The 57,671-nt window shown below is 49.8% G+C and carries 60 protein-coding genes and 1 tRNA gene (2 of these 61 cut by a window edge); 31 read left to right on the top strand and 30 right to left on the bottom strand.

Annotated features, from left to right (window positions below):
* The 5 genes from C7452_RS06400 to C7452_RS06380 form a co-directional block, all read right to left on the bottom strand.
* Positions 1-207, bottom strand: partial view of a dolichyl-diphosphooligosaccharide--protein glycosyltransferase subunit STT3 gene (locus C7452_RS06400; protein WP_245942883.1) — the beginning only. Its footprint begins 2,304 nt before the window's first position; the window shows 207 of its 2,511 coding nt (coding positions 1-207); its start codon is at positions 205-207; its stop codon lies off the left edge, out of view.
* A gap of 273 nt (positions 208-480) precedes the next feature.
* Positions 481-2,616, bottom strand: a complete 2,136-nt coding sequence (topA, locus tag C7452_RS06395) for a DNA topoisomerase I (protein ID WP_115892619.1) — start codon at positions 2,614-2,616, stop codon at positions 481-483.
* A 17-nt stretch (positions 2,617-2,633) separates the two neighbouring features.
* Positions 2,634-2,894: a hypothetical protein gene (locus C7452_RS06390; RefSeq protein WP_010877233.1), complete on the bottom strand. Its 261-nt coding sequence runs from the start codon at positions 2,892-2,894 to the stop codon at positions 2,634-2,636.
* An 8-nt stretch (positions 2,895-2,902) separates the two neighbouring features.
* Complete coding sequence (serB, locus tag C7452_RS06385; RefSeq protein WP_115892618.1) at positions 2,903-4,378, bottom strand: phosphoserine phosphatase SerB; 1,476 nt, start codon at positions 4,376-4,378, stop codon at positions 2,903-2,905.
* A gap of 11 nt (positions 4,379-4,389) precedes the next feature.
* On the bottom strand, positions 4,390-4,935 hold the full coding sequence (locus C7452_RS06380) for a TATA-box-binding protein (protein WP_010877235.1): 546 nt from the start codon (positions 4,933-4,935) through the stop codon (positions 4,390-4,392).
* Between the two features lie 220 nt (positions 4,936-5,155).
* Between C7452_RS06380 and C7452_RS06375 the strand changes: the two genes are divergently transcribed.
* From C7452_RS06375 to fen, 6 genes are all read left to right on the top strand, one after another.
* Positions 5,156-5,539: a hypothetical protein gene (locus C7452_RS06375; RefSeq protein WP_115892617.1), complete on the top strand. Its 384-nt coding sequence runs from the start codon at positions 5,156-5,158 to the stop codon at positions 5,537-5,539.
* Between the two features lie 91 nt (positions 5,540-5,630).
* Complete coding sequence (cyaB, locus tag C7452_RS06370; protein ID WP_115892616.1) at positions 5,631-6,164, top strand: class IV adenylate cyclase; 534 nt, start codon at positions 5,631-5,633, stop codon at positions 6,162-6,164.
* 190 nt (positions 6,165-6,354) lie between these two features.
* On the top strand, positions 6,355-7,530 hold the full coding sequence (locus C7452_RS06365; RefSeq protein WP_115892615.1) for a homocitrate synthase family protein: 1,176 nt from the start codon (positions 6,355-6,357) through the stop codon (positions 7,528-7,530).
* 9 nt (positions 7,531-7,539) lie between these two features.
* Positions 7,540-8,805 carry a homoaconitase large subunit gene (gene hacA, locus C7452_RS06360; protein ID WP_115892614.1) on the top strand — a complete coding sequence of 422 codons (1,266 nt, stop codon included), beginning with the start codon at positions 7,540-7,542 and terminating at the stop codon, positions 8,803-8,805.
* 1 nt (position 8,806) lies between these two features.
* Complete coding sequence (locus C7452_RS06355) at positions 8,807-9,346, top strand: chorismate pyruvate-lyase family protein (protein ID WP_048176153.1); 540 nt, start codon at positions 8,807-8,809, stop codon at positions 9,344-9,346.
* 19 nt (positions 9,347-9,365) lie between these two features.
* On the top strand, positions 9,366-10,352 hold the full coding sequence (fen, locus tag C7452_RS06350; RefSeq protein WP_115892613.1) for a flap endonuclease-1: 987 nt from the start codon (positions 9,366-9,368) through the stop codon (positions 10,350-10,352).
* Between the two features lie 12 nt (positions 10,353-10,364).
* On the opposite strand, the gene C7452_RS06345 is transcribed toward fen, so the two are convergent.
* The 3 genes from C7452_RS06345 to ahcY all read right to left on the bottom strand — a co-directional run bounded on the left by C7452_RS06345 (position 10,365) and on the right by ahcY (position 14,333).
* On the bottom strand, positions 10,365-12,293 hold the full coding sequence (locus C7452_RS06345) for an IGHMBP2 family helicase (RefSeq protein WP_170130318.1): 1,929 nt from the start codon (positions 12,291-12,293) through the stop codon (positions 10,365-10,367).
* Between the two features lie 151 nt (positions 12,294-12,444).
* Positions 12,445-13,068: a DUF2119 domain-containing protein gene (locus C7452_RS06340; protein WP_342769720.1), complete on the bottom strand. Its 624-nt coding sequence runs from the start codon at positions 13,066-13,068 to the stop codon at positions 12,445-12,447.
* A gap of 11 nt (positions 13,069-13,079) precedes the next feature.
* The gene (gene ahcY / locus C7452_RS06335; protein WP_115892610.1) at positions 13,080-14,333 is read right to left on the bottom strand and encodes an adenosylhomocysteinase; all 1,254 of its coding nucleotides are present in this window, start codon (positions 14,331-14,333) and stop codon (positions 13,080-13,082) included.
* Between the two features lie 366 nt (positions 14,334-14,699).
* On the opposite strand from ahcY, the gene C7452_RS06330 reads away from it, so the two are divergent.
* Positions 14,700-15,230: a hypothetical protein gene (locus tag C7452_RS06330; RefSeq protein WP_115892609.1), complete on the top strand. Its 531-nt coding sequence runs from the start codon at positions 14,700-14,702 to the stop codon at positions 15,228-15,230.
* A gap of 122 nt (positions 15,231-15,352) precedes the next feature.
* Here the strand turns inward: C7452_RS06330 and C7452_RS06325 are convergent, their stop codons facing one another.
* The 3 genes from C7452_RS06325 to C7452_RS06315 all read right to left on the bottom strand — a co-directional run bounded on the left by C7452_RS06325 (position 15,353) and on the right by C7452_RS06315 (position 19,440).
* A complete protein-coding gene (locus tag C7452_RS06325; RefSeq protein WP_048061106.1) occupies positions 15,353-17,542 on the bottom strand; it encodes a CDC48 family AAA ATPase in 2,190 nt (729 codons plus the stop codon).
* A 191-nt stretch (positions 17,543-17,733) separates the two neighbouring features.
* Positions 17,734-19,062, bottom strand: coding sequence for a prephenate dehydrogenase (locus C7452_RS06320; RefSeq protein ID WP_245942882.1), 1,329 nt, complete (start codon positions 19,060-19,062; stop codon positions 17,734-17,736).
* A 12-nt stretch (positions 19,063-19,074) separates the two neighbouring features.
* Positions 19,075-19,440, bottom strand: a complete 366-nt coding sequence (locus tag C7452_RS06315; protein ID WP_115892608.1) for a hypothetical protein — start codon at positions 19,438-19,440, stop codon at positions 19,075-19,077.
* A gap of 101 nt (positions 19,441-19,541) precedes the next feature.
* Here C7452_RS06315 and C7452_RS06310 point away from each other — a divergent pair, with 101 nt between their 5' ends.
* Genes C7452_RS06310 through C7452_RS06300 form a run of 3 tightly spaced genes read left to right on the top strand, consistent with a single transcriptional unit; the run spans position 19,542 to position 22,690 of the window.
* Positions 19,542-20,603: an mRNA surveillance protein pelota gene (locus C7452_RS06310; protein ID WP_048061107.1), complete on the top strand. Its 1,062-nt coding sequence runs from the start codon at positions 19,542-19,544 to the stop codon at positions 20,601-20,603.
* Positions 20,604-20,620: 17 nt separating this feature from the next.
* Complete coding sequence (locus tag C7452_RS06305; RefSeq protein ID WP_245942881.1) at positions 20,621-21,772, top strand: radical SAM protein; 1,152 nt, start codon at positions 20,621-20,623, stop codon at positions 21,770-21,772.
* A 6-nt stretch (positions 21,773-21,778) separates the two neighbouring features.
* A complete protein-coding gene (locus tag C7452_RS06300) occupies positions 21,779-22,690 on the top strand; it encodes a hypothetical protein (protein ID WP_245942880.1) in 912 nt (303 codons plus the stop codon).
* Positions 22,691-22,698: 8 nt separating this feature from the next.
* On the opposite strand, the gene C7452_RS06295 is transcribed toward C7452_RS06300, so the two are convergent.
* Entirely contained in the window at positions 22,699-24,375 is a 1,677-nt protein-coding gene (locus C7452_RS06295; protein WP_115892606.1) for an ABC1 kinase family protein, read from the bottom strand.
* Positions 24,376-24,476: 101 nt separating this feature from the next.
* Between C7452_RS06295 and C7452_RS06290 the strand changes: the two genes are divergently transcribed.
* The gene (locus C7452_RS06290) at positions 24,477-25,523 is read left to right on the top strand and encodes a glycosyltransferase (protein ID WP_115892605.1); all 1,047 of its coding nucleotides are present in this window, start codon (positions 24,477-24,479) and stop codon (positions 25,521-25,523) included.
* 23 nt (positions 25,524-25,546) lie between these two features.
* Here the strand turns inward: C7452_RS06290 and C7452_RS06285 are convergent, their stop codons facing one another.
* Positions 25,547-26,830 carry an FAD-dependent oxidoreductase gene (locus C7452_RS06285; RefSeq protein ID WP_245942879.1) on the bottom strand — a complete coding sequence of 428 codons (1,284 nt, stop codon included), beginning with the start codon at positions 26,828-26,830 and terminating at the stop codon, positions 25,547-25,549.
* A 122-nt stretch (positions 26,831-26,952) separates the two neighbouring features.
* On the opposite strand from C7452_RS06285, the gene C7452_RS06280 reads away from it, so the two are divergent.
* Entirely contained in the window at positions 26,953-27,201 is a 249-nt protein-coding gene (locus C7452_RS06280) for a HypC/HybG/HupF family hydrogenase formation chaperone (protein WP_010877257.1), read from the top strand.
* 331 nt (positions 27,202-27,532) lie between these two features.
* On the opposite strand, the gene C7452_RS06275 is transcribed toward C7452_RS06280, so the two are convergent.
* The 4 genes from C7452_RS06275 to C7452_RS06265 form a co-directional block, all read right to left on the bottom strand.
* On the bottom strand, positions 27,533-27,952 hold the full coding sequence (locus C7452_RS06275; protein ID WP_115892603.1) for a hypothetical protein: 420 nt from the start codon (positions 27,950-27,952) through the stop codon (positions 27,533-27,535).
* Between the two features lie 70 nt (positions 27,953-28,022).
* A complete protein-coding gene (locus C7452_RS09200; protein ID WP_245942878.1) occupies positions 28,023-28,250 on the bottom strand; it encodes a hypothetical protein in 228 nt (75 codons plus the stop codon).
* 22 nt (positions 28,251-28,272) lie between these two features.
* On the bottom strand, positions 28,273-28,911 hold the full coding sequence (locus tag C7452_RS06270; RefSeq protein ID WP_245942877.1) for a C39 family peptidase: 639 nt from the start codon (positions 28,909-28,911) through the stop codon (positions 28,273-28,275).
* A gap of 286 nt (positions 28,912-29,197) precedes the next feature.
* Positions 29,198-29,701, bottom strand: a complete 504-nt coding sequence (locus tag C7452_RS06265) for an amino acid-binding protein (RefSeq protein WP_048061113.1) — start codon at positions 29,699-29,701, stop codon at positions 29,198-29,200.
* A gap of 102 nt (positions 29,702-29,803) precedes the next feature.
* Between C7452_RS06265 and trpE the strand changes: the two genes are divergently transcribed.
* The 7 genes from trpE (at position 29,804) to trpD (ending at position 36,409) form a co-directional block, all read left to right on the top strand.
* Positions 29,804-31,198 (top strand): anthranilate synthase component I, encoded by a 1,395-nt coding sequence (gene trpE, locus C7452_RS06260; protein ID WP_115892602.1) that lies wholly within the window; start codon positions 29,804-29,806, stop codon positions 31,196-31,198.
* Entirely contained in the window at positions 31,198-31,788 is a 591-nt protein-coding gene (locus C7452_RS06255; RefSeq protein ID WP_115892601.1) for an anthranilate synthase component II, read from the top strand. The genes trpE and C7452_RS06255 overlap by 1 nt, the downstream gene beginning before the upstream one ends.
* 4 nt (positions 31,789-31,792) lie before the next feature.
* Positions 31,793-32,611: an indole-3-glycerol phosphate synthase TrpC gene (locus C7452_RS06250; RefSeq protein ID WP_115892600.1), complete on the top strand. Its 819-nt coding sequence runs from the start codon at positions 31,793-31,795 to the stop codon at positions 32,609-32,611.
* On the top strand, positions 32,595-33,320 hold the full coding sequence (locus C7452_RS06245; protein WP_115892599.1) for a phosphoribosylanthranilate isomerase: 726 nt from the start codon (positions 32,595-32,597) through the stop codon (positions 33,318-33,320). Before C7452_RS06250 ends, C7452_RS06245 begins: the two co-directional genes overlap by 17 nt.
* The gene (gene trpB, locus C7452_RS06240; protein ID WP_048176194.1) at positions 33,317-34,495 is read left to right on the top strand and encodes a tryptophan synthase subunit beta; all 1,179 of its coding nucleotides are present in this window, start codon (positions 33,317-33,319) and stop codon (positions 34,493-34,495) included. Before C7452_RS06245 ends, trpB begins: the two co-directional genes overlap by 4 nt.
* A 64-nt stretch (positions 34,496-34,559) precedes the next feature.
* Positions 34,560-35,354, top strand: a complete 795-nt coding sequence (trpA, locus tag C7452_RS06235) for a tryptophan synthase subunit alpha (RefSeq protein WP_115892730.1) — start codon at positions 34,560-34,562, stop codon at positions 35,352-35,354.
* A complete protein-coding gene (gene trpD, locus C7452_RS06230) occupies positions 35,351-36,409 on the top strand; it encodes an anthranilate phosphoribosyltransferase (protein WP_115892598.1) in 1,059 nt (352 codons plus the stop codon). Before trpA ends, trpD begins: the two co-directional genes overlap by 4 nt.
* A 30-nt stretch (positions 36,410-36,439) precedes the next feature.
* On the opposite strand, the gene C7452_RS06225 is transcribed toward trpD, so the two are convergent.
* The 12 genes from C7452_RS06225 to comA all read right to left on the bottom strand — a co-directional run bounded on the left by C7452_RS06225 (position 36,440) and on the right by comA (position 45,342).
* A tRNA-Ile gene (locus C7452_RS06225) sits at positions 36,440-36,513 on the bottom strand.
* Between the two features lie 82 nt (positions 36,514-36,595).
* Positions 36,596-37,168 carry an adenylate kinase gene (locus tag C7452_RS06220; protein ID WP_115892597.1) on the bottom strand — a complete coding sequence of 191 codons (573 nt, stop codon included), beginning with the start codon at positions 37,166-37,168 and terminating at the stop codon, positions 36,596-36,598.
* A gap of 12 nt (positions 37,169-37,180) precedes the next feature.
* On the bottom strand, positions 37,181-37,474 hold the full coding sequence (locus C7452_RS06215; RefSeq protein ID WP_048176688.1) for a metal-sulfur cluster assembly factor: 294 nt from the start codon (positions 37,472-37,474) through the stop codon (positions 37,181-37,183).
* Positions 37,475-37,609: 135 nt separating this feature from the next.
* Entirely contained in the window at positions 37,610-38,521 is a 912-nt protein-coding gene (locus tag C7452_RS06210) for a DUF5591 domain-containing protein (RefSeq protein ID WP_115892596.1), read from the bottom strand.
* A gap of 114 nt (positions 38,522-38,635) precedes the next feature.
* Positions 38,636-40,057, bottom strand: coding sequence for a glutamate synthase-related protein (locus tag C7452_RS06205; RefSeq protein WP_245942894.1), 1,422 nt, complete (start codon positions 40,055-40,057; stop codon positions 38,636-38,638).
* Between the two features lie 190 nt (positions 40,058-40,247).
* Positions 40,248-40,730: a TIGR00295 family protein gene (locus tag C7452_RS06200; RefSeq protein WP_115892594.1), complete on the bottom strand. Its 483-nt coding sequence runs from the start codon at positions 40,728-40,730 to the stop codon at positions 40,248-40,250.
* Positions 40,731-40,812: 82 nt separating this feature from the next.
* Positions 40,813-41,349, bottom strand: a complete 537-nt coding sequence (tfe, locus tag C7452_RS06195) for a transcription factor E (RefSeq protein ID WP_010877276.1) — start codon at positions 41,347-41,349, stop codon at positions 40,813-40,815.
* 149 nt (positions 41,350-41,498) lie between these two features.
* Complete coding sequence (locus tag C7452_RS06190) at positions 41,499-42,332, bottom strand: coenzyme F420-0:L-glutamate ligase (protein WP_115892729.1); 834 nt, start codon at positions 42,330-42,332, stop codon at positions 41,499-41,501.
* Positions 42,333-42,334: 2 nt separating this feature from the next.
* On the bottom strand, positions 42,335-43,012 hold the full coding sequence (locus C7452_RS06185) for a (Fe-S)-binding protein (RefSeq protein ID WP_211305660.1): 678 nt from the start codon (positions 43,010-43,012) through the stop codon (positions 42,335-42,337).
* A 16-nt stretch (positions 43,013-43,028) separates the two neighbouring features.
* Entirely contained in the window at positions 43,029-43,730 is a 702-nt protein-coding gene (locus tag C7452_RS06180) for a GTP-binding protein (RefSeq protein ID WP_173402640.1), read from the bottom strand.
* A gap of 50 nt (positions 43,731-43,780) precedes the next feature.
* Positions 43,781-44,566, bottom strand: coding sequence for an ATP-binding cassette domain-containing protein (locus C7452_RS06175; protein WP_010877280.1), 786 nt, complete (start codon positions 44,564-44,566; stop codon positions 43,781-43,783).
* Positions 44,566-45,342 (bottom strand): phosphosulfolactate synthase, encoded by a 777-nt coding sequence (gene comA, locus C7452_RS06170; RefSeq protein WP_115892592.1) that lies wholly within the window; start codon positions 45,340-45,342, stop codon positions 44,566-44,568. The genes C7452_RS06175 and comA overlap by 1 nt, the downstream gene beginning before the upstream one ends.
* A gap of 152 nt (positions 45,343-45,494) precedes the next feature.
* Between comA and C7452_RS06165 the strand changes: the two genes are divergently transcribed.
* From C7452_RS06165 to fbp, 12 genes are all read left to right on the top strand, one after another.
* On the top strand, positions 45,495-46,055 hold the full coding sequence (locus tag C7452_RS06165) for a pyruvate kinase alpha/beta domain-containing protein (protein ID WP_115892591.1): 561 nt from the start codon (positions 45,495-45,497) through the stop codon (positions 46,053-46,055).
* A 234-nt stretch (positions 46,056-46,289) separates the two neighbouring features.
* A complete protein-coding gene (ftsZ, locus tag C7452_RS06160) occupies positions 46,290-47,435 on the top strand; it encodes a cell division protein FtsZ (protein WP_010877283.1) in 1,146 nt (381 codons plus the stop codon).
* A 120-nt stretch (positions 47,436-47,555) separates the two neighbouring features.
* Entirely contained in the window at positions 47,556-47,735 is a 180-nt protein-coding gene (locus C7452_RS06155) for a protein translocase SEC61 complex subunit gamma (RefSeq protein ID WP_010877284.1), read from the top strand.
* 56 nt (positions 47,736-47,791) lie between these two features.
* Positions 47,792-48,271, top strand: coding sequence for a transcription elongation factor Spt5 (locus C7452_RS06150; RefSeq protein ID WP_048061118.1), 480 nt, complete (start codon positions 47,792-47,794; stop codon positions 48,269-48,271).
* On the top strand, positions 48,271-48,753 hold the full coding sequence (locus C7452_RS06145; protein WP_010877286.1) for a 50S ribosomal protein L11: 483 nt from the start codon (positions 48,271-48,273) through the stop codon (positions 48,751-48,753). The genes C7452_RS06150 and C7452_RS06145 overlap by 1 nt, the downstream gene beginning before the upstream one ends.
* Positions 48,754-48,830: 77 nt before the next feature.
* Entirely contained in the window at positions 48,831-49,469 is a 639-nt protein-coding gene (locus C7452_RS06140) for a 50S ribosomal protein L1 (protein WP_048061119.1), read from the top strand.
* Positions 49,470-50,480, top strand: coding sequence for a 50S ribosomal protein L10 (locus tag C7452_RS06135; RefSeq protein WP_115892590.1), 1,011 nt, complete (start codon positions 49,470-49,472; stop codon positions 50,478-50,480).
* Between the two features lie 52 nt (positions 50,481-50,532).
* Positions 50,533-50,841 (top strand): 50S ribosomal protein P1, encoded by a 309-nt coding sequence (gene rpl12p, locus C7452_RS06130; RefSeq protein ID WP_048176214.1) that lies wholly within the window; start codon positions 50,533-50,535, stop codon positions 50,839-50,841.
* An 89-nt stretch (positions 50,842-50,930) separates the two neighbouring features.
* The gene (alaS, locus tag C7452_RS06125) at positions 50,931-53,627 is read left to right on the top strand and encodes an alanine--tRNA ligase (protein WP_115892589.1); all 2,697 of its coding nucleotides are present in this window, start codon (positions 50,931-50,933) and stop codon (positions 53,625-53,627) included.
* Positions 53,627-54,922, top strand: coding sequence for a methanogenesis marker 16 metalloprotein (locus tag C7452_RS06120; RefSeq protein WP_115892588.1), 1,296 nt, complete (start codon positions 53,627-53,629; stop codon positions 54,920-54,922). The genes alaS and C7452_RS06120 overlap by 1 nt, the downstream gene beginning before the upstream one ends.
* A gap of 39 nt (positions 54,923-54,961) precedes the next feature.
* Positions 54,962-56,131 (top strand): tRNA uracil 4-sulfurtransferase ThiI, encoded by a 1,170-nt coding sequence (gene thiI / locus C7452_RS06115; RefSeq protein WP_115892587.1) that lies wholly within the window; start codon positions 54,962-54,964, stop codon positions 56,129-56,131.
* Positions 56,132-56,231: 100 nt separating this feature from the next.
* Complete coding sequence (gene fbp / locus C7452_RS06110; RefSeq protein ID WP_010877293.1) at positions 56,232-57,329, top strand: fructose-1,6-bisphosphate aldolase/phosphatase; 1,098 nt, start codon at positions 56,232-56,234, stop codon at positions 57,327-57,329.
* A 51-nt stretch (positions 57,330-57,380) separates the two neighbouring features.
* Here fbp and C7452_RS06105 read toward each other — a convergent pair whose 3' ends face one another.
* On the bottom strand, positions 57,381-57,671 hold the 3' end of the coding sequence (locus C7452_RS06105) for a DUF434 domain-containing protein (protein ID WP_115892586.1). 339 nt of this gene lie beyond the right edge of the window; 291 of the gene's 630 nt are visible here — the last part of the coding sequence; the start codon falls outside the window, past its right edge — the gene reads right to left on this strand; its stop codon occupies positions 57,381-57,383.

Below are 57,671 nucleotides of genomic sequence, written 5' to 3'. Positions count from 1 at the left end.
CAGGGTATCACCCATTATACCCCTTGTCAGGTAGTTCATTGTTAACCTGTAGTTATAGTAGGAGTCCATTTCGCTGAAATAGGGGAGTCCATCTGCATCTTCATAGAATTTCTTGGCATCGGCAGGGACTCCGCCAATGTTACTGGCCTCTGCTCTTATGTAAAAGACAACCGAGAAGAGCAGGACAATGATTATGAATGGCTTCAATCTTTCAAGCAAACCTTGGATATCCATTTCACCGCCTCTTTCATCTGGTAATAAATTCAGGACCTTAATGATGTTAATAAGGTTTTTGATCCGGTGACTTATAAGTTTTCATATTTTTTCGAGGGTCTTTCTGGTTCCTCTGAATTCTGGGGGTTATGGGTTCCATGAGGGTCAGAACAACTCAAAAGGCATCACTGACATTCAGTTCAACCCTCAGACCTTTATACTTGAAGAAATTATTACCAGCAATTTCCTGCATCACTGACATTCAGTTCAACCCTCGGGGACCTCATCAACGGAACAGGTGAAGCGACACTTCGGGAATCCCTTACAACCGACGAATTCCCCGTAACGTCCGGAGCGCTTTATGAGGTCTGAACCACATTCAGGGCATTTACCGACAACCTCTTCAACCTCTGATTTCTTTTTACCACATTTTGGGTCAAGACAGGCCCTCTGCCGCGGCCTTCCATAGGATATCATGGGGAGACCGCACTTTTCACAGAGACTTTTAAGCACACTGGCGCCCTTTGGAAGTGAGTAAACGGTCCTGCAGTCAGGGTAGCTGGAACACCCCACAAAGGTGCTCCTGTTTCTGGGAGAGTATTTTATGACGAGCTTCCCACCACAGGCGGGGCATTCACCCACAACCCTGCTGTCCTGGTAGGCCCTGTAGAGCTCCTTCCCAATGTCCCTGAGGTTCTCCTCTATGTCACTGAGTATGGATCTTACCTCTGTGATGGCCTCATCTATAACCCGGTCCTTGCTTATCTTCCCCCTCATGATGTCCTCGAGTTCCCTCTCGAACTGCCTTGTGAGTTCCTCGCTGGTGATCTTCTCACAGTACCTTGTGAGGGTGTCAATTATGTTCTCACCCAGGGGACTGACCCTTATCTTTTTACCCTCAATGTACTTCCTGTCATAGAGTTTGGCTATTATATCTGCACGTGTTGACTTGGTTCCAAGACCCCTCCTCTCGAGTTCCCTGATGAGGGAAGCCTCGTTGTATCTTGCCGGGGGTTTTGTCTCCCTTTCATCTGCACTTACACTCCTGACAGCCAGAGAGTCTCCGCCGGATATCTCAGGGAATTCTTCATCCTCCATCTTCGTGTAGGGGTAGCTCTCCATCCAGCCCGCCTTACTGACCCTCTTCCTTGAGAAGCTGAACTCCTCTTCTCCAATTTCAAGTTCTACCTTCATGGTCTGGAGGATGGCATCCTCACCGAATACACTTATGAACCGGTGGACTATGAGGTCATAAACCTTTTTCTCATCCTTTGAGAGTTCCGATGGAAGAAGACCTGTGGGATGTATGGCCGGGTGGGCATCATCCTCCTTTTTTCCCTCATGGGGTTTGAGGGGGCCTCTGAGCCTTTCAATGTGGACTCCGAAGCGGGGGTTCTTTGCAAGGTTTTTGAGGATCTTTTCGTACCCTATACTTTCCGGGAGCTTCTGGGATGATGTCCTGGGATATGAGGTGTAACCCTCGGTGTAGAGGTTCTGTGCAATTGTCTGTGTCTTCTTGGGGCTGAATCCGAATACACGGTAGGCCTCTGACTGGAGGGTCCCCAGGTCGAAGGGTACCGGGGGCTTTCTGATGGTGTCCCTCACCCTAACATCCTTAACCTCAGCGTCACTTCCCTGGCACTTCTCCAGGATGCTGTCGACCAGCTCCCGCTTGAAGATCTTGCCCCTCTTGCTCTCGGCGATGATCCCTTCCCCGAGCTCAGCGCGTATTATCCAGTAGGGGACGGGTTTAAAGTCCCTTATCTCCTTCTCCCGTTCAACCAGTATTGCGAGGGTCGGGGTCTGAACCCTCCCGGCGGATAATTTTATGAAACGATTTGTGGCCGCCTTAACAGACTTCATGAGGGAGCGGGATATGTTTACTCCGAAAATAAAATCAAGTATGTGCCTTGCAGCGCCGCTGTCGACCTGCCCATAGTCGACCTCAATGGGGTTCTGGTAGGCCCTCTTTATCTCCTCCCTGGTGAGGGTCGAGAACTTCATCCTGGAGGTCTTCCTGAGGGCCTCCTCACCGCAACCGTATTTGAGGGCATTGAAACCAATGAGGGTACCCTCAATGTCATAATCGCAGGCATGGATGTAGCGGTCAGCGCCGGCTGCAAATTTCCTTATAACGTTAAGGTAATCCTTAACGTAACCCTTCTTCTTATCGATCTCGTATATGGGTGCCCATTCAAGGTCAAAAAAGTGTTCTTCGTTGGACTGCCTGGGGCGGAGTGAGTAGAGGTGTCCCACCGCTGATACTATGGTGACCCTCTTATCACCCTCCACATGTTCCCAGTAGGACACCTTTCCATGTTTTTTCTTCATGGCGTCTGGAAAGAGGGCCCCGGCAATCTTTTCAGATGATTTGGGCTTCTCACAGATTATAACTTCATGCATCTTACCACTCAGGGATCTCACCTGTAGAATCCGTAGAAGTCACTGCAGTAACTGCACATGGGGTACTTACCGTAATGATAATGGCTTGAATCATCGGCGTTTATGTTGAACTTCTTATGGCATATGAAGCACTCTTCTATCTTTTCATCATCTGAAGTTTCTTCAATGCCTGGATTATCTCTGGTGTAAACCGTTTCGCTGTCTGATGTGCCAACACCGCATGGATTCCCATTTTCTGGTTCCATATTCTCTCTGTCTGAGGATTTTTCTCCACCCATAGGATCCCCTAAACTATCCTGTGCTTCTGGAGAAGAAGAATCTCATCCTTTGTAAGTTTTTTGCCCTCTTTGAACTTCTCATATATTTCACGGGCCCTTTCCTTTTCTTCAATATCCTTTTCCCTGCTTTCTCTTCTCCTGGCACTTCTGTTCTCTGATCTCAGGGCGTTTATTCTCTCGTTTATCTGGCGTATCTCACCGAGGGTTGATTTGAATTCCTCATGCTTCTCTGAGGCCATCCTCCTGAATTCGAGGAACTTCTCATGGGCCTCATCAGCCTTCTTGCGTATCTCATCTGTTTTTCTGAAGTACTCCAGCATCTTCTCATGGTAACCCTGGGCCTCCTCAGAGAGGGCCACAACCTTCTCATGGTACTCCTCTGACTTTTTCCTGAGTTCAAGGGCCTTTTCACGGGTTTCATCGTCCTCCTGAATCTTCATGAGTTTCTTTCGAAGCTCGTTCGCTGTCTTGACAAGTTCATTCTCCTTGTTAATGTCAAGGACCCTTGTTTCAATGATCTTGTCTATTCGCTTGATCTCATTTTCAATCTTTATACGGTCCCTTCCTCCTGAGGACCATTCGAGTTTGCGTATCTCCTTGTTTATCTGGTCCCTGAGCTTCTTGTTCTCCTCGACCTGGGAGTTTATTTCATTACGTTTATCTCTCAGTTCAACAGCCCTGTTGAGTGTTTCACGAAGTTCACTGTTGAGATTGTCCCTCAGTTCCTTCATTTCACGTGCTTTTTTGTTCAGTTCGTCCCTTTCAGAGGCTATTGCTGAGAGTTTGTCTTCGTATTCATTTTTGAGTTCCATAACTTCGTCGTAACTCATCTTGTTCAATTTATCATCAGCCTCTGCAACTTTTTCAATGATGGGGAGTATCCTGCGCAGATCCTTATCTTCAACAACTGCATCGGCCTTCTTCCTGAGGGCTGGCTTGGCATTGAAGGCTATGCCCAGACGTGCGGCCTCTATCATGGATATATCGTTGGCCCCGTCACCAACTGCAACGCACTCCCTGGGACTTATACCCTCCTTCTCAAGGATACCGCAGAGGACATCATACTTTGATTTTTCCACAAGGGGTCCGCTCACTTCACCGGTAAGTATGCCATCTTCCTCATGGAGCCTGTTGCAGAAGAGGTAATCTATGCCGAGTTTCTCCTTTACGGGTTCAGCCACAAGGTCAAAGCTTCCACTTATAACTGCAACCAGGTACCCCTTCTCCTTGAGGGTCTTCACGGTCTCCTCGGCGCCCTCCATTAGGGGCAGTTCATCTGCAACCTTCTTTATGTCTTCCACCGATGTTCCCTTGAGGAGTTTAACCCTCTCCCTTATTGAGGATTCAAAGTCAACATCACCCTGCATGGCCTTCTCGGTGATCTCCATTACTTCCTTTTCAACGCCAGCGATTTTTCCTATCTCGTCTATGGCTTCACCATCAATAATGACATTGTCAAGATCGAAAACTACAAGTTTAATCAAAAATATCACCATTAAATCAGATCTAACTCGGCAAGCCTTGCCTTAGTCTTTTCAACTCCAAGTTTAGCATCCTCTGCACTCTTGGCTCCTGTACATACAACCTTACCTGAACCGAATAACAGGAGCACCACCTTGGGATCATCCAGTCTGTAAACGAGTCCAGGGAACTGTTCAGGTTCGTACTCTGTATTTTCAAGTCCAAGGGCAACAGCCTCAAGGTTAAGTGGTTTTCCAAGGTTCGCCGAGGCCACAATGTTCTGGATCTTTATTTCAAATTCCTCTGGTATGTCAGGATCCATGGTCCTCATCATGTCAACCGTCAGTTTTATGGCCCTCTTGGAGTCCTCTATTGATTTGGCTCCTGTACATACGAGTTTGCCTGATCCAAAGATCAGTGCAGCCGTCTTTGGCTCCTTTAATTTGTACACAAGCCCCGGGAACTGTTCCCTGTTAAAATCAACATTCTCAAGGGCTTCTGCAACTGTCTGAAGATCAATGGATTTTCCAAGGGTTGCTGAAGCAACAATATTTTCTATTTTGATATCCACATCTGTCAACTAGATACCTCCCGGTGAAGTTAAACCTACATATAAATTTAAATGCACCTATATTAATATTGACGTAAAAAACTAGTTATTATGAATAATAATGCGGTTAATATTCAGCGTTTATCATTCCTCAATTGAAGAATTATTGTGGCCTATCATCAAACTCTTTTCATATTTTAAGCACCATCCTTAAATAATTTAACATACTTAATGAATAGAGGGGGATGAAGTGGTTATTGATCCAAGGTTTTACAAGGAACAGGTTGAGGAACTTGGGATTGAGGGCATTGAAATAGACCCCTCATCTGAGGAGGAGGCCCTCAGGATTCTGAGGGAGGTTGAAGACGCTATAAGGAATCTGAAGAGGATAAGGTACAACCTCCATATGGACATGAGATTAATAAGGAGGGAGTACCTTGAGAAAATGAGGGACCCTGACATCAGGGGTGATGTCAAAAGGAGAAGGGCTCTTATGGATGAGAGGGATGATCTCCTGGGCCCCTATGAGGGAGTGGACAGGATAATCGAGACACTCCTTGAACAGCTGGAAGATGCGAGCATATTCCTGAGGGAATACGCCGGTCTTGAGATCGCCAGCACTGAAGAGTGGTAATGGATGTTTCTGAAACTGTTTTAGAGCATCCAGGTATGTGCACTCTACTTTATGATTATGTCTGTGTTAGAGCACTGAAGGGTGGTAGCATTTGATTGAGGTTGAGGTTAAGGCAAAAATTCATGATAGAGATGAGATGGTTGATCGGATACTCTCACTTGGAGGCGTTCATGTCTCTGAAGAGGAGCAGCATGACCTGTATTTCAACGCCCCCCACAGGGACTTCGCAAGGACAGACGAGGCCCTGAGGATAAGAAGATCCGGTGGGAGGACCTTCATCACCTACAAGGGCCCCAAGATAGATGAAGAGAGCAAGACAAGAAAGGAACTCGAGACGGAGGTCGCTGACCCGGGGACGGCCGCAGAGATACTGGAATCCCTCGGCTTCAGGATGGTGAGGGAGGTCGTAAAGGAACGCAGGATCTACAGTGTGGGAGAGTTCACAGTTTCCATTGACACCGTAATGGGCCTGGGGACCTACCTTGAAATTGAGAGGGATCTACCCGACGGAAGTGACTATGCCGGGGCCCTCAGGGAGATATTTGAGCTCTACAGAAAACTTGGCATCGAGGACGGATTTGAGAGGAGGTCATACCTCGAGCTCCTTGAACTGGGCGAGGAGTAAGGATGATGATCCTCAGATATTTCAAATTCACTGATGCGGTCTCTGATCATTATCATACCATAACACGTCATGACCCACCATATTTCAGCCACCGGAATATGGATGCACTCTCAAACCTTTTATACTAATATATCTAATTTTAAATAAATGCCAAGTATTCATTTTAATAAAGCATTAAGGTGGTAATCCCTTGAGATACTTTGTTAGCCCCTTCAATAAAGAAGCTGAATTAAAATTTCCTGACAGGATCACGATTTACGATACAACACTGCGTGACGGGGAGCAGACCCCAGGTGTATGCCTTGGAACAGAAGAAAAACTTGAAATAGCCAGAAAACTTGATGAGCTCGGCATACATCAGATAGAGAGCGGATTTCCGGTTGTATCAGAACAGGAAAGAGTTTCAGTGAAGTCCATTGCAAATGAGGGCCTCAATGCAGAGATACTGGCACTCTGCAGGACAAAGAAGGATGACATCGACGCAGCAATAGACTGTGATGTGGATGGAGTCATAACCTTCATGGCAACATCAGACCTCCACCTGAAACACAAACTTAAACTCACAAGGGAGGAGGCCCTCAACGTCTGCATGAACTCCATAGAGTATGCCAAGGATCACGGGCTTTTCCTGGCATTTTCAGCAGAGGATGCAACAAGGACGGACCTCGAATTCCTCAAGCAGATCTACCTGAAGGCCGAGAACTATGGTGCAGACAGGGTCCACATTGCAGATACCGTGGGTGCCATAAGCCCCCAGGGTATGGACTACCTTGTCAGGGAACTGCGCAGGGACATCAAGGTTGACATAGCACTTCACTGCCACAACGACTTTGGAATGGCCCTATCTAACTCAATAGCAGGGCTACTTGCAGGCGGAACTGCAGTCTCAACCACAGTTAACGGTATAGGTGAAAGGGCGGGCAACACATCCCTGGAGGAGCTGATCATGGCCCTGAGGATAATCTATGAGGTTGACCTCGGATTCAACATAGGCGTCCTCTATGAACTCTCAAGGCTTGTGGAGAAACACACAAGAATGAAGGTACCTGAGAACAAGCCGATAGTCGGCAGGAACGTATTCAGACACGAATCAGGTATACACGTCGACGCGGTCATAGAGGAGCCCCTAACCTATGAGCCATTCCTTCCAGAGATGATAGGCCACCAGCGCAAGATAGTGCTGGGGAAACACTCCGGGTGCCGTGCGGTCAAGGCCAAACTTGAGGAGTACGGCATCGATGTCACGAGGGATGAACTCTGCAGGATAGTGGAGGAGGTAAAGAAAAACAGGGAGAAGGGTAAGTACATCAACGATGAACTCTTCTACAGGATTGTGAAGTCCGTAAGGGGACCTGTAGACTTCTAGGTGGTTAAAATGAACATGACAGAGAAGATCCTCGCAGAGGCAGCAGGACTCAGGGAGGTCACACCAGGCGAGATAATAGAGGCAAGGGTTGACCTCGCCATGACCCATGACGGCACCTCACCCCCCACCATCAGGACCTTCAGGGATATAGCCTCAAGGGGAGGCCCCGCTAGGGTCTGGGACCCCGAGAGGATAGTCATGGTATTTGATCACAACGTACCAGCCAACACAATAGGTGCCGCGGAGTTCCAGAGGGTCACAAGGGAATTCGCCAGGGAACAGGGTATAGTGAACATATTCCAGAACGCAGCAGGCATATGCCACCAGGTTCTGCCTGAGAGGGGATTTGTAAGACCTGGAATGGTCATTGTTGGGGCGGACTCCCACACCTGCACCTACGGAGCCTTCGGAGCCTTCGCAACAGGCATGGGGGCGACTGACATGGCCATGGTCTTTGCAACAGGCAAAACCTGGTTCATGGTACCTGAGGCAATGAGAATCGAGGTTACAGGTAAACCTGAGGGCCACGTGTATGCAAAGGACGTCATACTCCACATCATAGGCGAGATCGGTGTTGATGGTGCAACCTACCGTTCAGTGGAATTCACAGGGGACACCATAGAGAGCATGGATGTCTCCGGGAGGATGACCATCTGCAACATGGCCGTGGAGATGGGTGCAAAGAACGGTATAATGGAGCCCAACCGGCAGACCCTTGACTATGTGAGGGCAAGGACAGGCAGGGAATTCAGGGTTTACAGTTCAGATGAGGACAGCCAGTACCTGGAGGATCACCACTTCGATGTCTCAGACCTTGAACCCCAGGTGGCCTGTCCAGATGATGTTGACAACGTCTGCCCTGTCCACAGGGTCGAGGGAACCCACATAGACGAGGCATTCCTGGGTTCATGCACCAACGGCCGGTACGAGGACCTGAAAATCGCCGCAGAGGTTATAAGCGACAGGAGGGTCCATGAGGATGTGAGGTTCATAGTCTCGCCGGCATCAAGGGAGATCTACCTTAAGGCACTGGAGGATGGAATAATAGAGACCTTCATCAGGGCAGGGGCAATAGTCTGCAACCCTGGCTGCGGCCCGTGCCTGGGGGCCCATATGGGAGTCCTTGCCCCAGGGGAGGTCAGCATAGCAACAACCAACAGGAACTTCAGGGGAAGGATGGGTGACCCTGCATCCAGCGTCTACCTGGCCAACCCGGCAGTCGTCGCAGAATCCGCCATTGAAGGGGTAATAAGCGCCCCTCAACAGGAGGCATGAAATGGATGTTAATGTCATGGAGGAGATTGAACGTATTGAGAGGCTCATAGGGAAACTCTCAAACACCCAGAAGATACTGCTCTCAACAGACGGCTCGGTAACAAGGATACTTGACGTTCTGCGGGGAACAGTGACCATAAGGACCCTGAAACAGGAATTCATACCCTGCAACCAGGAAATAGCAGATAAGCTCAACATCTCCATGGGAGACCCTGTAAACTACAGGGTTGTTGTCATAGGAAACAGGGAGCCCCTCATACATGCAGTATCATACATCCCCCTCTCAAGGCTCGACGATGGGTTCAGGGAGGATCTCATAAGGGCCGATGTACCCATAGGGAGGATCCTGAAGAAGCATAACATAGAGTCAAGGAGGGAGATAGAGGTCCTTGACATTGAGAACCCGAACCCCCAGCTGAGGGAGATATTCGGGACAGACTCCCCGATGCTCACAAGGACCTACAACATCATCCATGAAGGTGAGGTTCTCATAAGGATAAAGGAGACCTTCCCCTTCGAATGGTTCAGGGAGGAGTTTTAGAGATTCACCGGGTGTTCATATGGGAGTTAAACTCAGGGATGTTGTATCACCCCGCAGGATACGCCTTGAGGACCTTAGGGGAAGAACAGTTGCAGTCGATGCAGCCAACACACTCTACCAGTTCCTATCAAGCATAAGGCAGAGGGATGGAACACCCCTCATGGATTCCAGGGGTAGAGTAACATCACACCTCAGCGGCATACTCTACAGGACGGCCGCGGTCATGGAGAGGGAGATAAGGGTCATATATGTCTTCGATGGAAGGTCCCATCACCTCAAGGGCGAGACCGTGAGCAGGAGGGCTGATATCCGGAAGAAATCTGAGGTTGAGTGGAAGAGGGCCCTTGAGGAGGGGGACATTGACAGGGCGAGAAAATATGCTGTAAGGTCCGCAAGGATGTCCTCAGAAATACTGGAGAGTTCAAAGAGGCTCCTGGAACTTCTGGGAATACCCTATGTACAGGCACCCGGTGAGGGGGAGGCTCAGGCATCATACATGGTTAAGATGGGCGATGCATGGGCCGTGGCATCCCAGGACTATGACTGTCTCCTCTTCGGCGCCCCAAGGGTTGTAAGGAACCTCACCATCAGCGGAAAACTTGAGGACCCCGAGATCATTGAACTGGAGTCCACCCTCAGGGAACTCTCAATCAGCCACACACAGCTCGTGGATATGGCACTACTCGTCGGGACTGACTTCAATGAGGGTGTAAAGGGGATAGGCGCAAGGAGGGGACTCAAACTCATCAGGGAGAAGGGCGACATTTTCAACGTCATCAGGGACCTTGAAGCTGACATAGGTGGCGACCCCCGGGTCCTCAGGGGGATCTTTCTGGAGCCAGAGGTTTCAGAGGACTATGAGATCAGGTGGAGAAAACCTGACGTGGAAGGTGTTATCGAGTTCCTGTGCACTGAACACGGCTTTTCAGAGGACCGTGTGAGGGCGGCACTTAAAAAATTTGAGGGCGCATCCTCCACCCAGAAGAGCCTCGAGGACTGGTTCTGAAAGCATTAATTTTTATGAAGCACCCCACTTCCTGACCTCATCGAGGCCGGGTTCATCAAGGAATCCCCTTTTTCTGCAGAATTCAGTGAGCCGCCTGTAGGATGGGTGGGCTGAGAGTGTCTTGCTATCCCCTATTATTATGAGCTTGCGTCTGGCACGGGTGAGTGAAACGTTTAGACGCCTTAAATCCTTCAGAAACCCTATACTGCCATTCCGATTGCTTCTAACCATTGAGATTATTATAACATCCTTCTCACGTCCCTGGAATCCGTCAACACTGTTCACCTCGACATCTATCATGGATGAGATGAGGTCTACCTGGTCATCGTAGGGGGTTATTATACCGATCTCCTCAGGTTTAACACCCATCCTCATGAGTGAACGGGAGATTATAACTGCAAGGTCCGCTTCAAGGGGGTTCTGTATTGAGGTTGAACCCTTTAGCCTGCGCTCACAGCCATCCAGTCCTGAAGTGTCAATGAAGAGGACGGGGTCGGGATCTGCGAGTTTCCGGCAGATATCGGAGTCAGGGACATCCTCGATGATATCCCTGATGCTTATATCCTCAAGGGATGGATGGGCCCTTATCCTCCCATCATAGAATTCACGGTTGGGGAACTCCATTATGGCCGGGTGCATGCGGTACTGGCAGTTCAGCATCCTGGATCTGCCCGGGTGGCGTTCGATAAGTTCTTCAAAGAGTGTCCTCTCAAGTTCGGATGCATCTCTGCTGAGTATTGTGGGTGGGAGCTGCCTGTGATCCCCTGCCAGTATGAATCTTGGGGCCCTTGCAAGGGGTATGAGTATGCTTGGTATTGTGGCCTGGGATGCTTCATCGACGATGGCGACATCGAACTTTAAGCCATCTATGTACTCGAGGGCTGCAGAGGAGTTGGTTGAAAGGACAACCTGGCTCTCCCGGAGTATCCTGTCAGCGATTCTCATCTCTGCCTCCTGAAGCTTACTGTGGAGGTCATCTATCCTCTGGTTTGTCTCTATCCAGCGGGCCATTGAGATCATGACGTTGGGTGAGATGCCCCTCGCACCCCTCCTCTTTGTGGCGTTGATGAGTATCTGGGTGTCACTGAGGCCCCTCCTGATCTGTGGGGTGGGTTTCTGGTGCCTCTCACGTTCCTCTATGAGTTCATCGATCTTCTCCTGGTATTCTTGGACTTTCCTGTATTCAGGGTGGTTTTCAATTTTATAGGCAAGGGTCTCCCTCAGGTTTTCCCTTGAAACCCTCTGGGGGTGTCCCAGGCGGACGCATTTAACATGACCTGCAATTCCCTCAAGGAGGTTATCAACTGCTGCGTTGCTCTCGGCGGTTACAAGGACCCGGCTGCCCCTCATGACCTCCTGCCTTATTAGCTCATGGAGGGTGCGGGTTTTACCGGTTCCAAAGGGGCCGTGTATGAGAAAGAAATCATCTGATCCAAGGGCCATCCTGATGGCCTCCATCTGTGATTCGTTGAGTTCTGGGTCCACAGCCTGGAAATCAACCACATCAGCCCCCTCTGAAGGTTTTTCTGTACCGCAGAGGAAACCCAGGACCCTGAGAACGTTTCTGGTTGGGGATTTGAGGTTTTCAATCATTCTCTGAAAGGTCACATCATTGGCATAGAGGTCTATCCTTACATTTTTGAGGGCCCATCCAGGAACATGTTCAAGGGCAACAACCAGGAATCTCTTACCCTTCATTGCAACGGTACCTGTCAGGTCGCTCCTGAGGGGGTTTCCCCTACTTATAAGGACGAGGTCACCCACGGAGATCTGGGTGTCTATGGGGTCACGTCTTCCGTACTTGACAAGGTGAAATCCCAGCTCTCTCCCGGTTATCTTACCGTTCAATCCATTCACAGCCCTTCCGGCCCTCTCGCGCTGTCTGGGGGAAAGCCTCCTTATCTCATTCATCATGGCGCTTATTTCGGCTTCCCTCTCCATTTCAACAAGTCTTATGAGCCTCTTTATATATGATTTCAGCCTGCTGATTCTCTCACCCTCTCCGGATCTTTATAGACTCTCAGAAGATCATACGCTGAAGGGGGTACCATGTCCCTTCTGGATTTCAGGGATTTTAGTCCAGGATCCTCTATCAGAATGGCGGGTACTCCCCGAAGAACTCCCGGGCATATCTTCTCGCGGTTTCAACCTGCACAGGATACCTGCCTTCAAGGCGAAGTTCAAGTTCTTTCCTGCTTTCCGAGGATGCAACCGTCCTGAGGAATTCCACATAGACATCAAGACTCCTGTCTGATCCACCATCCAGACATGGCATCTCAACTGTGAGACAGATATCATCACGTTTGAAGAGCTTCTTACGTATATGTGGAGACACCGATCCTATAAGCACACCCTCTTCAAGTTCTATGAGTGGAGGAACACCCTCAGATGACTTCCTTGACGGATCTGTGAGCTTATCATAGCTTTCCCTGCGGTAGCAGTGGGCCTCAAGGTAGGTTGATGGCCGGTACTTCTCTATGAGTCTGAGTATCTCCCTCCCCTGGGGGCTCCTGTAGTAGTCAGGGTTGAGGGTGCTGATGTAGGGAGTGGGGTTGCAGCTGTATATTATCAGCCTGCCATTATCTATGTCATTGAAACCCAGTCTTCTGAGGGCCCTTATGGTGGTGAGACCCTCCCTTCCATGCACACCACCCACAAATAACCTTACAGGGCCATCCCCCTTATCTATCAACCTGAAAAATCCCAATATTGTCACCTGTGGATAGATCAGGTTCCTTCTTCCCAGTTTTCAAGGTAGAGTCTCTGTTTTTCTGTGAGTTCATCGATATCAATGCCCATGGCATCGAGTTTCATCCGGGCGACCATCAGGTCTATCTCATCGGGTGCCCGGTAGACTCCCGGGTCTGGTTTCTCCTGGAGGAGGTGTCTTGCTGATAGTACCTGCATTGCAAAGCTCATATCCATTATCTCTGCAGGATGACCCTGGCCGCGCTCGGATGCAAGGTTCACAAGCCTGCCCTCAGCCAGAAGGTATAGTTTACGTCCATCAGGCATTATGAACACCTCGATGTCCTCCTTAACCTTTTCTGTCTCCCTTGAGAGCTCTTCAAGGGCCTCCCGGTTTATCTCAACGTTGAAGTGGCCGGAGTTCGCCATGACACAGCCATCCTTCATGTTCATGAATTCGGATTCAGAAACCACGTCTGTGTTCCCGGTGGCTGTTATGAGTATATCGGCCTCCTTAACAGCATCTGAAACCTTCATAACCCTGAAACCATCCATACGTGCTTCAAGAGCTCTTATGGGATCCACTTCGGTCACTATTACACTGGCTCCAAGTCCCTCAGCCCTCATGGCTATACCGCGACCGCACCACCCGTAGCCGCAGACCACGACGGTCTTCCCGGCTATCAGCATGTTGGTGGTCCCCATTATGGAGTCAAAGGTTGACTGTCCGGTACCGTAGCGGTTGTCAAAGAGGTACTTGGTGTAGGCGTCGTTCACCGCCATCACAGGGAATTTGAGGGCTCCGTCGGCTGCCATTGCCCTCAACCGGTTTATACCAGTGGTTGTCTCTTCACAGGCACCTATTATCCCATCAAGGAGCTCCGGTCTCTCCCGGTGGACAAGGAATATCATGTCTGCACCATCGTCTATGAGGATTTCAGGTTCATGGTCCAGGACGCGGTGTATGTTCTCATAGTATTCCTCGTTTGTCTCCCCACGCCACCCGTACATGTTGAGTCCCATCTTCGCCCCCGCGGCTGTGGCGTCGTCCTGGGTTGATAGGGGGTTGCATCCGGTCATGGCGACCTCTGCACCACCTGCCTGGAGTGTGAGACCAAGGTTTATGGTCTTTGGTTCGAGGTGAAGGCATGATCCTATGGTGACTCCTTTGAATGGTTTCTCCTCTGAGAAGTCACTTTTTATCCTTTCAAGTACAGGCATGTGTTCCTGAACCCATCTGATCTTTTTTTCGCCCTGAGGGGCCAGTGAAATATCTTTAACTTTATATGGCATTGCATCACCCGGTTAACATCTTGGAGTTCCTTGTCTGTAGATAATAGGTTGTGGGTCATCACTTAAAAATAGTTAATGGGCCCTGGGGGTGTTAATCTCAGGTGAGATCACTGAACTCAGAGAGGCCCTCAATAACGCCATTCAGTGCACTGGGGCGGGATTTCATGAATTCAGATCTTATAAGAATGAGTGATACTGACATTTTTTCCATAACAGTCCTTGATCACATCCATCATATGCCCTATGTTTATGATTACTATGTAGTTCTAAGCATCTGATCAAAAGATTGATCAAAAGTTTATAAGTGAGAAAATTGTTAACTGTATCTAACCATTAAAGGAAAAGGTACATGGTAGGGGGGTTAGAATGAGTGAAATATCTAAGTATTTAGATAAAATCTATAGGGATATCGCAGGTCCTTTGAAGGATCAAAACATATATGTCCAGAACAGAGAGGGTATAAAAAGCATCAGATTGTATGATGAGAGTGATTTGCATGACGGAGAAAGATCTCATTGGGTAGGGACTTCTCATATCATGATTTTTGATGATGAAGAACCCTTCCTTGCCATCGAGGCAAAAACTGTGGCCACTCCCAAAGAAATTGCCGGGCCAGTCCCACTCTACGCACTAACACGTATAGTTAAAATCAATGGAAAACCTTATGATGTGGAATCTCCATTTCTTCTCCTGATTACAGTTCCAGATCAGCCCAGGGAAGGGCAAAAGAGTGAGCAATTATCTGACTTAGAGAACAAGTTAAAAGATATACTTGATTTAGAGAGCAAATATTCAAATCTTAAAGATTTTGCAATCTGTGAAATTAGCGATCTGAAAAAAACTCTAAAGGAACTTCTGGAGAATAATGGTTATGGGAACTATGCTGATGATTTTTAGGTGACCCTTCAGTTTTCACCTAATTACATTTTGGAGTCAGTATAAAATTAAATCACAGGAGACCTTAAAAATAGAAGTTCTGCAAAAATAAAAGGAGTTATAAAAAGGGAGTTATCGAGGAGTTAGTGGTACTGGACCTGCTCCTCTACGCCGCCCTTTGGTTTTACTTTCTCCATGGCCTCAAGGAAGTACTTCATTGAGACCTCCTCGGCGTCCATGTTATCCCTGAGGGTCAGCATGGCGGCTTCTCTGCATACAGCCTCAATGTCTGCACCGACGTATCCCTCAGTTTTCTCTGCAAGTTTTTCAAGATCAACGTCATCTGCAAGGGGCATGTCCTTTGTGTGGACCCTGAATATTGCGAGCCTTGCCTCCTTATCTGGATCCTCAACCTTGACGTGCCTGTCGAATCTTCCAGGCCTGAGGAGTGCGGGGTCGAGGATGTCGGGCCTGTTTGTCGCGGCTATAACCGCCACATCCTGCAGCTCTTCAAGTCCATCGATCTCTGTGAGCAGCTGGTTGACCACCCTCTGGGTTACGCCGGAGTCGGCGGTGCTTCCACTCCTCACTGAGGCTATTGAGTCTATCTCATCGAAGAATATCACTGTGGGAGCTGTCTGACGTGCTTTTCTGAAAACTTCACGCACACCCTTCTCTGATTCACCGACCCACTTTGACAGGAGCTCCGGACCCTTAACCGCTATGAAGTTTGCCTGGCTCTCATTGGCAACGGCCTTTGCCAGGAGTGTTTTACCGGTACCCGGTGATCCGTGCAGGAGAATACCCTTTGGCGGTCTGATTCCGAACTTCTTGAATCTGTCGGGGTACTTGAGGGGCCACTCAACAGCCTCCCTCAGCTCCTGCTTTGCGCCCTCCAGGCCTCCTATGTCGTCCCATGAAACGTTGGGGACCTGTACCAGGACCTCCCTGAGGGCTGATGGCTGTATCTCCTTGAGGGCGTCCTTGAAGTCGGCCCTTGTTACCACCATCTTCTTGAGGACCTCCTTGGGTATCTCCTCATCAGCCTTTATCTCCGGGAGCACCCTCCTCAGGACCCTCATGGCGGATTCCTTACAGAGTGACTCAAGGTCTGCACCCACAAATCCATGGGTTATCTCTGCCAGTTCATCGAGGTCAACGTCATCTGCAAGGGGCATCCCCCTGGTGTGTATCTGGAGTATCTCCTTCCTTTCCTCCCTGTCAGGGACTCCTATCTCGATTTCCCTGTCAAAGCGGCCCGGCCTTCTGAGTGCAGGGTCAAGGGCGTCAGGTCTGTTGGTTGCACCTATGACAACAACCTGGCCCCTGCTCTTGAGGCCGTCCATCAGGGTGAGGAGCTGGGCAACGATCCTCCTTTCAACCTCTCCACTCACGTCTTCCCTTTTGGGTGCTATGGCGTCTATCTCATCTATGAATATGATTGATGGAGCGTTCTCTTCTGCTTCCTCGAAGAATTCCCTGAGCCTCTCCTCGGATCCCCCGACGTATTTGCTCATTATCTCGGGTCCGTTGATGGCTATGAAGTGGGCGTCGCTCTCATTGGCAACGGCCTTTGCCAGGAGTGTTTTACCTGTTCCTGGTGGTCCGTGCATGAGCACACCCTTTGGTGGTGTTATTCCAAGCCTTTCGAAGAGTTCCGGTCTCTTGAGGGGGATCTCTATCATTTCCCGGACCTTTTTGACCTCCTCCTTGAGGCCTCCGATGTCCTCGTAGGTGACATCAACGAGGTTCTTGACGCCCTCGAGTTTGCTGACGTCCACGGGTTTTTGCTGCATCTCGACCTGTGTTGAGGGTGTTACACGCACAACACCTGCGGGACTTGTTGATACGACGGCCAGTTTGATCTCTCCGAGGGGTGATATGTCCATGAAGTCCCTGAAGAACTCGTCGAAGAGTCCGCCGCCGGATATATGCTGTCTGATACCTGATACTATTATGTCTCCCTTAACAAGTACCCTGTTGAGGAATGCTGATCTTATGTCCCCCCTTATTATGACCTCCTGGTCCACTGGGGCCAGAACGACCTTCTGGGCGTCCTTGACGTCGGCCCTTCTGACTGTCACCTCTTCGCCTATGGATGCGCCGGCGTTTTTACGGAGGTATCCGTCTATCCTTATTATTCCGAGTCCTATGTCGGACTGTGATGATACTACAGTTGCAGCTGTCAGTTTTTTGCCCTCTATTTCAATTATGTCTCCATCCGAAAGACCCAGTTTTTCCATGCATGCAGGGTCCACACGGGCTATTCCCCTCCCGACGTCCTGCTGGGCCAGGGCCTCTGCAACCTTTAATTTTATCTCTTTTTTTGTCATACAACCCACCTCTTTATGATTATTATTATGATTCCGGTTGATATTTAATTTAACGGAATATTTTAGTAAACTTAGGTTACTATAATACATGTACAGGTAATCATATATAAATGTTTCGGTAAAGTTTATATACTATTAGATGGATTTTGTGCGATGGGGTATTAAACAGAGTTACACAGAAAGGGTCAGGATCACCTTATTGAGGCACCGATACCCCTCAGAACACCCAGAATCTCCTCATAACACTCCCTGTCAAACACCTTAACTCTGAGGGTTAAGCTGAAATGATCAGGGGGTATCTGGGGCCCACGGTAAAGGTCAACAATTTTCACATCAACCACACAGTCAAGTAGACCAATCAGGTGTGCTATGACCTCTGGATCCACGGAATCAGAAAAAAGAGCAGATACATCATAGACCCTCAGATCAAGGTTTTCAACCTTCCAGCGGCGGAGTTCCTCCTCTGACAGCACCCTGATATTGGAGATCTTGAACTTCATGACCCTCTTACCGGACCTCAGCATGGCATAGTCAGGTGTAACAGACTCAAGTACACCAACATGCACCCTGCCTGAATAGATGTGCTTGATGCCAATCTCCTGACCAACAGAGTTCCTCAGCACAATCAGTTCCTGATTAAGTGCCTCTATGGCCTTATCTGATCGGCCAAGTGATGCCTCCACGTCGTCTATGTTCTTGGCTGCAAGACCCATCCCTGACACAAAGTCATCCATTCGCCCATCCCTCAGCATCTCGTTTAGCCTGGTAGCAGTTCTCAGGAAACAATCACGCATCTCCTGCCCGTAGGTGTTGTGGGTCTGGATCGAATAGGCAAGGTAGGGGTTCTGGGCCACTATCCTGGCTATCGTATCTATCATAAGGTTGTAGATTGGGCTTGCAAACTTACGGGACTCCCTTATGTCAACACCCTCAGCCTCCAGTGTGGCTGCTATGCTTATGTAGGCGAAGTGGGTGAGGACCTGAACAACACTCATCATACGGTCATGGGTGGATGGGTCGGTGACTATCACACGGGCCTTTCTCTCCTCAAGGAACCGGATCACATCATCAAGCCAGGGGTTATCCCCGGAGGGTGTTAGGACGACTACCTGCCCCTCAAGGGATGATACACGGGGTCCAAACATTGGATGGGCCGGGATGTAGTGGGCGCCCCTGGCTATGAACCTCTCCATGACCCTGGCTGGCTCCTCCTTGACTGAGGTCACATCCATGAGGAGTCCGCCCTCCCTTACATGGGGCGCAACCTCCCTGAGGACATCCGAGGTCACCTCTATCGGGACGGATACAACCACAACATCGGCCACTGAGGCAGCCCTCACATTGTCACGGCAGTACTCCGCACCTATCCTTCCGGCGGCTGATCTGCCAGTATCAGGGTCCCTCCCGGTGATTATGACCCTGAAGCCCTCCTTCCTCAGGAACCTGGCTATCCAGTATCCAAGTCCACGGGTACCCCCTATGATGCTGATAATCATCTTACCTACCGTTTCATTATCCATGACATCAAGTACTCACAGCCTATCCACATCATTTCTGAAGGCCTTAACAGCTATGTAACCTCCGATACTTCCAAGGAGGAGGCTGATGGCACATACAATCAAGAATCCCACTGACAGACTGAACACATCAGGTCCAACAAGTCCAGCGATTCTTCCAGGCATCTCTGGCCCGAATATCATCCCGGAGGCAAAGCTGAGAACAGCAAGTATGAGGGATGCGGTACCCCCCTCCCCGGCGCTTCTCCTATCTGGCCTTGTGAGGTAGGTTGCCAGAAAGCCGGTGAAGGTGTAAACAAACAGTCCATCGATGAAGAAGAGCATCACAAACCCGGCGATTATACTGAGGAAGATTGCAGTTCCAGATCCATAGTCACCCATCACATTACACTCCGAAGCCTTCCATGAGAATACTCCTAGTTTTATAATAGCATTCTTATATATTATCATTAACTCCGCCAATGATTTTTCAGGGTGAATCCATGAGGATAGTTGAAGAGGATGAGAAGAACGGTGTCATTGAACTCGTACCCGAAACCCTTGATGATCTCTGGCACCTCTCACACATAATAGAGGAGGGAGACCTCCTATCAGCCAGGACCACGAGGAGGATACAGGATACCAGTGGAGAGAAGATAAGAAGTGACAGGGGAGTTAAAAAGACATTTTACCTCGGGATAAGGGTGGAAACTGTCAGCTTCCACATTTACACCGGTAGACTGAGGGCCACCGGCGTTATAGAGAGAGGCCCTGAGGACCTTGTACCCATGGGCTCCCATCACACCCTTGAGGTAAAACTCAACACACCCCTGAGGATCCAGAAGGAGCACTGGAGCAGATGGACACTTAAGAGGCTCAGGATGGCTGTAAGGGCATCAAAGAATCTGAAGGCAATCATACTTGTAATGGAGGATGATGTCGCTGAACTGGGCCTCATAAGACAGTACGGGGTGGAGTACAGGGGCCCCATAACAGGCCACATTCCTGGTAAGAGAATACAGCAGAGGGACCGGGGTAAACTGAGGCGGGAATTCTATGAGAGCATCGTGGAGTCACTCCAGAAGTATGGAGACCTTGAGACAATCATAATAGCGGGACCAGGCTTTTACAAGTCAGATTTCTATGACTACCTCATGGAGAGGTATCCTGAAATCGCAAAGAAGGCGGTACTTGAGAACACCGGGACTGGGGGGCGCGCAGGCATATCCGAGGTCCTGAGGAAGGGGACGGTTGAAAGGGTATCATCAGAGAAGAGGATCGCCTCTGAGATAAGGAACGTTAACGAGTTCCTTGAGAAGCTGGCCAGGGACCCTGACTCCGTTGTCTATGGTAAGGTTGAGGTTATGGATGCCATTAACATGGGGGCCGTTGAGAAGCTCCTGGTACTGGACAGGGTTGTTAGCAGGGAGGACATTGAGGGCTACCTCGACATGGTTGAGAGCATGGGCGGTTCCGTGGTACTCATAAGCAGTGAACACGAGGGTGGAAAGCAGCTGGAATCACTGGGAGGCCTGGCAGGGATTCTAAGATTCAAGATCCAGTGACTTCAGGGGGATTCAGAATGTTCAGGAGACTTGAGGATCGATGCAGGGGATGTGGAAACTGCCGCGAACTGAAATGCAGTGAAAACTGCACTGGCTGCAGGGCATGCCTCCTTGTATGTCCTGAGGACGCGATCCTGCCAGGGGAGACTGAAACTAAAGAATATACGGTAGCAGTGAATGGGAGGGATGTCAGATCAGGAGGCACAGTTGGAGATGCCCTGGAGGGGGCGGGCCTTAGAAGGGCTATGATTCCGGGTGAGGGGGATGTATTCTCACCCTGCGGGTCCGGGGCCTGCCTTGCCTGCAGTGTATCCATTGATGGCTGCATCGCACCATCCTGTGTAACACCCCTCTCTGAGGGCATGGTCATAGAGACGGCACCGGAACCTCCACTCAGGTATGTGAGCAGCTTTGGTCCCCACACAGCCGGTGGAGTTGGAACTCCATTTTCTGAGAAGACAGGGGCTCCCGTTGAGGTGGTGTGCTTCACCCATGGCTGCAACCTGAGATGTCCCCAGTGTCAGAACAGTCAGGTTGCATTCACATCACAGGGAAACCTGCTTGACCCCCATGAAACAGCAGGGATCCTCATGGGCCTTGAATCCATCTACAGGACTGGCACTGTCACCATATCTGGCGGTGAATGCACTCTCAACAGGACATGGCTCTCCACAACCATCAGGGCAATCAGGGAACTTAAAGGGGATGTTAACGTCCATGTTGACACCAACGGAACCATTCTTACCCCTGAATATCTGGATGAACTCCTGGATTCAGGAATGAACCGTATAGGGATTGACCTCAAGGGTCTCAGGCCTGAGACCTTCATGGAGATATCAGGGCTGCATGATGAGAAAACCGCCAGGGTTTACCTTGAGAATTCATGGAATGCATTCAGGTACCTTTCAGAGAACCACCATGACATCTTCATGGGCCTGGGGGTGCCCTACAGCAGGTCACTCATATCCATGGATGAGCTCTCAGCCATGGCCTCAAGGATATCATCCATAAACAGGGACGTTCAGGTAACCGTCCTGGATTACAGACCCGAATTCAGGCGCAGGGATATTGAGAGACCATCTGAGGATGAGATGATGAGGGTGAAGGATGTGATGATTGATGAGGGCCTAAGGAATGTTGTGGTCCAGACATCAGCGGGTTTCAGGTGATCTGGAATGGATGCGCTATTCATACTGCATGCTTCACAGGATCCCGGCTCCATAATGGTGGCTGCATTCACTGTAGCTGCACTGACACCTCTCATGGCGGCTCTCATATCACGTATGAGGGATTCGAACCTCTACACTGATGTGAGGGGAGGAACGCCACGGGGCACGGGTCTGGTGCCCTGGATTGTACTCTCTGTCTTCATGCCGGAGCCCCTGAGGGCACCTGTTGTCATCATGGGCCTCCTGGCCTTCATCGATGACCTATCAGGAAGGAGAAGGATCCGTGACCTTCCAGTTGAGTGGGGTCAGCTCTCAAGGGGCCTTGGTATCATAGCGGTAACCATCCTCACATACCCAATCATGGGACCGGTCGCCCTCCTGGTGGCCCTCATGATACAGCCCCTTAACATTGCAGATATGCAGCCTGGTGTTGCATGCAGCCTGACAGTAATCATGTCCCTCTTGGCAGCAGCCATTGCATTCGCGGCTGGTTCAGACATCCACCTACCCCTCCTGGTACTGGCTGTATGCGCTGCCTACTCCCCCCTGGATTACCTGGGACGGATAATGATGGGCGAGGTCGGGAACCACACCTTTGCAGTGGCCCTGGGACTTGCATTCTACGTCGCCGGAGGCGCATGGTCAGTTCTCATGCTCTTTCTCACAGCCCCCCTCGTCACAGCCATACTCAGGAGGGGGAACCTCACAGGGTTCCTTGAGGAGAAACTCGGAATTGAAAACCCAACCTTCGGCGACCTCTACATGGATGTAATGACTGGCGGAGGCCTGGGGGATCTTCTGAGGAGAATTTTACTTGGAAGAAGAAGTTTCAGGGTTGATAACCCGGTTTTAATCGCACTGGGTGTGAGGAGGCTTCTCTTCAATCCGTATGCATCTCATGGATCAGAAAATCGGTGATTTAACCATCAGCTAAGTCGCCTTGACTTTATTATGGATACTATGAGTGCGAGGGCTATCAGAAAACTCACAGCAAAACCGAATATCCCGAGGAAGGGGAACTTCTCGAGTATGAGGGCCTCCCGGGGGATCGTGACCAGCGATGAACCTATTATGAGTGCCGATACGAGCATGGCAAGTGATATCCTGTTGGTCGACCGTTCAATCCGCACCGATATCTCGTCAAGGTTCCGGTGTTCCAGTTCCATCTTCAATTTACCCTCCTCCAGCTTCTGGAGGGCGCTTATCAGGCCACGGGGGAGATCATTCATTATGTGCTCCAGTTCAATGATGGCCGCGGGCACCTCATCAAGGTTCCTCAGGGGGTTGAGCCGGTTTCTTATCAGTTTATGGGTCATCTTCCATGCAACCTCAAGGCCATTGAACCTTGGATCAAGCCTCTCACCCAGGTCCTCTGCCATGCTCATGACCCTTGCAAGCAGCACGAAGTCACGGGGTATCCTTATCCTGTGCCTCCTTATCATACCAGGCATGGTGAACTCTGTGAGTATCTCCCCCACCTTCCTGACATCGGCACCATAGTAGCGGTCAAGGAGGTCTATTATGTCATACTTGACCTCCTCAAGATCTGTCTCCTCTGTCAGGATGTTCATATACCTCAGCTGGTTAACTATACCGTTAACATCATAGTTCATAAGGAGTATGAAAAGCTCTGCCAGTCTGTCCCTGAATGAACGGTCAAGATGTCCCATCATCCCGAAATCGAGGAAACAGAGGACATTTCCCTTCTGGACGAGAATATTGCCGGGGTGGGGGTCCGCATGGAAGAACCCGTGTATGAATATCTGTTTAAAGTAACACCTGGCACCCCTCTCGGCTATCACCCGTGCATTGAATTTTATATCTGACTTTAAAATGTCTGTGAGCTTAACACCGTCCACATACTGCATGGTGAGTACCCTGCCTGTTGAGTACTCCCTGTAAACGTAGGGCGCATAAACGGTCTCATCATCCATGAACATTGCACGGAATCTCTCCACGTTGTTGGCTTCCTGGTGGTAGTCCAGTTCCTTTCTGATGGCCCTCTCGAATTCAGCCACTATCCCTGGCAGGTTGTAGTACCTCAAACCGGGGACCCTGTCATTGGCAAGCTTTGCAAGGTACTTCATCAGGATTATGTCGCTCTTCACGGTGTCGGCTATGCCCGGGCGCTGGACCTTCACAGCAACAGCATCACCATTCCTTAGACGGGCCCTGTGGACCTGTCCTATTGATGCCGATGCAACCGGTTCCTCCTGAAATTCAGAGAAAACTTCCTCCATGGGAACTCCGAGTTCAGATTCCAGGACCCTCTTCACATCCTCAAAGGGGAACGGTGGAGCCTCGTCCTGAAGCTTGGCCAGCTCCTCAGCCACCTCCCTACCCACAAGGTCTGCCCTTGTGCTCAGGACCTGCCCCAGTTTTATGAAGGTTGTTCCAAGTTCCTCAAGAACCAGCCTGAGACGTACATGGGCGGGTTCATGTACCTCCTCAGGGCTCTTTATATATAGTTTAAGGGTCTCGAAGAGCCTGTTTTTAAGGCCAACCGCCTCAAGGATGTTCCCGAAGTGGTACTTGGTCATGACCCTTATGATCTCCCTGAGGCGACCCATGTCCGGCCTGTTATTATAGGGGCCTATGTTCATATTAATCACTTATTTAATGTATAATATTTAAATCTACTTTAAGACGATGTTTTTGCACTGAGATTTTTTCACAGATCATGTTTATAGAGCTGGTGATGATAATGAAGGCACTTTTCACGGTAACAGGTCGCGGAATGGGAGGAGACGCCATAACGGCCCTTAATATAGCCGGTGCACTTGAAAGGAGAGGATTTGAATGTGAATTCGCACTTGACCACAGCGCACCGGGGATACTCTTCAGGAAGAGGGGCATTGAATGGCACCGCGTGAGGATACCCCAGGCAGGTGGCCATGCAGCAAGCAAAGCTAAACTCCTCTCTGCAGCACTCAGAACCACCCGGGCGATCTATGAGACATGGAGGCTCATAAGACGCATCCGGCCAGACGTGGTTGTAGGTGTAATAGGGGGAGGAGCCGTTGTGGGGTGCCTGGCAGCAAAGATTGCAGGCGTCCCTGCAGTGGGGGTCCTGAATACACCCACCGATTCAAAGGTCTGCACCCGGCTTAACAGGAACGTGGCCCTGCCCGAGTCAGACCTCTTCGGGAGGGACATTGAGGGTGTTGAAAGCATATACTATCCAATGAGCCCCGATATAACTCTTGGCGACCCTGAAATTGCCTGCAGGAGGATGCCCCCTCAGTTTGACCCTGACAGACCGACCATAGTCCTTTCATCGGGATCATCCCTCTTTAAGGCGATGGCTGAGGCCGCAGCGAGGCTGGCAGATTCAGGCATGGAGGCGAACATTACGGTGCTGGGCCACCCCCTGAGGGATGAGTACCTCAAGATAATCGACCATGAGGGGATAATAAACCTGGGCTACATTGACTGGGTGAAGGACCTCTACAGCATCGCTGACCTGGCTGTACTCTCGGATGATGGTGTGATGGTCCATGAGGCCATCGCACTGGGGGTCCCTGTTGTGGCACTGAGGGGTGTCAAGTATGGGAGGTACCACAATATGGGGGCTGTATTCAGGGGCGCGGTCCTTGAGGCTGACCCTGAGGATATCGTGGAGGCTGTTTCAGCAGCACTTGAGAGGTCAGATGAGCTCCGGAGGGCTGCCAGGAAGTACAGTGGGGACGTGATGGGGGCTGCAGATAGGATTGCGGAGATCATAGAGGAGGAGGCAGGCCGCAGACAGTAACCCTCAGGGCGCCATCGACTGCTTCAGTACCTTGAAAGGAACCTCATGAGCTTGTATATGGAATCCGTGGAGGGGTGGGTCTCAACGAAGCCCTCAAACTCATACATGGACACACCGAGCCTCATCAGGAGGGAGAGGTAGGGCATGATGAGCCTTGCACCGGGCGCAACCGAGTATATACCTGAGGGGGTGCCATCATCAAGGAGTCTGACCTTGCTGATCCCTGTTTTACCATTATTAACACCCCAGAATGACCCTGGCCCTGCAAGGCCGGGTATCACGGCTTCCCTCCCACCCTCACCAGGAATATCCACGAATCCGACATCGTATCTGAGGGAGATTGAGTAGGGGAGGTAACGGTAATCAACCCGCCTCTCAATACCGGCGGCGTTGAGCCCCGCCACCACCCCCTCCATCCTTGCAACGGGTGTTGTTCCATGGCCCCCCGTAACATCACCGGCGGCATATACGTTCTCACGTGAGGTCTCCATACGGTCATTCACCTTAACTCCTCCACGGGGTCCCAGTTCAAGGAAACCCTTCAAAAAATCCGAATTTGGTCTGAGACCCGTTGCAAGCATTGGGAGGCCCTCTATGTAGCCTCCAGACGTCTGAACACCTGATCCATCTATTTCTGTGGTTGATGTATCCTCCAGTATTCTGACATCGCTGAGGACCTTTTCTGAAACATAGTCCCTTATCAGGGGGTCCAGTTTACTGAGAAAACCGCTTCTTGATACTACCGTGACCTCTGATCCGAAGGAAGAGAATATGCCTGCAAATTCAGCTGCTATAACTCCTCCACCTATTATAACGAGCTTATCAGGGATTCCGTCGAGGTCGAGGATGTCCCGGTATGTTATGGCTTTGCTGGCGCCTTCAATGGGGGGTATGAGGGGAGATGCTCCGGTTGCGATTATGAGCCTGTCATAGTCCATCTCCTCCCCCTCAACGAGGAGCCTATCATCCTCAAACTCCGCCACACCGTACACTATTTCAATACCGGCATCCAGGGTCTCCCTCTCGGTGACATGCCTTATATGTTCAAGGGTCCTCTTCACACCCCCGGCTATGCGGCGGTAGTCTGCTGAGCATTCAACATCCAGCACCCCAAGATCACTGAGCTGCCGGGCATCATCAAGGAACCTTGCAACGTCATTGAGGCCACATACAACCATACAGCCCTCGTTCAGGCATGTCCCACCAATCAGTTTCTTTTCAACAAGTATTACGTCCATGTTGAGGGCTGCGAGCTCCATTGCAGCGGCCCTTCCAGCTGGCCCTCCCCCTATCACAACACATCGCATATCAGACACCATGGTATTAATTCAATGGCATTGTTTCCCACAAATCTTTATATGTGACGGATCTTTATCTAAACATTAGTGTATTCTGACTTTAATCCTATTAATTTGGAGAGGGTTATTGAATGTGTATTGCAGCACCTGCTCAGATTATTGAAATTGATAGTGAGGATAACATTGCCACCGTTGACTTCGGTGGTGTGAGGCAACAGGTCAAACTTGACCTTGTGGATGATGTTGAGGAGGGCAAGTATGTTCTTGTTCACTCAGGCTACGCCATTGAGGTGATGTCTGATGAGGCGGCAAGGGAGTCCCTTGAAGCCTGGGATGAACTTCTGAAGGCCCTCGAAGAGGAGGACAGCCTGGAGCTGTGATGCTAACAGTTCCATTCCATTTATTTTTCTTTGATTGGTTTCGGAAAAGCCGAAAATAAGGAATTTAAGAAAAATAGGGTTTTTTCATTTTTCACATGGTATACCATGATTTCTGCGGATTCCTATCTGTGATTTCTGATGTGGGTATGTCTATCATGAATATTATAGGGGGATAATATCCCCAGTATCCATTGTATGTCCTCATGATGCCATCCTCTATAGCTTAAAGGCCTGGGGGTCTCACAGGCTCCACTCACTCTTATGAAGACTATATTTTTGGGTTAGTCCACCTCTCATCATTTATACGGTTTTAAGCTTTGATTTTCATGTTTCACGCAGGCGCTTGCCTTATTATCATAGTGCTATACAGAAGACACATTAGAGCAACCACCATGAAACCAATCATTGTAGTTGTAAATATACTTTCTTCAAGAGGAACCTTTGAGGTTAAAGAAATTAACAAACCCAAAAAATTGAACCCCACTGTAACTAAAACACTAATTAAAAGTTTTTCGGGCGATTTTCTAATATTAATATGAACGTAAGTTCCTTTTCCTTTTATCCAACCCAAAATAGCCTCTATTAAACCTAGTGTCATACCTACAACAAATATATCTAGTAATATTATCCACGAACTTATGGCACTTTTTTGCGGCATCAGTCCAGTACCTTCCATATACCCTGTAAGAGAGATAATGGTAGTTATTATGAATGCTATCAGTAAGCTGATTATAATTGGCTTATTTTCCATTTAGTACCCTCCAGTTATTTAATTTTAAAAAAATAAAATGCAATAGACGTCTTTTTACATGTGTATTTGTCTAGGCATCGTATTCTATATAATGGATCCTGTGGTCTTTCCCGATATAAGCTCTCACTTTTTTGAACGGAGGATGATAAGCAATGTAACACCAGTACTTTTTTGGCACGTATTTATTCCTAACTGAAATGATTATTGTACCTATTGTAACAGGCGCTAGGAATTGCCAGCACTTACCTTTAATGTTCTTCATTTCCTTATCAGTCAGAGTTCTGTTGTCTGCCTTCACAGCAGAGGTGGTATCTGTCAGGTTATTTATGGTTTTCTGATGAGTTTGTATTCTTGTTGCTTTGATCTGTAGTTTCGTTGACCTGTGGATTATTGGGATCATTTATAACCAGTGCATATCCGCTGTAGATCTCAGCGAACTCTTCTATATTCATTTCGATGTTCCCGAGGCTTGGATCTGCGAGTTTGATCGTGTCATTGGTGATTTCGTTTATTACGGTGTAGTGTCCGGTGCCGTCATTGATGGTATAGGCGATCATGTTTTCTCTGAGTTCAGATATGTTTAGTTTCATGCCGGTTGCGTTCACTCCCTTGGCCCTGCTGGCTTCCAGGAGGCCCTGCATGGTGGTCCCGTCTTCGGTTGTTCCGGCAAGGCCTGCGAGTTCATCCTCTGTGGTGTTCACTCCAAGTCTCTGGAGGACGGTGGCGAGTGCTGCGGGTCCGCAGGTGTAGTTCCTTGTCTGGAGGACCACACCCTCAGAATCCACTGTAACATTATGGGTCAGTGCACCCGTTACATCATCCCCCTGCGCTTCAAGGACTGTACAGTTGTCTGCGCAGGCCGTGTCATCCAGTGTGGAGTTGTCTGCAGCGGCTGAAGAGTTAACAGACACCGCGAGGAGGAGCACGACCAGCAACAGGACATAAAAACCTCTCACCATGGACACCTCCCATTAACTGATAATAATTCTATACAAAAAACTCATATATATATACGGATCAGCAATGACTTATTACGTTGGTTGAAGGCAGTAGGGTGCCGGGATTAAAAAATCACGCATACTTTAAAAATGGATAAAATGTCTGAGAGTGTCACGCTTCAAAGCAGTGAGCTGATCAGGGATCATGTTAATCCATGAAATACTTCAGATAATGATATTCCGCCATTTAACCAGATTTCTCATGGATTTTAAGCTAGGCCCTGTTTTTTCTCCACCATCAATGATCTCAGTATATTGAAACCCTCTTGACGCCATCTATTTTAAGGAAATCCTTGAGCAAGCCTCCCGGGATGGGGGTTTCGGTTATTATTGTGAGCCTGGGTGTTTCATCGAGTTCAGGGTCCCCTGCATGGGCCTGCCTTATACTTATACCCTTATCTGCGATCAGTCTCGCTGCCGCCGCAAGTATCCCGGGGTTCCGGGCGTCGGCCTCTATTTCCACCACACCGAAGTCAAGTTCACCTGCAGCGTCCCGCAGAAGGGCTCCTGCCGGCATCATGTTCTCAAAGATGCCCCTCAGTTTCTCGTCCTCCAGTATGGTATTTGCCGTCGCCCTCACGGTCCTCCGGTCAACCCCCACAGCCCTTGCAAGGGCAACATCGCTTATCTCAACGTCGTCACAGTATATTTTGCCGTTTCTGTCTATTCTGAACCCGAGGTCTATGATCTTCCTGGCCACATACATGCGGGAGGGGTATCCCTCAAATCTGTGCTTTATCTGCTTCCACATACACTTCACCACATTGATGTACATTATTATACAGACAAGATTTAAATAGTACCTCCGTGTATATGTACTTTGTGGATACAGAGGTGATATGCATGTACAGGAGTGAATGTTTTTGGCATTACAGAACTGAAAAACCCGGTAAAGGAAAAGATAGAATTTAAAGAACCCTTTGAACTATTCAAGAGTATTTATTCTGAATACGACTCATCATTCCTTCTGGAGTCAATGGAAAGCGACACGGGCCTTGCAAGATACTCATTCATGGGATTCGAGCCACAGATGATAATAAGGGCCCGCTCAGGTTTTATAGAAGTTGAACACGAGGGATCAAGGGAGGAGTTTGATACAGAAAACCCCTTTGAATTCCTGAGGCAGTTCACAAGACCCGCTGGAAAATCCAGGGGCTTCTGCGGGGGCCTTGTTGGCTACATATCCTATCAGGCTGCAAGGTTCTTTGACAGTATCAACCTCAGCCCCGGAAAGTTCCCGGACTTTGAATTCGGACTCTTCCTTGACGGTATCATGTTCAACCACCTCACAGGAGAATGCAGTTACATCAGCCTCAAGGAGAACAGGCTCCCGGAAATATCAGAACTGCTGCGCGAGGAAACCCCAACAGGGCACCTTAAATACAGGAGAATGGGGACCCTGTTCTCAAGGAGGAGATACCTTGGAATGGTGGAGGAGGCAAGGGAGAGGATAGCTGAGGGCGAAATATTCCAGGCAGTCCTCTCAAATGCCACTGACTACAGGCTCCGTGGTGACAGGCTTGCCCTCTATGAGGCCCTCAGGAGGGTTAACCCATCCCCCTACATGTACCACCTGAAACTTGGCAGCAGGGAGATAACAGGTTCAAGTCCTGAAATGCTCGTCCGTGTGGAGGATAAACAGATTGAAACCTTCCCAATCGCAGGAACCAGGCCAAGGGGGAAAACACCCCATGAGGATGAGAGAATAGCGGCGGAACTGCTGTCAGATGAGAAGGAACTTGCAGAGCACCTCATGCTCGTTGACCTTGCAAGGAACGACCTCGGGAGAATATCTGAGTTTGGCACGGTCCAGGTACCGGAGTACATGACCATAAGGAGGTTCTCCCATGTTCAGCACATCCTCTCCCATGTAACCGGCAGACTCAGGAAGGGCATGGACGCCCTTGATGCCCTTGGCGCGGTCTTCCCGGCAGGTACAGTGAGCGGGGCGCCCAAAATAAGGGCTATGGAGATAATAGAGTCACTTGAGGGGGTGCCGAGGAACGCCTACGCCGGTGCCCTGGGCTATCTCTCACTGAACGGTAACGCAGACTTCGCAATAACCATAAGATCCATGGTCGCTGAGGGAGCGTATGGAAGAATACAGGCAGGGGCAGGAATAGTACATGACTCCGTACCTGAGAGGGAATACGTGGAGTGCCAGAACAAGGCCATGGCGGTCCTTAAATCAATGGAACTGGCAGGTGAGGGCTTTGATTCTGATGAACCATTTATCGCCAGGAGGTGATGGTCGTGATCCTGATAATTGATAACTATGACTCATTCACCCATAACCTCTACCAGCTTGCAGGGGAGATCCTCAGGGATGAGGGGATGGATGAGGAGATAATGGTCCTCAGGAACGATGAGGCCAGGATATCAGATCTTAGGGCCCTGGATCCAGAAAAGATAATCATATCCCCGGGTCCTGGCAATCCTTCAAGGAGGAGTGACTTCGGTGTTTGCATGGATGTGATAGGGGAATTCAGGGACAGGCCCCTCATGGGGGTATGCCTTGGACACCAGGGCATATTCCACGCCTTTGGCGGAAGGGTTGACCAGGGGGAACCGGTCCATGGAAAGATAGTTGAGGTATTCCATGACGGATCAGAACTCTTCAGGGACGTTCCAAATCCCTTCAGGGCAACCAGGTACCATTCACTCGTATGCAGACCCGAAGACACACCTGCAGATATAGAGGTAACTGCTGTGACATCAGATGAAATTATAATGGCCATAAAGCACAGAGAATATCCAGTCTACGGGCTGCAGTTTCACCCGGAGTCAGCCGGAACCCCAAGCGGAAGAACCGTCATTAGAAATTTCCTCAGGATGTGAACACATGCTCAGGGATATTATAAGGTCAAAGAAACTCGAAGTTAAGGAACTCATGAAAAAAACACCCCTCAGCATCCTAAGGGATGATATAACAGTCATGGACGAGCCAGTGAGCTTTCCAGCTGCAGTGGGAGGAGGCAAAGTATCTCTCATATGCGAATACAAGAGGGCATCACCATCAATGGGCAGAATATCAGAGAGGGGCCTTGAAGAGATGATGGAGGTATACCGGGACCTCGCCGATGCAGTATCCATAGTAACCGACGGCAAATACTTCAAAGGCTCCCTGGATCTGCTGAGCAGGGCCACAGATTACGGTAAACCCCTGCTCATGAAGGACTTCCTGGTCGACGAGTACCAGATCTACCGGGCAAGGGCATCGGGGGCATCCTCGGTTCTCCTGATCACAGGCGTATTCCCTGACCTTGAGTCAGGGATTCAAAAATGTAGGGAGCTCTCAATGGAGCCACTGGTGGAGTGTCACACATCACTTGACATCTTCAGGGCCCTTGAAGCAGGTGCAGAGATAATAGGTGTGAACAACAGGGACCTTGAAACCTTCGAGGTGGACCTTGAAAGAACCCATGCACTGGCACCCCTCGTACCCGATGAACTCATACTCGTATCAGAGAGTGGTGTCAGGGGCCCCGAGGATGCTGAGATACTGGCAGGTTACGGTGCAGATGCTCTGCTCATCGGCACAGCACCCATGTCAGCCCAGAACCCACGGGAACTCCTTGAGGAGATAGTAGATGCGGTGAGCCAGTGCAGGGACCGGAGAAGAAGGTACACGGGGGATGAATTCTTTGAACAGTTCGCATGAGTCCCTGGCAGATGTACTCGTAAAGATCTGCGGTATAAAAAGGCCAGAGGACGCAATACTGGCAGATAAACTTGGTGCTGACCTCCTGGGCCTCATACACATAGAGAGATCTCCCAGACACCTCACAGGAAGGGAACTGGAGGACATCCTATCACTCATACCTCCTGAGAAGGCCGTGATCGTCCTTGAACCCTCCGATCCAGTGGAGGTGGCTGAGGTTATTGAGAGAACAGGTGTGGAGAGAATCCAGCTCCACTCCATCTCATGTGAAGATGCCAGGGGCATAAAGAGGGTACTCACTGAAAACGGGTTTAATCCAGGGATAACAGTCGCAGTCCCACCGGAGCCCGGTGCACTGGATGTTCTTGACCACATCCCGTGTTCATGTGTCATGCTTGATTCCAGCTCCGGTGGTAGAACAGGGGGGACGGGGAGGATGATTCCACCCGACCTGGCCCTCGGGATGCTCCGCCTCATAAGAAGTCATGAGAGCGCACCGGAGGTGGCCCTTGCAGGTGGCCTTGGACCATCCACTGTGAGGCTTAACCCTGAATACTTACTGGAATTCGATTGTCTGGACTTCAACTCTGGCATTGAGGCTGCACCGGGGATAAAGGATCATGCAATGATGTTTGAACTCATGGAGTACATGGGGAGGACGGGCGGACTTCAGAAACCGTCCAGGTTACAGAGAGGTGAGTTATCATGATAATGGATGGAAAATTCGGTAAATATGGAGGCATATTCGTGCCGGAGCTTCTTATACCGGCACTTGAGGAACTTGAGAGGGCCTTCCTCCATTACAGGGATGACAGGAAGTTCATGGCTGAACTCGAGTACCATCTCCGGGAGTACGCTGGAAGGCCCACAGGCCTTTACTATGCCAGGAACCTGTCAGAGAAACTCGGATGCAGGGTGTACCTCAAGAGGGAGGACATGCTGCACACTGGGGCCCACAAAATAAACAACACCATAGGCCAGGCTCTGCTCGCAAGGTACATGGGCAAGACCAGGATCATAGCCGAGACAGGGGCAGGTCAGCACGGGATAGCCACCGCCGCTGCCGGGGCCCTCTTTGGAATGGACGTTGATATCTACATGGGCACAGAGGATGTTGAGAGGCAGAAGCTCAATGTATTCAGAATGGAGGTATCAGGTGCGGAGGTCATACCGGTCGACTCAGGTTCAAGGACCCTTAAGGATGCCATAAACGAGGCCATGAGGGACTGGATTAGCAACGTGGATGACACCCACTACCTCATAGGTTCCACCATGGGCCCCCACCCCTACCCGACCATGGTGAAGCATTTCCAGAGCGTCATAGGGAGGGAGGCCAGGGAACAGATACTCGAAGTCGAGGGTGAACTTCCAGACACGGTTATAGCCTGCGTTGGAGGCGGAAGTAATGCCATAGGCATATTCTCTGCCTTCATGGATGATGATGTTGAACTCATAGGTGCAGAGGGGGGTGGAGAAGGTATAGAGTCAGGAAACCATGGAGCCACACTCTCTGCGGGCTCAGAGGGAATCCTTCATGGTTCATTATCATACGTCCTTCAGGATGGGGATGGTCAGATAAATGAGGCACATTCTGTCTCAGCGGGTCTGGATTATCCGGGTGTTGGACCAGAACACGCCCATCTCATGGATACAGGCAGGGCAAGGTATGAGCCGGTAACAGACACCGAGGCACTCAGGGGCTTCAGGCTCCTCTCAAGATATGAGGGTATAATGCCAGCCCTTGAGAGTGCCCACGCAATAGCCTGCCTTGAAAGGTACGCTGAGAAACCTGAGAACCGGGGAAAAACGGTCATCGTCAATCTCTCAGGAAGGGGAGATAAGGACATGTTCATGGTTGCTGGTTTGCTGGGGGTGGGTGTGTGATTGCTGATGTGTTCATGGTTGCTGGTTTGCTGGGAGTGTGATTGTAATGTCAGGAGCTAAATCAATGAGTTATGCTGAGATGTTCAGAGGGGCGGATGGCTGTGCCTTCGTCCCCTTCGTGGTTGCAGGGGACCCTGATATGGAGACATCCCTTGAGATCATAAGGACCCTTGTGGATGCAGGGGCCGATGCCCTTGAGGTAGGCTTCCCATTCTCTGACCCAATAGCAGATGGTACAAGCGTTCAGGGCGCTGATCTACGGGCCCTCAGGGCAGGCATGACAACAGAGAAGTGCTTCCAGCTTATAGAGAGGGTCCGGGAATTCACTTCCATACCCATAGGCCTGCTGGTATACTACAACCTGATCTACAGGATGGGTGTTGATGAGTTCTACCGGAGGGCTGCAGAAGCAGGGGTAACAGGGATACTTGCAGCGGATCTCCCCCCCGAGGAAGCCTCAGATGCACTCAGGGCCGCTGAAAAATATGATATAGATCAGATATTCATAGTTGCACCAACAACCGGTAGTGAACGCCTCAAAAGGATCTCTGAGGTCTCATCAGGATTTCACTACCTCGTCTCGGTGATGGGGGTCACCGGCGCAAGATCAAGGGTTGAGGATGCAACCATCGAACTCATAAAAAGGGTGAAGGCCGAGGGAAGTCTGCCGGTAATGGTTGGATTCGGTGTATCAAGACCCGAACATGTGAGGATGCTGAGGGATGCAGGAGCCGATGGGGTTATCGTTGGAAGCGCCATCATAGACGTGATATCCGGGAACCTCGGCGACAGGGAGCTTATGCTCCAGAGGATCCATGAAATGGCAGGCACTCTGAAAGCCGCAGGAGGATCAGGATGAAATTCAGGAGGATGATCTCTGAAATAATGGACCTCAGGAACCTCAGTGAGGATGAGGCCTACAGTCTGATGGAGATGATAATGGCCGGTGAACTTGATGATATTAAGATAGCCGCAATTCTAACGGCCCTTGCAATGAAGGGGGAAACAGTGGATGAGATAACAGGCTTCGCCAGGGCCATGCGGGATAGATCCCCCAGGGTCAGGGTTTCAGGGTCCCATGAGGTCGTTGATTCCTGCGGGACCGGAGGCGACAGTTTCAGGTCATACAATATAAGCACAGCAGCCGCCATGATAGCAGCCGCTGCAGGTGTGAGGGTTGCAAAGCATGGTAACAGGGCGGTCACCGGGTCATGTGGGGGTGCAGATATACTCGAGGCTGCAGGTGTGAACATAGAACTGGATGCAGCTGCAGCTGCGAGGTCTCTCAGTGATGTGGGCATCTCATTCATGTTCGCACCCCTATTCCACAGGGCAACTGCCAGGGTGGCGGCGGTGAGGAGGTCCCTGGGATTCAAGACAGTATTCAACATACTGGGACCATTAACATCCCCTGCTGCAGCAGGAATACAGCTTCTGGGGGTATTTGACCCTCAGCTTGTGGGCCCGGTTGCTGAGGTGCTCAGGAACCTCGGAACACGCCGTGCAATGGTTGTTCATGGATTCGATGCTAACCTCAACCCTGCCCTGGATGAGATATCAACCGCTGGCCCCACCCTGGTGGCGTTCCTTGAGGATGATGAGATCAGGATTGATAGACTGATGCCCCCGGACTTTGGAGTTGAGATGGGAGAACTTGAACATCTGAGGGCAGGATCAACCACCGCTGAGAACCTGGAGCTGTTCATGGATGTCCTCAGGGGACGTGATGATACACCTGAACAGAAATCAAGACTCGATATAGCCCTTGCAAATGCCGGGGCCCTTATCTACCTTGCAGGCCTGGCTGATACACTGCCTGAGGGAACAGAGACTGCAAAAAGAACAGTTAAATCTGGAGCTGCCCTGGAGCTCCTGGAAGAATTTGTATCATACACAAGGAACCTGCAGTCCTGAATTCTCAGATATTCGATATAAAAAGGTGGATGGGCCCGCTGGGATTCGAACCCAGGGCCTCACGGTTATCAGCCGTGCGCTCTAACCACCTGAGCCACGGGCCCATATTAAGAATCAGTGGGGTGATTCCAACTTTTGGAGTTACTCCTATATATGCTTTTCTGTGGTTCTGGAGACACACCCGTTTCATGGATTGGTGTCACCAGTCCATGCGGCTTCATCAATTATCCCGAGGATATCAAGGGCGGCCTCTTCGGGGTCATGGTTTTCCACTATGCTGACCACTGAGCCCAGGACGGCTGAACACACGAACATGGACGTCCTGAGCATTTCCATATGCTCCCTGAGGCTCTCCAGGCTCTCCCTGACCCTCATCTTTGAGTCGGCCATTCTCCTCCCAAGTATGCTCTGAGGATCCGATTCAAGGATTACAATTATTTCGGGGGATATGATGTCGACAGGGAGAGAAATAAGGTAACCCAGGGGGGACCGGTCGAGTCCATGGAGATCCATCAGCACGTAATCCAGTCTCCTTATCCTGTGGGCTGCTTCAAGCCAGATAAGGTGTTGCTGGTCCATGGGGAGTTTGAAGAGGTCCTCCAGGGTTTCTGCAAGGTTCCACTCACCTGCGACCCGGAGCATCAGTTCCCCATAGTTTATGTAGGTGTGTCTCACCATCCCTGATAGGATCCTGCATACGGTTGTTTTACCGGTACCCGGCACTCCAACAACCGCAACGGTCCTGGGGACCCCTTTCATGAGTTTGAGGCTCTATTTATTCACCATTTCACTTATGGCATCGGCCATCATGTGGCCTTCAACTGTGATCTCGGCCCGGTCAATTCCCTCAACCTGTTCGGCGACGTTCCTTGCATCCATCGCCATCCTCGCAGCACTCATACATCCAGGGTTTGTGGGCCGGATGGTTATCTTTGCTATGGTTTCACCCTTCTCTTCGATTTCAATGTTCTCGACAAGACCCATCTCCACGATACTTATGCCCATGTGTGGGTCTGCAACCTTCTTGAGAGCTTCCTTAACCTTTTCCAGGAGTTCTTCTGACATTATTATTACCTCAGATGCTATTTTGATAATCACTGTAGTGATTCTCTATTTTTAAGCTAACCCTATTTAAAAGTGTTCCTTTCCCTGCGATCTAAATAGGGAAGCAAAGCCATTAAATAGGATACCAGGGCGATATTAACCAGTCCTTCGCCTAACTCTGACAGCCACACCCCTTTCAGCCCTCACCATTTCATCTCCGCTGAGTACAGCCCTCCCTACACCTGCAACTTCTCCTCCATGTACTATGACCACCTCATCACCAGGTATGATTCCCGTGTCGGCGTCGGAAACACCAGGAGCAAAGAGTGTGTTGCTTTCAAGGTTGAAGTCTATCTCAACCCACTTCACTCCCAGCATGTAAAGGGACCTTCCACCCTCTGGTGAGAGTGAGATGAGTCCACGGTCCATCATGAAGGTGCCTATCTGGGTGCCGTCGGATTTGAGGATCTTTCTGTGGTATCTTCCGGTGACCCGGCAGTCCTCGGGTATAATCCTTTCTCCGCCAGGTCCGAACTGGTATACAGCAACCGAACGAAGCATGTGCAGCAGCCTCTCCCGGGGCGGGATCCTTTCATAACTCTTAAGTTCCCTCTTAAGTCTCTCCAGGGCATCAGGCGAGGTGGGCCTTGCTTCCATGCTGGTCGCTGTGAAGGAGTCAAGGTACTCCATGCACACCTCAAGGTAACCTCCATCCACGTGGGCTATGACATCAAGGTCACCCACATATTCCCTTAGGACATCTCCCACCAGTTTCTTTTCCTCATGGGACCACTCTCCAATGGTTGAGACGTCATAGGATGAGATGGGGTAGGTGTTTTCGAGTTCCCGGGGACATATGCCGAAAGGTGATGTCAGTATAAGCTCCTGGAAGCCCCTAGTGACTCCTGTGAATTTTCTGTGGGACCTTGATGTTGAGTAGGGCTTCTTCATGCTGCAGGGAAGCACTACAACAACATCTCCCAGGGGCCTCATTAACCTCATTCTCTCCCGCCACCTGACAGCCTCGGGACGGTGGAGGGATTCCTCAATTGAACATATGACCTTCATTCTATCAACCTTTATCACATCATATTCATGCAGCGCCTATCCACAGTTCAGACAGTACAATAAGCTTTCGACAACGTTATACATTTTCACGGGCAGAATCCTTTTTAAGTGTACTTAAGTGCCTTTCAACCATTTTACGCCTGTTAATTCGGCGACATCCTTTTTAAGGGCGACGAGGTCCTCGGGGTTCAGTTTCTTCACATCATCCTTTCCGGTGATCCTGGCAAAGTCGGCAATCTCAGCCGTTGAAACCCTTATGAAGTTTTCAAGTCCTTCAATGGCCCTCTCCAGGTCCATGTGTTTCAACAGGTCAGGATCATGGGTTGTTATCCCTGTTGGACACTTGCCGGTGTGGCATAACCTGTGCTGCTGACAGTTGAGGGCTATGAGTGCCGCTGTACCTGTGTAGACAGCATCAGCACCCAGGGCGAGACACTTTGCCATGTCAGCGGCTGTCCTGAGACCCCCACCTGCAATGAGGGACACCCTATCGCCATGACCCTCATTGATGACGGTCTTAACGGCCCGTGGTATGGCTGCGATGAGGGGGATGCCTGTGTTGTCCCTTATATGTGGGTTAACAGCGCCAGTACCCCCACCAAAACCGTCAAGGCTTATAAAATCTACTCCAGCATCAAGCAGGGCCTTAACATCATCCTCCACGTTACCACACCCTATCTTGGCACCTATGGGTGCTCCTCCACTTATTTTTCTGAGCTCTTTGACCTTCTCTTCGAGTTCCATCTGATCACGTATATCATGGTGGTGTGCAGGCGAATATGACCCCTCACCGGGGGCCAGCCCACGGACCCTTGCAACATCAGGGCTTATCTTGTCTGGAGGGAGATAACTTCCTTTACCGGGATATGCACCCTGACCAAATCTTATCTCTATTGCAGCAGCACCCCTGAGCACATCCTCTGTGATGCCGAACCTTCCGGTGGAATACTGGATTATGAGGTAATCGCCTGCCTTTTCAAGTTCCCTCTGCAGTACTCCACCTTCACCCGAGTTGAATCCAATCTTAAGTCGGTCTGCAACGGATGCAATGGCTATACGGGTCTTCTCTGAAACCGCCCCGTAGCTCATACCACTTATTATTATGGGGGATCTGAGCCGTAGAGGTCTTTTTGATTCAGTTCCGATGATTACATCAGTTTTAACCGGGTCCTCTGCATTGAGGGGGATTTTTGAGACCTGTGCTGGAAGGAAGTGTAGATCATCAAGTCCCAGGGGCAGCCTCTTCTCGGATCCCATGGACTCAACCGGGACCTCCCCACTATGGGCTATCCTTTTTATCTGGACTATTTTGAGATATTCACGGTCATCCTCGGATCTTCTCTGTCTTCTCATCCTTATGCCATTCAGTGATTCTGTGTTACAGAAGTAAAGCTCCCTGAGACCATACTCCCGGTATATGGGGCATGATGCACAGAGGCAACCCCTCTCCTCAACCTCATACCTGCTGCTCCTGCCTTCACAGAAGAAAAGTTCACCATCCCCATGATCAGGGTAGCTGGGACAATCGGGACACAGACATTCCGTTTTTTTGTTTATATAACCCCCTCCCGCTGGTACTGTAACCTAATATGTGGATACTGGTTAAAGTGGTTTCCTTTTTTTCACAGAGTTAGAAGGGGCTTATATTTCCAGGAGATTCCTGTGATATCCCCAGTTTCCAGGGGCATTCTGATGGCTATTATGGAGCACTTTAAGTCTCCAGGACTTATAGGTGTCCCAGAAGCTCTTCATGAAGCCTTTTAAGCCTTTCTATTGAAGGGTGGTTTGCTCCAAGGCGATCAGACCATTTTTTTATTACAAAATCAATATCAACTTCATCAGAGCCATTTATGAGGTTATCTGCATGGGCAACAATCTTCTCCTCGAGGGTTCTTGGCATGTAATCTCCCGGAGGAAGTCCCAGGGCCTTTGCCTCATCGGGGGGTATACCTGCCCCCACGTGTCTTTCAACTATCCTCACAACTTCTGGGGGGTAACCAAATCCTTCAAGGATGCGCGCACCCTCCACGGCGTGTTCAACACCGCTGGTCCTGCAGCGGCCTATATCATGAAGAATGGCTCCCTCCTCCACCAGCTTCATGTCAACCGGGAGTTCACGTGATAACTCGAGGGCCTTTTTTCTGACGGCTAGGGAGTGGTCTATCACCCACTCTGGACATCCAACAACCCGGAGTAAACGGAGGCTCAAGGAGACACCACTATGATTGATCAGAATCAGGAGTATATATGAAGTTTATTGTTGAGGCTTTTATGGAGTCGAATCCACTGTTCTAGGAGTTTATTGTTGTGGTTTTTATGGAGTCGAATCCGTTATTCTCATAGAGACTGAGTTCGTCCTTTATCTCCTGTATTATTTCAGAGTTATCCATGAACTCCATTTTTGAACCACATTCAGGGCATGTGAAGTTTTCTTCTGTGGCCTCATCAAAGGTGAATCTGTAGTGCCCATTTACACATACAAAGAACATGTTGTTTTCCTCAAACTCAAGGGCTTCCCTCAGCTTTCTTACTATCTCGCTGTGCTTCCTTTTTATCATCTCTGTAACCTTCTCAGGCTCAAATTTCCAGGTGTAGGTGTACCACTGTGTTTCGGGGTCCTTGCTCCTCTTGTAACTTGCCACACCTGCATCATAGAGCCTGTAGAGTATCCTCCTGACTATGTTGAGTTTAAGCTGCGTTTTCTCTGATATCTCCTCATCTGTTACCTTGCCCTTCATGAGGCACTCCAGAACTGGTATGGCCTCTTCCTCTTCTTCTTCAGTGATAACTTCATGGATCAACTCTTGTAACACCTGTTCATCAATCAATTGAAATCCTCCAGCTTGAAAAATAACTGCATACCGGGTATGCTGATCATCAAATTTTTTGAGTGCACTCCAATTTATGTGCCTAATCTTATTTAAAATTTTATAAAGGGGCCAGTTTAATACGAAAATTGTTCATGATATGACTGTTATCATGGAGGTCTTACAATAACCGCCGGTGTGTGCTCAACCGAGGATAGCATCTCCACTGTGATATTCCCTGGTCTGCCACTGAATTCCCTGGCCATATCATAGACCGTTGCCCTCTCTGTATTCCTGCGGTGGTATTCCTCTGCAGCTGATGCAACCTCAAGGAGCACCTCCAGTTTCACGGGCCTTGAGGATGCAAGGGGTGTGGGCCAGGTTCTTCCAGAGAACCGCCCTGCAAGGTAACCCAGAAATCCTGTATCTGACCTTATGCCGGGCACTGCAAGGGGGAGGGAGGTGAAGTATCTTCCAAGTATACTGTAGGTTGCATCGGTATCGATTATAACCGTGGTAACATCTGCACCGAACCTCCGCAGGATCTCACCGGCAATAAGATTTGCCACCCCAGATGGGTTTTCAGGTAGAAGTGAAACAAGGGTCCCCGGCACATTACTCAGATCAATACCGGCCTCGGAAGCCGGCTTAAGGGCGTGTTTAAGTCCATAGTATCTCAGAACAACCTCCTTATGGGCCCTTGCCTCTGGCGGCAGTCTTCTGAGGTTCCTTATGGTCCTCCTCTTCATGCCGAGGATCGGGCCCAGGAGGTAGCCCCAGATGTACTTTGACCAGATATCTGCCAGCAGCACTGCAGTTATGGATGGTTCGAAACGGGATTCATCGACCAGGTTTCCCTGGGCGACCGAGACCGGTGTCTCTGAGATGACAAGAAAATCTCCATCCCGGGCAAGCTCACCGGCCCTCTCGATGATCTCTGAGAAACCTGCACCCGGTTCTATGTAACCCGTCACCACGGGCACTGTCCTGTACTCAGGGGACATTTTCATCTGGCCTTCACTGGTGGTGCCCATACCTTGAGGTCTATTCCCTCTATAACAGCCCTTCTACCCTCAAGCTGGACAACAACTCCTGAGTGGACCTTCTGCATCATGCAGTGGGCTGGCAGGAAACGTACGGTTTCACCGATATTCGGTAGCTCACCCTCGATCACACCCTCAAAGCCACCAACCATGCAGACTCCGATGTCCCTGTATTCAAAGTCATCCATGCCGAGGCGGTGGCATGGTCCAACGATGTGCACCGTTATGAGGCCATGGTTCTCATCCAGTATCTCTGCAAAGTGGGTTATTGGACATCCAAGGGGTCTGTATCTGATTATATCCCCCTTCCGCAGTTCAGTGGACGTGAATGGGAAGAGGATCTCCCGGCAGGAGCCCTCATCGGGCAGCGGTTTCAGTATGAAGTCGGCCTCGTATCCGTCAAGGACACCGAAGATCTTCTTCTCCTCATCAAGGATTTTCTCCTCCTTAAGGATGTCCTGGAGTCTTTTCAGGTTATCGGCAAAGAGTTCCTGGTACATGAAGTGGCATCTGTCGATCTCAGCCCTTCCCTTGAGCAGAGCGGCCGCATACTCATCACACCTTGCATAGCCACAGATCCCGCAGTTGTATCCTGGGAGCAGAGCAGTTACCTCTTCTTTAAGGGATTTATCCTGGGACATCTGAAAGATCCTCTCCTCATTCTCCTTCGTAGGTCTGGAAGCCGTCTATTCTCCTGAGTATTCCCCTGTGATGCTTCTTGTTAACCCTTGTCTCACCGACACAGAGTGTGCACACTGCCAGGGGTGCTGAGTGCCGGAGCTCCTCGTTTTCAAGGGAAACCTCCCTGCTCTCGATCATCTCCTCTGCAAGTTCCATGCATCCCTGCCCGCTGAGGCCATTGGCCTCTATTATCTTTGCTGAGGGGTTAACCTCCAGTATGCGCTCCCTGAATATCTCCCTCTCTGCCTGGGATATCATGTCTCCCTTGGTCACCACCGCGATATCGGCGGTTGAGAGGAAAGGACCAACCTTAAGGGGAGTGTTTGGTCCGCTGGTGGCGTCTATGACACATACTCCCAGACAGTTCTTTGTGTAGGGGGCGCAGCGGTGACATAGCCCTGCTGTTTCGACGATCAGGAAGTCTGACTCGTTCTTCTCAGCCCACTTTATCATGTCGTCTATGTTGTAGATGGCGTAGTGGTCCGGGCACATGTCCATTGACAGGCCAACCAGTGTTGGCACCCCGACCTTCTCAAATTTCTTATCGTCGTCGGTGTATAGGCAGTCTATCTTTACAACGGATGACTTCAATCCCCTTGATTTGAGGCTCCTGAGGGTGTGCATCAGCACCGCTGTTTTTCCAGATCCAGGTGTTCCGGCAACAATTACCATTCTCATAGGTTTCACTTCTCTCTCCTGAATTAGGCCTTATCCTTCAGATCCATATCTTACTGGGACTCATTTATTATTTCGCTCAGGTCTATGTCCTCAACCAGCTCACCCCTCCGGACCTTTTCACGGAGGCTGAGCATTAGTTCATCTATCTTGTTCAGTTCCCGGGATATTCTCTTCTCCTGGGGGGTTGTGGTGACTATCTTCTGCATACCACCGTGCTTCATGACGATCCTCTTATCGGTCATGAGTGCAAGTACAGGGTCATGGGTTACAACAAGGACGATCTTTCCATGCCCTGCCAGCACATTGAGGGCGTCGTGCTTCCTTATACCCGCATTCTCAATTTCGTCTATGAGTACAATGGGGGAGTCACTTATTATCGCCACGTCTGCAACCATCAATGCCCGTGACTGACCCCCGCTGAGTATTGTGAGGTCATGCTCCTTTTTGATGGGCTCTCCTGTGAGGGTGTTTGCAAGTTCAATGACGCGGTCCACACACTTCTCACTGGCGCCCCTGCACTTGGCATGAAGGCTCAGGAAATCTCCCACAGTCATATCGGCCAGGAAGTTCATGTTCTGTGATAGCTGGGCGACCATCTTTTTCCGGGGATTTGTTCGGTCCTCATAGCTTGGCTCTTCATCGTTCACAAGGATCTTCCTCTTTGAGAAGGTGTCCATCTGGGCCAGCTGTTCAATATCTCCTATAAGTGAACTTTTACCACTGCCTGTGGGACCAACAACTCCAAATATTTCACCCTTCTTTATTTCAACCCGCTCTACGGGCTCCTTTTCTCCGAACTTATCATAACCGCCGATTACAGTAATTTTCTCTATCATTAAAGATTCACCTTTCCGAGAGTGTCTCCCCTCAAGCCTCTGCGTATTGTTTCAAGGGCTGTTATCTCTTCAGGGGGTATGTTTCCAAGGTTAACATCTGGTCCAATCTTTAAAATGAAGTAAACCTGCTGACTTTTCTGAGGCGCCTCCCATATTATTTTGTCCATGGGGAGTCTGTCAGTGAGGTGGTTGAATTCGTCCTCCCTTATGTTTCCCCTCTCATCGTATATACCTATGTTCTGTCCGCTCTCACGGGCCTCCATGAGAACCATTGATGCGCCTGCCCTGAGGTCAGCCCTCACAAGTCTGACCCTATCATCGGGTTCGAGGAGCCTGTCCCTTTCAGGGTCCTTTTTACCGACCTCTGATATGACCATGAATCCCTCATCGACAGCCATTTCAATGAGCCGGCATTTTTCTTCAGTTTCAATTTCCACAGTCCCGTTGGATATCTCAAGTGTTTCAAAGCCAAGGCTGCGGGCCTCCTGGAAGTATTCCTCCACTTTATCGTTGAGATGGGCTATCTCGAATAGCGTGCCCCCTGGATAGGGTTCCACATCGAATGACCTGTACATATCTACCTTTTCCTTTACAGTGTCGCGTCTGTGGAGGGGGAGTGTTCCCCATCCAAACTTTATGAAGTCAACATAATCTGATGATATCTCCATGAGGTCACGGGCGCTTGCGGGACCCATTCCCTTATCAAGAACCATGGTTATTCCATTTTTTCGAGGTTTCCCACTCCTTGGGGGGGTGAGAAAATCAAAGGCGTTCATAACATCACCTTCTGTTTGAGTCAGAAATAACGGGATCCATATTAATTAGGATTCATATGTTTACTACCTTTATAAAAATTTTTCCTATACCTGCCATAAATATATCCAAATATAATTTGAGATCAGGTATATATAAGTAGGTGGTGTTTTTCATGGAGAAGAAGATATGCTACTTTGAGGAACCAGGTAAGGAAAATACAGAGAGGGTCCTTGAACTTGTAAGGGAGAGGGCTGACCAGCTCGGAATCAGGAATTTTGTTGTGGCATCTGTTTCAGGTGAGACAGCCCTGAGATTATCTGAAATGGTTGAAGGTAACATTGTATCAGTAACCCATCATGCAGGTTTCAGGGAGAAGGGTCAACTTGAACTGGAGGCCGAGGCAAGGGATGCGCTCCTTGAGAGGGGTGTGAATGTTTATGCGGGTTCACATGCCCTCAGTGGCGTTGGAAGAGGGATATCAAACAGGTTTGGTGGTGTCACACCTGTGGAGATAATGGCTGAAACCCTGAGGATGGTCTCCCAGGGATTCAAGGTATGTGTTGAGATAGCTATAATGGCTGCAGATGCTGGCCTCATCCCCGTTGATGAAGAGGTTATATCCATAGGTGGGACAGCATGGGGTGCTGACACCGCCCTTGTACTCACACCCGCCCATATGAACAGCGTATTCGACCTCAGGATCCATGAGGTAATTGCCATGCCCAGGCCATAACTTTTTCATAACCGGTCATGATGGGGGTCCCGCCCAGATTCATGATATTCATGGCCACGTGGACCATCAATAATTTTATTTTGCCCCAACCTTGAGCCGGTATTTTCTGAGGTCACAGAAATTGATTTTTAATTTTGAATGTGAGCCATGGCCCCATCGGTGCCAGATTAACCGTTGCTTTTAAATATGTCTTATCACAATAACATATTTCATAGATAAGTGTGGGGGTAGTAATTGAAATTCATTAACGATGCCATAAAGGAATCTGAGAAAAGGGAAAAGCCATCTTCCAGCTCCATGAATTCAGAAATTGACAGGGAACTCCGGGAAATAATTGAAAATAGCAGAGCCAAGATATACGTTGTTGGGACCGGCGGGGCGGGCAACAACACCGTAACAAGGCTCAGTGAGATTGGAGTAGAGGGCGCTGAGACCATAGCCGTTAACACGGATGCCCAGGACCTCTTCTACTCCGTGGCTAACCGGAAGCTTCTCATAGGTAAGAATGTCTGTGGTGGTCTTGGGGCTGGCGGCGTCCCTGAAGTGGGAGAGGAATGCGCAGAGGAAAGTGAGGATGATATTCGCAGGGAACTCGAAGGGGCTGACATGGTCTTTGTAACCTGTGGCCTTGGGGGTGGCACGGGAACAGGGTCCGCACCCGTGATATCAAAACTTGCCAAAAAGGCGGGTGCCCTCACGATAGCAGTTGCAACCATGCCCTTCAGTGCAGAGGGCCTTAAAAGGAGGGAGAATGCTGAGAGGGGTCTTGAGAAACTCCAGAGCGCTGCAGATACAGTCATTGTCATACCCAATGACAAGCTACTGGAGGTTGCACCCAACCTGCCCCTCAACAAGGCCTTCATGGTTGCAGACGAGATCCTTGGAAGGGCGGTTAAGGGCATAACTGAACTCATAACCAAACCCGGACTGGTGAGCCTCGACTTTGCCGATGTGAGGAGCATAATGAAGGGTTCAGGAATGGCCATGATTGGAATGGGCGAGGCCGAATCCGGTGACAGGGCCCTAGAATCAGTTTATGAGGCCCTTAACAGTCCGCTGCTGGATCTTGACATATCCAATGCAAGGGGAGCCCTTATAAACATATCTGGTAGTTCAGACCTGACCCTCCAGGAGGCCGAAAGGATCGTGGAGGTTGTTGCCGAGGAACTTGATCCCGATGCAAACATAATATGGGGTGCCCAGATTCAGGATGAACTGCAGAACGTCATAAGAACGACCATCGTTGTTGCGGGTGTAAGGTCACCCTACATCTATGGGGCCCATGGCTCTGCAGAGAAGGAGTTCCTGGAGGAAAAACAGCGTGAAAAGGACTCAGTCGATGAGTCCGTCCTGGAAGAATTTATAGATGGAGTATTCTGATATTCTTCCACACACCCCCACTCAAGGAAAACCTTTATAAATCTTGAAGGATAGATTACTCCATCACTCATCCCAATTCTAGCCCTTGTTTTTTAAGTATATAAATAGCGGGGATAAACCATGAAATACAGGGAGTCTATTTTAAATTTTATAAAACAGTCAAAGAGGGTATTGAGGGTTTCAAAGAAACCGAGCCGTGAGGAATACCTCAACGTGTCAAAGGTAACCGGTATAGGTATAATAATAATAGGCGTCATTGGATTCATAATAAGTATAATTGCCCAGCTCCTCGGGGGCTAGCATCCGGATGGGTTAAGGTTTGTAGAGTGAATTATATATATGAGGTTGTGTTCTTAATGGAAGATAGTAAAAATTCCATCTATGCCCTTAAGACCTCTGTGGGTCAGGAGAAAAATGTGGCCAGGATGCTTGCAAGAAAGGTGAGGGATAGTGGTATAGAGATAAACGCTATTCTTGTCCCGGAATCACTGAGGGGATACATCCTGGTGGAGTCCTCATCAAAGATTGACATGAGAAACCCTGCAATAAGGGTGCCCCACCTCAGGGGTGTAGTTGAAAGTAAAACAGAGGGTGAGGCCGAGATAGACTTTGAAGAGGTTAAAAGGTTCCTCAAGCCAGAGCCCATAATATCATCCATTAAGAAGGGAAGCATTGTTGAACTCATATCCGGACCCTTTAAGGGTGAAAGGGCAAAGGTTATCCGCATAGATGAGTCAAGGGAGGAAGTTGTACTTGAACTCATAGAGGCGGCCGTGCCCATTCCAGTAACTGTTAAAGGTGATCAGATTAGAATAATACAAAAGGAGGCTGATTAATGGCTAAAGAAACCGTTGAAATTCTTATTGATGGTGGAAAAGCCACTCCAGGACCACCTCTGGGTCCTGCGATTGGTCCGCTTGGAATTAACATGATGCAGGTAGTTGAGGAGATAAACCGCAAGACAGCTGACTTTGAGGGGATGAAGGTCCCTGTAAAGATCATAGTGGACACTGATACAAGGGACTTTGAGGTTGAAGTGGGTACCCCTCCAACAACCGCCCTCATCATGGATGAACTCAAGCTGGAGAAGGGGTCCCAGGATCCAGGGATGGATAAGATAGCAGACATCTCAATGGAACAGGTGCTGAAGATCGCGAGGATGAAATTCGATGCGCTCCTCTCAAATGACTACAAACGTGCAGTCAAGGAGATAATGGGTACCTGTGTCAGCATGGGTATAACAGTGAACGGTAAGGACCCCCGTGAGGTTCAGAGGGAGGTTGACCAGGGAGTCTATGACGACCTCCTCACATCATAAAAATTTATAAATCTTGAAAACCACATAACTAACCTCATCATATGAACTTATTTTTTGAAGTTCATGGAGGATTCAGAATGCAACAAGAGATAATGGAAGCGGTGAAGAAGGCCAAGGAACTTTCAAGGCCGAGAAACTTCACACAGTCCATGGATGTTATTCTTAACATCAAGGACCTTGACGTCAATAAACCAGAGAACAGGTTTGACGAGGAAGTTTCTCTACCCAACGGCCGCGGTAAGGATGTGAAGATTGCCGTGATCGCCGATGGGGAACTGGCCCTCCAGGCTAAAAATGCAGGGGCCGACCTTGTGATAACAAAGGATGAACTTGAAGAACTTGGCAAAAACCGTAAGGAAGCAAAGAAACTTGCCAACCAGTATGAATTCTTTGTGGCTCAAGCAGATATGATGCCCCTGGTGGGTCGATTCATGGGGCCCGTTCTCGGACCCAGAAAGAAGATGCCCAAACCGGTGCCAGCAACAATAAACCCGGAGCCCATCCTGAATAAACTCAGGGACACGGTTAAGGTTAGAATCAAGGACCAGCCAGTGGTTCATACGGTGGTTGGTACCGAGGACATGGACGATGAGAAGCTTGCCGAGAACATAGAGGCGGTTCTTCAGACAATCGACCGTAAACTTGAGAAGGGAAGAAACCAGTTAAAGTCCATGTACGTTAAGACAACCATGGGCCCGGTAGTGAGGGTGATTTAAATGGCTCACGTGGCTGAATGGAAGAAGAAAGAGGTTCAGGAGCTCCATGACCTTATTAAAGGTTATGAAGTGGTTGGTATAGCCAACCTTGCAGACATACCTGCAAGGCAGCTCCAGAAGATGCGCCAGACACTCCGTGACAGTGCACTCATCAGAATGTCCAAGAAGACCCTGATCAGCCTTGCCCTTGAGAAAGCTGGCAGAGAACTTGAAAATGTTGATTCACTCTCCGATTACATGGAGGGGCAGCCTGCACTCATATTCACAGACATGAATCCCTTCAAGCTCTTCAAGATCCTTGAGGACAGTAAAACTCCTGCTCCAGCCAAACCAGGGGCCATAGCCCCGGCTGACATAGTTGTCCCCAAGGGGGATACCGGATTTGCACCGGGCCCGATACTGGGTGAACTGCAGCAGATAGGTATCCCTGCCAAGATCGAGAAGGGCAAGATTGTGGTTTCAAATGACCACGTCGTTGTGAAGGCAGGGGAGGAGATTCCCCCCAAGGTGGCCGGGATATTAACCAGACTTGACATACAGCCACTTGAGGTGGGAATAGATCTCAGAGCTGCCTATGAAAATCAGACCGTCTACACTGCAGACGTACTGACCATCGATGAAGAGAAGACCCTGTCTGATATCCAGAAGGCATTTTCACAGGCATTCAACCTCTCAGTCAACGCTGTTATATACACAAGGGAGACAATGCCTGCTATCATCCAGAAGGCAGCTTCAAGGTCATTCAACCTTGCATACAATGCATCAATACTCACATCAGAAACAACAGACCTCCTGCTTGCAAAGGCCTATGCACAGATGCTTGCACTGGCCGCTGCAGCTGCGGAGATTAATGATGAGGCAGTTGATGATGAACTGAAGGAGAAGTTGTCTTCAAGGGCAGCAGCACCAGCCCCTGAAGAAAAAGAGGAAGAGGTTGAAGAAGAAGCTGAAGAGGAAGAAGAAGAGGAAGAAGAGGATGCAGCAGCCGGTCTCGGCGCACTCTTCGGATGAACACTTTACTGGCAATAGTTAACCCATAAAAAATAAAATTTGAGGTGATCATATGGAATACATATACGCAGCAATGTTATTGCACACAACAGGTAAGGAAATCAACGAAGAAAACGTTAAAAGCGTCCTTGAAGCAGCAGGCGCTGAAGTGGACGATGCAAGGGTCAAGGCTCTCATAGCAGCCCTTGAAGACGTTGACATCGAAGAGGCAATGGAAACAACAGCTGTAGCAGCAGCACCAGCAGCAGCTGCAGCACCAGCAGCAGCCGAAGAGGCTGAAGAAGAAGCTGAGGAAGAAGAGGAAGAAGAAGAGGAAGCTGAAGAGGAAGCAGCAGCCGGTCTCGGCGCACTCTTCGGTTAAATCCCCCTTTATTTTTTTCCTCTGCCACTCTGTAATGGCAAAAAATTTATTTTTCTTAATTCTGATTCTATTTATAAAAACTGTTTTCAATGATTACCATGTCCCATCAGCTTGAAAAACTTGGATACAGAAAGTATGAATGCAAGTCCTGTGGAAACACCTTCTGGTCTATGAAGGAACGTGCAACATGTGGAGACGCCCCCTGTGATGAATACGGGTTCATCGGAAACCCTGCCACAGACAGGAGCTATGACCTCTATGAGATACAGGATAAATTCATGGAGTTCTTCGCCGAAAGGGGCCATGAACCCATCAGGAGGTACCCGGTACTTGCAAAACGCTGGCGGGACGATGTATTCCTTGTCGGGGCATCAATATACAACTTTCAACCATGGGTCACATCTGGCCTGGTGAAACCCCCTGCAAACCCCCTCGTGGTTGCGCAGCCATCAATAAGACTCAATGACGTTGATAATGTTGGAAGAACAGGAAGACATCTCACATGCTTCACAATGGGGGGTCATCACGCATTCAATTCTGAGGATAACACTGTCTACTGGGAAGAAGAAACCATAAAGTACTGTCATGACTTTTTAACACATATAGGTATTGATCCATCTGAGATAACATTCATAGAGTCCTGGTGGCAGGGAGGTGGAAACGAGGGGCCCTGCTATGAGGTATGCGTCAGGGGCGTTGAACTTGCAACCCTCGTCTTCATACAGTACCGCACCCTCCCTGATGGTGGCAGGGAGGAGATCCCCCTCAAGATAGTTGACACAGGCTATGGCCTTGAAAGGTTCGCCTGGATATCACAGGGGACACCAACAGCCTACGATGCCTGCCTTGGCCCGGTAATCGAGAAACTGGTCGAACTGACAGGCGTGAAGATCGATGAGGAGATACTTGCAGAGAACGCCCAAGTGGCCGGAATGATGGACATAGAGACCTACGCCGATTTAAGGGAACTCAGGAAGAGGGTAGCGGATAAACTTGGCATCTCAGTGGAGGAACTGGAACGTGCAGCCGCCCCAATGGAATCAGTTTACGCCATAGCCGACCATACCAGGTGCCTCGCATTCATGCTTGCAGACGGGGTCATACCCTCAAACGTGAAGGAGGGATACCTTGCAAGGCTCATCATCAGGAGGACCCTGAGGCTCATGAAGGACCTTGGCATGAAGGAATCACTTAAGGATATAATGAACATCCAGGTGGAGTTCCTTGAGGGCCACTACCCTGAGATAAGGAGTCATCATGAGCACATACTGAACATCATAGACCTCGAGGAACACCGCTATGCAAGGACAGTGAAGAGGGGCCGCAGGATTGTTGAGAAGACAATAAAATACCTTAAAAGGGATGGAAAAGCAGAGATGCCCCTGGAAACCCTCATAAAACTATATGACTCCCATGGAATCCCCCCTGAGACCATCGGTGAGATAGCAGAGGAATCCGGTTTTCAGGTTAAAATTCCAGACAACTTCTACACCCTCGTAGCAGAGAGGAATGAAACAGAAACCGACATGCCGGAGGAGGATGTACACCTGGACTACCCGGCGACAGAGCTTCTATTTTATGATGAACCTGATGGCATGGAATTCCAGGCAGAGGTCATAGGCATACATGAGAATGGTCTGATACTCGACAGAACACTCTTCTACCCTGAGGGAGGCGGTCAGCCCTCAGATACGGGATACATTACAGCTGAAGGCTGCAGACTCAGAATAAAACATGCAGAGAAGATAGGGGCCGTTGTTGTTCACAGAACAGACGATGAAATCTGCATAGAACCTGGAACAACCATCAGGGGATTTATTGATTCAGATAGAAGGCTTCAGCTTACAAGGAACCATACAGCAACCCACCTCATAGTTTCAGCGGCAAGAAAGGTCCTGGGAGACCACATATGGCAGGCAGGGGCCCAGAAGGGAGTTAAAAGTTCACGCATAGACCTGTCCCACTACAGAAGAATAACACTGGAAGAGCTCCAGGAGATAGAGAGACTTGCAAATGAGTATGTCATGATGAACGTACCCCTCAAGGTCAGGTGGATGGACAGGGACCTTGCAGAGAGGAAGTATGGATTCATACTGTACCAGGGCGGAGTTGTACCCGGCTCCAGGATAAGGGTGGTTGAGATTCCAGGTGTGGATGTCCAGGCCTGTGCAGGTACCCATGTCCACAGGACAGGGGACATAGGACTCATCAGGATAAACAGAACAGAACGCATACAGGATGGAGTTGAGAGGATAGAGTTCTCTGCCGGATCAGCAGCCATTGAGCTCATGCAGAAGACAGGGGACATCCTGAGGGAGAGCTCAGACATATTCAAGGTCACACCATCACAGCTTCCAGGGACCTGTGAAAGGTTCTTCACAGAGTGGAAGGCCCTCAGAAATGAGGTCTCACGCCTCAAGGAGAAGGTCGCGTCACTGAAGATCCTTGAGATGAAGGATAGGGCTGAGAGGATCAATGACCTAACGGTGATAATCGACACCGTCGATGCAGATATGGATGAGATGAAGAACATGGCCCTTGAACTATCAGCCACAGTCGACGCTGTTGTCCTGGCGAACCCTGAAGGCAAAATCGTCGGAGCAGCATCTGAAGATGCTGTAAAGGCAGGTTTGAGGATCAACGAGGTCATATCACAGGCCGCAGCCGTGCTTGGAGGTGGAGGTGGAGGCAGACCTCACCTTGCACAGGGAGCAGGGCCCGCGACCGATAAAGTGGATGAGGCCCTTGAGGAGGCGAGAGCTGCACTCAGTAGTATGAGGAACTGATGTCATTGTGGCCGAACCGTTCGAGGAACTGGCGGGTTCACTGTGACTGCAGGGGGTTTAATTTGGACAGGCACGTCTCTGAGATAAACGAGAGAATACTTGAAGGGGATGCAGCTGTCTTCACAGCAGATGAGATAAAGGACATGGTCCGTGATGGTGACGTCCCATCAGCTGATGAGGTTGACGTGGTAACCACCGCCACCTGTGGTGTCATGTCAGGCACAGCAGCGGTCATGCACCTTAGAGTGTCAGAGCCGGGCTCCTTCCGCAAGGCAGCCAGTGTTGAGCTGAACGGAATACCTGCCTATCCTGGCCCATGCCCCAATGAGAACCTCGGGTCGGTCGACCTCTTCATCTACGGGACCTGTCACAGCAGGGAGGACCCTGACTATGGGGGAGGTTTCCTGTTCAGGGACCTCCTCCTGGGATCTGAGGTCGAGGTCAGGGTCACGTCTGTGGAGGGCAGGGTGGTTGAGTCAACGGTCACCATGGATGATATTGAAACAGCCAGGATAGTTGGTACACGGATGGCCTTCAGGAATTACACAGCCCTTGTCAATCCAGGAGAAACACCAGTGAAATCCATATTCAATGCATTTGAAATGCCAGAAAATTGCGGCGGTCTTTCCTTCTCTGGCTGCGGTGACATCAACCCCCTTGAAAACGATCCATCAATGGAGACCGTCCATCAGGGTACCGGGGTGCTTCTGAACGGGGCCAGGGCCATAGTACTGGGAGAGGGTACAAGGAGTAGCCCCATAAAGCCGAACCTCATGCTCAGCGGCGACCTACACGACATGAAACCCCGTTACATCGGAGGATTCCGGACAGCAGCGGGTCCAGAGATATTTAACACAGTGGCGGTTCCAGTACCGGTAACATCAGAAAGGGTTCTTGAGAACCTCATGGTACTTAATTCAGATATAAAACTTCCTGTTGCTGATGTAAGGGATCGTTCAAGGGTTATAACTGAGATAACCTATGAGGATGTTTGGGGTGGTGACGTGAGACCTGTCCACCACCAGGAGAGGTGCACAGACTGCGCGGTCTGCCTTGCAGCCAGGAGGTGCCCCACACATGCCATCGATAACGGCCTGGACCTTGACAGGTGTTTCGGCTGTGGAGTATGCGCATGGTCCTGTCCTTCAGGAGCATATGAGATGGATACCGGGACAGTCAGGATCGGTGAACTGGCAGTGCCCATCATATGCAGACAGTCCGACAGGTTAAGGGCCCGCGAACTATCCCTGGAACTCAAAAAGCTCATAGAAAACGGGGATTTCCTCATGGGATGAGCGGATGGTTTTGGATGAGGTACAGATGATGGGGGTGTTATGATTCTTGATTATGATGTTATACTTGCACGCTACGGTGAGGTCGCCATCAAGGGCCCCTCAGTGAGGAGAAGATTCGAAGGAAAACTTCTCCATAACATAAAATCGGCCTTCAGCTGCAGAGCAGAGCTCAGACATGGAAGGATATTCATTTTTCCTGAAGACATGGATGAAGCCCTTGATAGACTCTCAAAGATATTTGGTATTGTGTCATTTTCTCCGGCTGTAACAGCTGAGACGGGTTTTGATAGCATAGAGGATGCACTGAGGGAATACATCGATGAGCTGAGATCTGAGGGTCTCCTCACCAGCAGAACACCCTTCGCCATAAGGTGCCGCAGGGTTGGTGAGCATGATTTCACGAGCCAGGAGATGGCGGCATTTGCTGGGTCAGTTGTTGTGGGGGAGGTCGGTGCTCCGGTTGACCTCGGAAACCCTGACCTGGAGATTCACCTCGAGATAAGGGAGGATGAGACCTACATCTACCACAGGGTGATACCGGGACCCGGGGGTCTTCCTGCAGGGACTCAGGGAAAGGTTGTGGCACTCCTATCAGGGGGCATTGACTCGCCGGTGGCCACCTACCTGATGATGAAGAGGGGATGCCAGGTAGTGGCGGTCCATATGGACAATGCGCCCTTCACAGGTGAGGAAGCAGAGGAGAAGGTTGAAAAGATCGCTGCAAAGCTCGCAGAATACTCTGCAGGTGTTGAATTCAAACTGAGGACCTTCAGTTATGGAAGATATCTTGAAAGCTGTCGTAAGGGGGCTCCCGAGAAGATGACCTGCGTGCTCTGCAAATTCGGGATGTACCATCTTGCAGAGATGGTTGCAGAGGAGGAGGGGGCCCTTGCAATAGTCGATGGGAGCAGCCTTGGTCAGGTGGCATCCCAGACCCTCCCGAACATCCTTGCCACAAGGATGGGTGTGAATATTCCCATTCTGAGCCCCCTGATAGGCATGGATAAGGTGGAGATAGAGAACCTTGCAAAGAGGATAGGCACCTACGATATCTCCGTGATACCGGATGGGGGCTGTAGCGCCGTGCCGGCCCACCCATCAACAGCCTCGCCTCCAGAGGCAGTCATGGAGGCATCTGAGAAGATCAATGTTAAGGAAGAAGTTGCGGAGATCTTCAGGAAGGGCTCAAAGACGAGGATATTCAGCTGATCCACGGAGTAGGGGTGGGTGGATAACTTTTTAAATAATCAGATCCACATTTTATATAAGATCCATTTCATCAACTCACTATCTTCTGGAGGTGTAATACATGAAAACAACCATTAGTGTAATTAAAGCAGACGTTGGAAGTGTAGCCGGTCATGCAGTTGCCCATGAAGCTTTAAAGAAGAAATGCGACGAGATACTGGCCGGCGCAAAGGAGACCGGAATCCTTGAGGATTACTATATAACCAACTGTGGGGACGACATAGACCTCATCATGACCCACAGAAACGGTGAAGAAAACGAGGAGGTCCACCAGACAGCGTGGAATGCTTTCAGGGAAGCGACAGATGTTGCAAGAGGTTTAAAATTGTATGGGGCTGGACAGGATCTCCTTTCAGATACCTTCTCAGGTAACATAAAGGGTATGGGTCCAGGCTGTGCCGAGATGGAGTTCAAGGAGAGGCCAAGCGACCCTGTTATAATCTTCTGCTGCGACAAAACAGAACCGGGTGCCTTTAACCTCCCACTGTTCAGAATGTTTGCTGATCCATTCAACACAGCAGGTCTTGTGATCGATCCATCACTCCACAATGGATACGAATTTGAGGTCTTTGACGTCGTCGAACACAAAAAGGTTACAATGGCATGTCCTGATGAGATGTACGACCTCCTGGCGCTTCTAGGTTCAATCAGCCGCTATGTCATCAAGAGGATACACAGAAGGGACGATGGTGAAATTGCAGCCTCAGTGAGTACAGAGAGGCTGAACCTCATGGCAGGTAAATATATAGGTAAGGACGACCCGGTCGCAATAGTCAGGGCACAGTCCGGATTCCCTGCAGCAGGTGAGGTCGTTGAGCCCTTCGCATTCCCCCACCTCGTCGGCGGATGGATGAGGGGATCCCACAACGGACCACTGATGCCTGTGGCCCAGAGGGATGCAACACCCGTGAGATTCGATGGACCACCAAGGGTCATAGCCCTGGGATTCCAGGTAGCTGACTGCAAGCTTGTTGGACCCGTTGACATGTTTGATGATCCATCCTTTGACCGCTCAAGGCAGCTCGCCTCTGAGGTTGCAGAGTATATGAGGAGGCACGGTCCATTTGAGCCACACAGGCTCCCATCAGATGAGATGGAATACACCTCACTACCAGGTGTGCTTGAAAAACTCGGCGACAGGTTTGAGGATATGGAATGATCTTTCCCTAAGATCTCATATATAATTCCATTTTCAGGAATTCAGGATCTCCTAACCTTTAATTCTTTTTCTCTCCTTCATTATCTCCTGGGGTATGTCAACAACTCTCTCAACAGAATCAACCACAGCACCATCCGCTGTTGCAACAATGCCATCAGATTCCCTGAGCCTCCTGTCCACACAGTCTGAGAGCACGGCGCAGCCTTCAATACCCCTGGACTTCATCAGGTCCTCAACCAGTCCCCTGAGCCTCCCGCTGTGACTCACATTCCTGTCAAAATAGAATATGGCCCTTCCCACCCCTGAATCAGCAAGGAAATCAATTATAAGATCCAGTGCCTT

This window comes from Methanothermobacter defluvii, assembly GCF_003385755.1.
GTDB classification, from domain to species: Archaea; Methanobacteriota; Methanobacteria; order Methanobacteriales; family Methanothermobacteraceae; genus Methanothermobacter; species Methanothermobacter thermautotrophicus.
Note: the sequence above shows the minus strand (reverse complement) of the source record. Positions and strands in the feature narration are given on the sequence as shown.

Coding starts and splice junctions, on each gene's coding strand:
- trpA (WP_115892730.1), top strand. CDS start 34,560: ATGAGTTATGCTGAGATGTTCAGAGGGGCGGATGGCTGTGCCTTCGTC.
- C7452_RS06275 (WP_115892603.1), bottom strand. CDS start 27,952: ATGGAAAATAAGCCAATTATAATCAGCTTACTGATAGCATTCATAATA.
- C7452_RS06315 (WP_115892608.1), bottom strand. CDS start 19,440: ATGGGTGACTATGGATCTGGAACTGCAATCTTCCTCAGTATAATCGCC.
- C7452_RS06145 (WP_010877286.1), top strand. CDS start 48,271: ATGGCTAAAGAAACCGTTGAAATTCTTATTGATGGTGGAAAAGCCACT.
- C7452_RS06150 (WP_048061118.1), top strand. CDS start 47,792: ATGGAAGATAGTAAAAATTCCATCTATGCCCTTAAGACCTCTGTGGGT.
- C7452_RS06280 (WP_010877257.1), top strand. CDS start 26,953: ATGTGTATTGCAGCACCTGCTCAGATTATTGAAATTGATAGTGAGGAT.
- comA (WP_115892592.1), bottom strand. CDS start 45,342: ATGAACGCCTTTGATTTTCTCACCCCCCCAAGGAGTGGGAAACCTCGA.
- thiI (WP_115892587.1), top strand. CDS start 54,962: ATGATTCTTGATTATGATGTTATACTTGCACGCTACGGTGAGGTCGCC.
- topA (WP_115892619.1), bottom strand. CDS start 2,616: ATGCATGAAGTTATAATCTGTGAGAAGCCCAAATCATCTGAAAAGATT.
- C7452_RS06155 (WP_010877284.1), top strand. CDS start 47,556: ATGAAATACAGGGAGTCTATTTTAAATTTTATAAAACAGTCAAAGAGG.
- trpB (WP_048176194.1), top strand. CDS start 33,317: ATGATAATGGATGGAAAATTCGGTAAATATGGAGGCATATTCGTGCCG.
- C7452_RS06390 (WP_010877233.1), bottom strand. CDS start 2,894: ATGGGTGGAGAAAAATCCTCAGACAGAGAGAATATGGAACCAGAAAAT.
- fen (WP_115892613.1), top strand. CDS start 9,366: ATGGGAGTTAAACTCAGGGATGTTGTATCACCCCGCAGGATACGCCTT.
- C7452_RS06140 (WP_048061119.1), top strand. CDS start 48,831: ATGCAACAAGAGATAATGGAAGCGGTGAAGAAGGCCAAGGAACTTTCA.
- C7452_RS06215 (WP_048176688.1), bottom strand. CDS start 37,474: ATGTCAGAAGAACTCCTGGAAAAGGTTAAGGAAGCTCTCAAGAAGGTT.
- C7452_RS06325 (WP_048061106.1), bottom strand. CDS start 17,542: ATGACAAAAAAAGAGATAAAATTAAAGGTTGCAGAGGCCCTGGCCCAG.
- C7452_RS06120 (WP_115892588.1), top strand. CDS start 53,627: ATGTCATTGTGGCCGAACCGTTCGAGGAACTGGCGGGTTCACTGTGAC.
- C7452_RS06310 (WP_048061107.1), top strand. CDS start 19,542: ATGAGGATAGTTGAAGAGGATGAGAAGAACGGTGTCATTGAACTCGTA.
- C7452_RS06210 (WP_115892596.1), bottom strand. CDS start 38,521: ATGAAGGTCATATGTTCAATTGAGGAATCCCTCCACCGTCCCGAGGCT.
- C7452_RS06270 (WP_245942877.1), bottom strand. CDS start 28,911: ATGGTGAGAGGTTTTTATGTCCTGTTGCTGGTCGTGCTCCTCCTCGCG.
- C7452_RS06305 (WP_245942881.1), top strand. CDS start 20,621: ATGTTCAGGAGACTTGAGGATCGATGCAGGGGATGTGGAAACTGCCGC.
- C7452_RS06190 (WP_115892729.1), bottom strand. CDS start 42,332: ATGTCCCCTGAGTACAGGACAGTGCCCGTGGTGACGGGTTACATAGAA.
- C7452_RS06290 (WP_115892605.1), top strand. CDS start 24,477: ATGAAGGCACTTTTCACGGTAACAGGTCGCGGAATGGGAGGAGACGCC.
- C7452_RS06285 (WP_245942879.1), bottom strand. CDS start 26,830: ATGCGATGTGTTGTGATAGGGGGAGGGCCAGCTGGAAGGGCCGCTGCA.
- C7452_RS06345 (WP_170130318.1), bottom strand. CDS start 12,293: ATGGAGAGGGAAGCCGAAATAAGCGCCATGATGAATGAGATAAGGAGG.
- fbp (WP_010877293.1), top strand. CDS start 56,232: ATGAAAACAACCATTAGTGTAATTAAAGCAGACGTTGGAAGTGTAGCC.
- C7452_RS06295 (WP_115892606.1), bottom strand. CDS start 24,375: ATGAACATAGGCCCCTATAATAACAGGCCGGACATGGGTCGCCTCAGG.
- C7452_RS06320 (WP_245942882.1), bottom strand. CDS start 19,062: ATGGATAATGAAACGGTAGGTAAGATGATTATCAGCATCATAGGGGGT.
- C7452_RS06355 (WP_048176153.1), top strand. CDS start 8,807: ATGGATGTTAATGTCATGGAGGAGATTGAACGTATTGAGAGGCTCATA.
- C7452_RS06330 (WP_115892609.1), top strand. CDS start 14,700: ATGAGTGAAATATCTAAGTATTTAGATAAAATCTATAGGGATATCGCA.
- C7452_RS06265 (WP_048061113.1), bottom strand. CDS start 29,701: ATGTGGAAGCAGATAAAGCACAGATTTGAGGGATACCCCTCCCGCATG.
- C7452_RS06250 (WP_115892600.1), top strand. CDS start 31,793: ATGCTCAGGGATATTATAAGGTCAAAGAAACTCGAAGTTAAGGAACTC.
- C7452_RS06220 (WP_115892597.1), bottom strand. CDS start 37,168: ATGAAAGGGGTCCCCAGGACCGTTGCGGTTGTTGGAGTGCCGGGTACC.
- C7452_RS06175 (WP_010877280.1), bottom strand. CDS start 44,566: ATGATAGAGAAAATTACTGTAATCGGCGGTTATGATAAGTTCGGAGAA.
- C7452_RS06300 (WP_245942880.1), top strand. CDS start 21,779: ATGGATGCGCTATTCATACTGCATGCTTCACAGGATCCCGGCTCCATA.
- C7452_RS06165 (WP_115892591.1), top strand. CDS start 45,495: ATGGAGAAGAAGATATGCTACTTTGAGGAACCAGGTAAGGAAAATACA.
- alaS (WP_115892589.1), top strand. CDS start 50,931: ATGATTACCATGTCCCATCAGCTTGAAAAACTTGGATACAGAAAGTAT.
- C7452_RS06255 (WP_115892601.1), top strand. CDS start 31,198: ATGGTCGTGATCCTGATAATTGATAACTATGACTCATTCACCCATAAC.
- ahcY (WP_115892610.1), bottom strand. CDS start 14,333: ATGCCATATAAAGTTAAAGATATTTCACTGGCCCCTCAGGGCGAAAAA.
- trpD (WP_115892598.1), top strand. CDS start 35,351: ATGAAATTCAGGAGGATGATCTCTGAAATAATGGACCTCAGGAACCTC.
- C7452_RS06135 (WP_115892590.1), top strand. CDS start 49,470: ATGGCTCACGTGGCTGAATGGAAGAAGAAAGAGGTTCAGGAGCTCCAT.
- C7452_RS06185 (WP_211305660.1), bottom strand. CDS start 43,012: ATGTCCCAGGATAAATCCCTTAAAGAAGAGGTAACTGCTCTGCTCCCA.
- hacA (WP_115892614.1), top strand. CDS start 7,540: ATGAACATGACAGAGAAGATCCTCGCAGAGGCAGCAGGACTCAGGGAG.
- rpl12p (WP_048176214.1), top strand. CDS start 50,533: ATGGAATACATATACGCAGCAATGTTATTGCACACAACAGGTAAGGAA.
- C7452_RS06180 (WP_173402640.1), bottom strand. CDS start 43,730: ATGAGAATGGTAATTGTTGCCGGAACACCTGGATCTGGAAAAACAGCG.